General features: G+C 60.6%; 54 protein-coding genes (1 of these 54 only partly in view). 36 read left to right on the top strand and 18 right to left on the bottom strand.

All coding sequences use genetic code 11. The features are described 5' to 3' along the window. The 10 genes from AC30D9_RS10870 to AC30D9_RS10825 all read left to right on the top strand — a co-directional run. Positions 1-84, top strand: partial view of a glucokinase gene (locus tag AC30D9_RS10870; RefSeq protein ID WP_490144022.1) — the 3' portion only. It extends 876 nt beyond the left edge of the window; 84 of the gene's 960 nt are visible here — the last part of the coding sequence; its start codon lies beyond the left edge, outside the window; its stop codon occupies positions 82-84. A 182-nt stretch (positions 85-266) separates the two neighbouring features. Beyond that, entirely contained in the window at positions 267-998 is a 732-nt protein-coding gene (locus AC30D9_RS10865) for a response regulator (RefSeq protein ID WP_109755742.1), read from the top strand. Next, entirely contained in the window at positions 988-2457 is a 1470-nt protein-coding gene (locus tag AC30D9_RS10860; RefSeq protein WP_134923092.1) for an ATP-binding protein, read from the top strand. The genes AC30D9_RS10865 and AC30D9_RS10860 overlap by 11 nt, the downstream gene beginning before the upstream one ends. Positions 2458-2692: 235 nt before the next feature. Further along, entirely contained in the window at positions 2693-3952 is a 1260-nt protein-coding gene (locus AC30D9_RS10855) for a D-mannose isomerase (protein ID WP_134923093.1), read from the top strand. 116 nt (positions 3953-4068) lie between these two features. Further along, a complete protein-coding gene (locus AC30D9_RS10850; protein ID WP_490144021.1) occupies positions 4069-5370 on the top strand; it encodes an ABC transporter substrate-binding protein in 1302 nt (433 codons plus the stop codon). Positions 5371-5460: 90 nt separating this feature from the next. After that, positions 5461-6369 (top strand): carbohydrate ABC transporter permease, encoded by a 909-nt coding sequence (locus AC30D9_RS10845; RefSeq protein WP_060738869.1) that lies wholly within the window; start codon positions 5461-5463, stop codon positions 6367-6369. Then, complete coding sequence (locus AC30D9_RS10840; protein WP_003198539.1) at positions 6362-7207, top strand: carbohydrate ABC transporter permease; 846 nt, start codon at positions 6362-6364, stop codon at positions 7205-7207. The genes AC30D9_RS10845 and AC30D9_RS10840 overlap by 8 nt, the downstream gene beginning before the upstream one ends. Positions 7208-7209: 2 nt before the next feature. Continuing rightward, complete coding sequence (locus tag AC30D9_RS10835; RefSeq protein WP_109755746.1) at positions 7210-8370, top strand: ABC transporter ATP-binding protein; 1161 nt, start codon at positions 7210-7212, stop codon at positions 8368-8370. Between the two features lie 129 nt (positions 8371-8499). Continuing rightward, on the top strand, positions 8500-9846 hold the full coding sequence (locus tag AC30D9_RS10830) for a carbohydrate porin (RefSeq protein ID WP_134923095.1): 1347 nt from the start codon (positions 8500-8502) through the stop codon (positions 9844-9846). 145 nt (positions 9847-9991) lie between these two features. Next, positions 9992-10846, top strand: coding sequence for a D-hexose-6-phosphate mutarotase (locus AC30D9_RS10825; RefSeq protein ID WP_134923096.1), 855 nt, complete (start codon positions 9992-9994; stop codon positions 10844-10846). Between the two features lie 146 nt (positions 10847-10992). Here AC30D9_RS10825 and AC30D9_RS10820 read toward each other — a convergent pair whose 3' ends face one another. Further along, on the bottom strand, positions 10993-11853 hold the full coding sequence (locus AC30D9_RS10820) for a MurR/RpiR family transcriptional regulator (RefSeq protein WP_170842276.1): 861 nt from the start codon (positions 11851-11853) through the stop codon (positions 10993-10995). Positions 11854-12049: 196 nt separating this feature from the next. Here AC30D9_RS10820 and zwf point away from each other — a divergent pair, with 196 nt between their 5' ends. The 3 genes from zwf to AC30D9_RS10805 are packed head-to-tail and all read left to right on the top strand — an operon-like array spanning position 12050 to position 14902. After that, entirely contained in the window at positions 12050-13519 is a 1470-nt protein-coding gene (gene zwf, locus AC30D9_RS10815) for a glucose-6-phosphate dehydrogenase (protein WP_109755749.1), read from the top strand. Next, entirely contained in the window at positions 13506-14219 is a 714-nt protein-coding gene (pgl, locus tag AC30D9_RS10810; protein WP_134923097.1) for a 6-phosphogluconolactonase, read from the top strand. Before zwf ends, pgl begins: the two co-directional genes overlap by 14 nt. Positions 14220-14236: 17 nt before the next feature. Next, positions 14237-14902, top strand: a complete 666-nt coding sequence (locus AC30D9_RS10805; protein ID WP_109755751.1) for a bifunctional 4-hydroxy-2-oxoglutarate aldolase/2-dehydro-3-deoxy-phosphogluconate aldolase — start codon at positions 14237-14239, stop codon at positions 14900-14902. A 192-nt stretch (positions 14903-15094) separates the two neighbouring features. Here the strand turns inward: AC30D9_RS10805 and AC30D9_RS10800 are convergent, their stop codons facing one another. Next, positions 15095-16282: an aminotransferase class V-fold PLP-dependent enzyme gene (locus tag AC30D9_RS10800; protein ID WP_307574830.1), complete on the bottom strand. Its 1188-nt coding sequence runs from the start codon at positions 16280-16282 to the stop codon at positions 15095-15097. A gap of 16 nt (positions 16283-16298) precedes the next feature. Beyond that, entirely contained in the window at positions 16299-16535 is a 237-nt protein-coding gene (locus AC30D9_RS10795) for a DUF3820 family protein (RefSeq protein ID WP_027912035.1), read from the bottom strand. A 205-nt stretch (positions 16536-16740) separates the two neighbouring features. Between AC30D9_RS10795 and AC30D9_RS10790 the strand changes: the two genes are divergently transcribed. The 4 genes from AC30D9_RS10790 (at position 16741) to AC30D9_RS10775 (ending at position 20666) form a co-directional block, all read left to right on the top strand. Then, positions 16741-17211 (top strand): ferritin-like domain-containing protein, encoded by a 471-nt coding sequence (locus AC30D9_RS10790; RefSeq protein ID WP_307574826.1) that lies wholly within the window; start codon positions 16741-16743, stop codon positions 17209-17211. A gap of 388 nt (positions 17212-17599) precedes the next feature. Next, entirely contained in the window at positions 17600-19600 is a 2001-nt protein-coding gene (locus AC30D9_RS10785) for an FUSC family protein (protein WP_307574824.1), read from the top strand. After that, a complete protein-coding gene (locus AC30D9_RS10780; protein WP_192262244.1) occupies positions 19587-19793 on the top strand; it encodes a DUF1656 domain-containing protein in 207 nt (68 codons plus the stop codon). The genes AC30D9_RS10785 and AC30D9_RS10780 overlap by 14 nt, the downstream gene beginning before the upstream one ends. Positions 19794-19802: 9 nt before the next feature. Further along, positions 19803-20666, top strand: coding sequence for an efflux RND transporter periplasmic adaptor subunit (locus AC30D9_RS10775; protein WP_109755755.1), 864 nt, complete (start codon positions 19803-19805; stop codon positions 20664-20666). A gap of 154 nt (positions 20667-20820) precedes the next feature. Here AC30D9_RS10775 and AC30D9_RS10770 read toward each other — a convergent pair whose 3' ends face one another. Together AC30D9_RS10770 and AC30D9_RS10765 are read right to left on the bottom strand one after the other, a co-directional pair. After that, positions 20821-21291, bottom strand: coding sequence for a MaoC family dehydratase (locus AC30D9_RS10770; protein WP_092166033.1), 471 nt, complete (start codon positions 21289-21291; stop codon positions 20821-20823). Positions 21292-21335: 44 nt separating this feature from the next. Then, positions 21336-22280 carry an alpha/beta hydrolase gene (locus AC30D9_RS10765; RefSeq protein ID WP_490144020.1) on the bottom strand — a complete coding sequence of 315 codons (945 nt, stop codon included), beginning with the start codon at positions 22278-22280 and terminating at the stop codon, positions 21336-21338. Positions 22281-22495: 215 nt separating this feature from the next. Between AC30D9_RS10765 and fadD2 the strand changes: the two genes are divergently transcribed. Both fadD2 and fadD1 read left to right on the top strand, forming a co-directional pair. After that, entirely contained in the window at positions 22496-24184 is a 1689-nt protein-coding gene (gene fadD2 / locus AC30D9_RS10760; protein WP_109755757.1) for a long-chain-fatty-acid--CoA ligase FadD2, read from the top strand. Positions 24185-24553: 369 nt separating this feature from the next. After that, positions 24554-26245 (top strand): long-chain-fatty-acid--CoA ligase FadD1, encoded by a 1692-nt coding sequence (gene fadD1 / locus AC30D9_RS10755; RefSeq protein ID WP_109755758.1) that lies wholly within the window; start codon positions 24554-24556, stop codon positions 26243-26245. Between the two features lie 359 nt (positions 26246-26604). On the opposite strand, the gene AC30D9_RS10750 is transcribed toward fadD1, so the two are convergent. The 3 genes from AC30D9_RS10750 to AC30D9_RS10740 form a co-directional block, all read right to left on the bottom strand. Next, the gene (locus AC30D9_RS10750; protein ID WP_109755759.1) at positions 26605-26805 is read right to left on the bottom strand and encodes a hypothetical protein; all 201 of its coding nucleotides are present in this window, start codon (positions 26803-26805) and stop codon (positions 26605-26607) included. Positions 26806-26841: 36 nt separating this feature from the next. Further along, a complete protein-coding gene (locus AC30D9_RS10745; RefSeq protein WP_134923103.1) occupies positions 26842-28740 on the bottom strand; it encodes an MAC/perforin domain-containing protein in 1899 nt (632 codons plus the stop codon). Between the two features lie 338 nt (positions 28741-29078). Then, positions 29079-29456, bottom strand: coding sequence for a hypothetical protein (locus AC30D9_RS10740; RefSeq protein WP_030139341.1), 378 nt, complete (start codon positions 29454-29456; stop codon positions 29079-29081). 194 nt (positions 29457-29650) lie between these two features. On the opposite strand from AC30D9_RS10740, the gene AC30D9_RS10735 reads away from it, so the two are divergent. The 3 genes from AC30D9_RS10735 (at position 29651) to def (ending at position 31504) form a co-directional block, all read left to right on the top strand. After that, positions 29651-29842, top strand: a complete 192-nt coding sequence (locus AC30D9_RS10735) for a CsbD family protein (RefSeq protein WP_058545733.1) — start codon at positions 29651-29653, stop codon at positions 29840-29842. Between the two features lie 175 nt (positions 29843-30017). Further along, entirely contained in the window at positions 30018-30968 is a 951-nt protein-coding gene (locus tag AC30D9_RS10730) for a YihY/virulence factor BrkB family protein (protein ID WP_134923104.1), read from the top strand. Next, entirely contained in the window at positions 30965-31504 is a 540-nt protein-coding gene (gene def / locus AC30D9_RS10725; protein WP_134923105.1) for a peptide deformylase, read from the top strand. The genes AC30D9_RS10730 and def overlap by 4 nt, the downstream gene beginning before the upstream one ends. Positions 31505-31633: 129 nt before the next feature. Here the strand turns inward: def and AC30D9_RS10720 are convergent, their stop codons facing one another. The 3 genes from AC30D9_RS10720 to gntR form a co-directional block, all read right to left on the bottom strand. Further along, positions 31634-32056 (bottom strand): GNAT family N-acetyltransferase, encoded by a 423-nt coding sequence (locus tag AC30D9_RS10720; protein ID WP_490144019.1) that lies wholly within the window; start codon positions 32054-32056, stop codon positions 31634-31636. Positions 32057-32346: 290 nt separating this feature from the next. After that, complete coding sequence (locus AC30D9_RS10715) at positions 32347-32901, bottom strand: hypothetical protein (RefSeq protein WP_307574808.1); 555 nt, start codon at positions 32899-32901, stop codon at positions 32347-32349. Between the two features lie 156 nt (positions 32902-33057). Next, positions 33058-34089, bottom strand: coding sequence for an HTH-type transcriptional regulator GntR (gntR, locus tag AC30D9_RS10710; protein WP_307574807.1), 1032 nt, complete (start codon positions 34087-34089; stop codon positions 33058-33060). A gap of 215 nt (positions 34090-34304) precedes the next feature. Between gntR and AC30D9_RS10705 the strand changes: the two genes are divergently transcribed. After that, positions 34305-34838 (top strand): gluconokinase, encoded by a 534-nt coding sequence (locus AC30D9_RS10705; protein ID WP_109755766.1) that lies wholly within the window; start codon positions 34305-34307, stop codon positions 34836-34838. A gap of 91 nt (positions 34839-34929) precedes the next feature. Next, positions 34930-36282, top strand: a complete 1353-nt coding sequence (locus tag AC30D9_RS10700; protein WP_490144018.1) for a GntP family permease — start codon at positions 34930-34932, stop codon at positions 36280-36282. A 119-nt stretch (positions 36283-36401) separates the two neighbouring features. On the opposite strand, the gene alaC is transcribed toward AC30D9_RS10700, so the two are convergent. Beyond that, a complete protein-coding gene (alaC, locus tag AC30D9_RS10695; RefSeq protein WP_134923109.1) occupies positions 36402-37619 on the bottom strand; it encodes an alanine transaminase in 1218 nt (405 codons plus the stop codon). 206 nt (positions 37620-37825) lie between these two features. Between alaC and AC30D9_RS10690 the strand changes: the two genes are divergently transcribed. Together AC30D9_RS10690 and AC30D9_RS10685 are read left to right on the top strand one after the other, a co-directional pair. After that, entirely contained in the window at positions 37826-38488 is a 663-nt protein-coding gene (locus AC30D9_RS10690; RefSeq protein ID WP_490144017.1) for a LysE family translocator, read from the top strand. An 80-nt stretch (positions 38489-38568) separates the two neighbouring features. Continuing rightward, the gene (locus AC30D9_RS10685) at positions 38569-39057 is read left to right on the top strand and encodes a GyrI-like domain-containing protein (RefSeq protein ID WP_307574805.1); all 489 of its coding nucleotides are present in this window, start codon (positions 38569-38571) and stop codon (positions 39055-39057) included. A gap of 135 nt (positions 39058-39192) precedes the next feature. On the opposite strand, the gene AC30D9_RS10680 is transcribed toward AC30D9_RS10685, so the two are convergent. Further along, complete coding sequence (locus AC30D9_RS10680) at positions 39193-39678, bottom strand: GNAT family N-acetyltransferase (RefSeq protein WP_307574804.1); 486 nt, start codon at positions 39676-39678, stop codon at positions 39193-39195. 141 nt (positions 39679-39819) lie between these two features. Here AC30D9_RS10680 and AC30D9_RS10675 point away from each other — a divergent pair, with 141 nt between their 5' ends. The 4 genes from AC30D9_RS10675 (at position 39820) to AC30D9_RS10660 (ending at position 42408) form a co-directional block, all read left to right on the top strand. After that, a complete protein-coding gene (locus tag AC30D9_RS10675) occupies positions 39820-40254 on the top strand; it encodes a YybH family protein (protein WP_307574802.1) in 435 nt (144 codons plus the stop codon). Positions 40255-40321: 67 nt separating this feature from the next. Next, a complete protein-coding gene (locus AC30D9_RS10670) occupies positions 40322-40666 on the top strand; it encodes a YciI family protein (protein WP_003198606.1) in 345 nt (114 codons plus the stop codon). A 27-nt stretch (positions 40667-40693) separates the two neighbouring features. Further along, a complete protein-coding gene (locus tag AC30D9_RS10665; protein ID WP_307574799.1) occupies positions 40694-41170 on the top strand; it encodes an SRPBCC family protein in 477 nt (158 codons plus the stop codon). Further along, positions 41170-42408 (top strand): RNA polymerase sigma factor, encoded by a 1239-nt coding sequence (locus AC30D9_RS10660; protein WP_307574797.1) that lies wholly within the window; start codon positions 41170-41172, stop codon positions 42406-42408. The genes AC30D9_RS10665 and AC30D9_RS10660 overlap by 1 nt, the downstream gene beginning before the upstream one ends. Before the next feature lie 266 nt (positions 42409-42674). Here AC30D9_RS10660 and AC30D9_RS10655 read toward each other — a convergent pair whose 3' ends face one another. From AC30D9_RS10655 to AC30D9_RS10640, 4 genes are all read right to left on the bottom strand, one after another. Continuing rightward, positions 42675-44018 carry an imelysin family protein gene (locus AC30D9_RS10655; RefSeq protein WP_134923116.1) on the bottom strand — a complete coding sequence of 448 codons (1344 nt, stop codon included), beginning with the start codon at positions 44016-44018 and terminating at the stop codon, positions 42675-42677. A gap of 174 nt (positions 44019-44192) precedes the next feature. Then, positions 44193-46244, bottom strand: a complete 2052-nt coding sequence (locus AC30D9_RS10650) for a putative bifunctional diguanylate cyclase/phosphodiesterase (RefSeq protein ID WP_134923117.1) — start codon at positions 46242-46244, stop codon at positions 44193-44195. Positions 46245-46540: 296 nt separating this feature from the next. Further along, complete coding sequence (locus tag AC30D9_RS10645; protein ID WP_109755777.1) at positions 46541-47140, bottom strand: superoxide dismutase; 600 nt, start codon at positions 47138-47140, stop codon at positions 46541-46543. 175 nt (positions 47141-47315) lie between these two features. Further along, the gene (locus AC30D9_RS10640) at positions 47316-47918 is read right to left on the bottom strand and encodes a LysE/ArgO family amino acid transporter (protein WP_134923118.1); all 603 of its coding nucleotides are present in this window, start codon (positions 47916-47918) and stop codon (positions 47316-47318) included. Between the two features lie 98 nt (positions 47919-48016). On the opposite strand from AC30D9_RS10640, the gene AC30D9_RS10635 reads away from it, so the two are divergent. The 4 genes from AC30D9_RS10635 to AC30D9_RS10620 all read left to right on the top strand — a co-directional run bounded on the left by AC30D9_RS10635 (position 48017) and on the right by AC30D9_RS10620 (position 52105). Continuing rightward, positions 48017-48916 (top strand): LysR family transcriptional regulator ArgP, encoded by a 900-nt coding sequence (locus AC30D9_RS10635; protein WP_134923119.1) that lies wholly within the window; start codon positions 48017-48019, stop codon positions 48914-48916. A gap of 87 nt (positions 48917-49003) precedes the next feature. Further along, positions 49004-49996: an NAD-dependent epimerase/dehydratase family protein gene (locus AC30D9_RS10630; RefSeq protein ID WP_134923120.1), complete on the top strand. Its 993-nt coding sequence runs from the start codon at positions 49004-49006 to the stop codon at positions 49994-49996. A 107-nt stretch (positions 49997-50103) separates the two neighbouring features. Then, positions 50104-50979 carry an ATPase gene (locus tag AC30D9_RS10625; protein WP_134923121.1) on the top strand — a complete coding sequence of 292 codons (876 nt, stop codon included), beginning with the start codon at positions 50104-50106 and terminating at the stop codon, positions 50977-50979. A 283-nt stretch (positions 50980-51262) separates the two neighbouring features. Further along, positions 51263-52105 carry a cache domain-containing protein gene (locus tag AC30D9_RS10620; RefSeq protein ID WP_490144016.1) on the top strand — a complete coding sequence of 281 codons (843 nt, stop codon included), beginning with the start codon at positions 51263-51265 and terminating at the stop codon, positions 52103-52105. Positions 52106-52350: 245 nt separating this feature from the next. On the opposite strand, the gene rapA is transcribed toward AC30D9_RS10620, so the two are convergent. Next, positions 52351-55197 carry an RNA polymerase-associated protein RapA gene (gene rapA, locus AC30D9_RS10615; protein WP_490144015.1) on the bottom strand — a complete coding sequence of 949 codons (2847 nt, stop codon included), beginning with the start codon at positions 55195-55197 and terminating at the stop codon, positions 52351-52353. 229 nt (positions 55198-55426) lie between these two features. Here rapA and AC30D9_RS10610 point away from each other — a divergent pair, with 229 nt between their 5' ends. Next, on the top strand, positions 55427-55768 hold the full coding sequence (locus tag AC30D9_RS10610; RefSeq protein ID WP_134923124.1) for an aspartate-semialdehyde dehydrogenase: 342 nt from the start codon (positions 55427-55429) through the stop codon (positions 55766-55768). Between the two features lie 94 nt (positions 55769-55862). Next, positions 55863-56024, top strand: a complete 162-nt coding sequence (locus AC30D9_RS10605; RefSeq protein ID WP_003184513.1) for a hypothetical protein — start codon at positions 55863-55865, stop codon at positions 56022-56024. The last annotated feature ends 122 nt before the right edge of the window (positions 56025-56146 follow it).

Below are 56146 nucleotides of genomic sequence, written 5' to 3'. Positions count from 1 at the left end.
GGCATTCCGGTCTGGCTGGTGACCGCCCCATACTCCGGCCTGATGGGCGCGGGCGTGGCGTTGGAGCAATCGACCCCCGTTTAAAGTTGAAATGTGGTCTCCTGTGGGAGCGGGCTTGCTCGCGAAGGCGGTGTGTCAGACAACGAAAATGTTGAATGACACACCGCCTTCGCGAGCAAGCCCGCTCCCACAGTGGTTTAGCGGTGTTTGTAGTCCTCCTCCATCAGGCATAATCCGCCCCAATCCAAACAACAAGGACGAGGCCCGTGAGTTCAGTGAACAAATCGATTTTGTTGGTCGACGATGACCAGGAGATTCGCGAACTGCTGGACACCTACCTCAGCCGTGCGGGTTTCCACGTGCGCACCACGCCCGACGGCGCCGGGTTTCGCCAGGCGCTGAACGAGGCGCCGAGCGACCTGGTAATCCTCGATGTGATGCTGCCCGATGAAGACGGTTTCAGCCTTTGTCGCTGGGTTCGCCAGCACCCACGCCAGGCCCATGTACCGATCATCATGCTCACCGCCAGTTCCGACGAGGCCGATCGGGTCATCGGCCTTGAATTGGGCGCCGATGATTACCTGGGCAAGCCTTTCAGCCCGCGTGAATTACAGGCGCGCATCAAGGCGCTACTGCGCCGGGCGCAATTCGGCCAGGAGCGCTCCGGCAGCGAAGTGCTGGCCTTCGATGAATGGCGGCTGGACATGGTCAGCCATCGGCTGTTCCACACCGACGGTGAAGAGGTGATTCTCTCCGGTGCCGATTTCGCCCTGCTCAAGCTGTTTCTCGACCATCCCCAGGAAATCCTCGACCGCGACACCATCGGCAATGCGACCCGTGGGCGTGACCTGATGCCCCTGGACCGGATCGTCGACATGGCGGTCAGTCGCCTGCGCCAGCGCCTGCGTGACACCGAAAAACCGCCGCGGCTGATTCGCACGGTGCGTGGCAGCGGCTATCAACTGGCGGCCAGTGTGGTTGCCAGCAATGGTCATTGATTGGGTCAAGAAAGTCGCTCGGCGGGTGCCGTTACCGCGCTCGTTGCTGGGGCGGATGCTACTGCTGACCTTGCTGGTGGTGCTGTTCGCCCAGACCCTGTCCAGCCTGATCTGGGTCTCGCAACTGCGCGCCACCCAGCTCGAAGGCCTGATCACCAGTGCCCGCAGCCTCGCCCACTCGATGAACGCCAGTGTCAGTTATTTGCGGTCGCTGCCGGTGGCTTACCGGCCTCTGGTGCTCGATCAGTTGCGCAGCATGGGCGGCACGCGGTTTGTCGTCACCCTCAATGACAAACCCCTGGGCATGGATGTGCTGCCGGTCACGCCGCGCAAGCTGGCGGTGCTCAAGGCGGTGGACGAGGTGCTGCGCCAATCCCTGGGCAGTAGCGCCGACATTTCCGTGCAGTTCGTCAGCCCCGATGACCTGCGGATTTTCAACGCCGGACTCAAGCTCGACGAACTGCCGCGTTCGTGGGCCCACTACGCCTTGACCCTCGAACCGGTGAACCCGCCGGTGCTGGTCACGCAGATCCAGATGGCACCAGGCGAATGGCTGTACATCGCTTCGTTGCTCCCCGAGCCCTACACCAGCCTCGAAGAACAAGACCTGCCCAAGCAACAGGTCGGTTTCATCGTGCTCACCAGTAGCTTGTTGCTGTTGTTCATCGGTTTGCTGGTGCATTGGCAGAGCCGGCCCCTCAAGCGACTGGCGCGGGCGGCGCGGGACATGTCCCTGGGCGCCGAAGTGGAACCGGTGGCCGAGGGCGGCGGCAGCGAAGTGGTGGAGGTGGGGCGGGCGTTCAACGCCATGCGCGAACGCATCAGCCGTTACCTGACTGAACGCAGCCAGTTGTTCAGCGCGATTTCCCATGACTTGCGCACGCCGATCACCCGTCTGCGGTTGCGGGTCGAATTGCTGGAGGACGAAAACCTGCAAGCCAAGTTCGGCCGCGACCTGGACGAACTGGAGTTGTTGGTCAAAGGCGCGCTGCAATGCGTCAAGGACACCGACATTCACGAGAACATCGAGCCGGTGGATCTCAACCATGTGCTCGATTGCCTGGTCGAACCTTACCTGGCGCCCAACGGCAATGGCCGGGTAACCCAGGATGGCCGGGCGCTGGCGCCGTATCCTGGCAAACCGCTGGCCCTCAAGCGCTGCATCGGCAACCTGATCGACAACGCCTTGAAATACGGGCAGAACGCCCACCTGCATATCGATGACGATGAAACCGCGTTCATCCTGCACGTCGACGACGAAGGCCCGGGCGTGCCCGAACAGCGTCTGGAGCAAGTCTTCGAACCGCACTTTCGCCTCGCCGGGCAACAGCAGGGCTATGGCCTGGGGCTGGGCATCGCCCGCAACATCGCCCACAGCCATGGTGGTGAAGTGAGCTTGCAGAACCTGCGCGAGGGTGGGTTGCGGGTGACGTTGCAGTTGCCGCGCAGTGTGGATTGATTAGACCGCGTTATCGTTCATCGCGAGCAAGCCCGCTCCCACATTGGATCTGTGGTGTTTACACAGGTTGTGTCCATGTGGGAGCGGGCTTGCTCGCGATGGCGCCAGTAGCTTCAACCTATCTCTCAAAATGAATGTCACAGGCTGGTGACATAACTCGTCCCTTTCGTTACCTGCCGCCCGCCAACCCTTGTTTAGACTCCCTGCGTCAAAACAACAAAAAAGGTACCTCCCGATGGACACCTTCCAACCGGCCTTCAGCAGTTGGCTGAACGCGCCTGCCCATCAGCGCTGGCTCGCCGACGAAGGCTTGCGGCTGCTGGCGTTCGCCAAGGCCTCGAAGCTGCCGGACGGCTTTGGCAATCTGGACGAGCACGGCCATCTGCCGGCCGACGCCCGGGCCGAGACCATGAATACCGCGCGCATGACCCACAGCTTCGCCATGGCCCATATCCAGGGCTTGCCGGGTTTCGCCGAACTGGTGGACCACGGTATCCAGGCCCTCAGTGGCCCGTTGCGCGACGCCGAGCACGGTGGCTGGTTTGCCACGACGCGACCCGATGAAGACGGCGCCGACAAGGCTGCCTACCTGCATGCGTTCGTTGCCCTGGCCGCGAGTTCCGCGGTGGTGGCCCAGCGTCCCGGCGCCCCGGCGTTGCTGGACGAGGCGGTGCGGATCATCGACACGCATTTCTGGAGCGAAGAAGAGGGCGCCCTGCGCGAGTCCTTCAACCGCGACTGGAGCGTCGAAGAGGCCTACCGCGGCGCCAACAGCAACATGCACGCCACCGAAGCCTTCCTGGCCCTGGCCGATGCCACCGACGATCCTCGTTGGCTGGCCCGCGCCCTGCACATCGTCGAACGGGTCATCCACGGCCATGCCGCCGCCAACGACTACCTGGTGGTGGAGCATTTCGATCGCCATTGGCAGCCTTTGCGCGAGTACAACCAGGACAATCCCGCCGACGGTTTCCGCCCCTACGGCACCACCCCCGGCCACGGTTTCGAATGGGCACGGCTGCTGTTGCACCTTGAAGCTGCCCGGGTGCAGATCGGCATGCTGACCCCGGGTTGGCTGGCCCAGGACGCGCAGAAACTCTTCGACCAGAACTGCCGCCACGGTTGGGACGTCGATGGCGCGCCCGGTATTGTCTACACCCTGGACTGGGATAACCGCGCCGTGGTTCGCCATCGCTTGCATTGGGTCCACGCCGAAGCCGCGGCCGCTGCCAGCGCCTTGCTCAAGCGCACCGACGAGGCGAAGTACGAAGCCTGGTACCGGCGATTCTGGGAGTTCTGTGACAAACACTTCATCGACCGCTGCAATGGCAGTTGGCATCACGAACTCGACCCGCAAAACCGCCCCAGCGCCGACATCTGGCCAGGCAAGCCGGACCTGTATCACGCCTGGCAGGCGGTGCTGATTCCGCGCTTGCCCCTGGCACCGAGCATGGCCACGGCCCTGGCGAAACTTTCCAGTCCCGCGCCTGTGTAACCATGTCGTGACATTTACGCGTCCCTTCGTTACCTGCGAAGGGATTTCCCCTGTTTAGAATCCATGCAGCGCAAGCACCAGACTTGCATGCATAACAACAAGAAAGGTACTTCTAGATGAATGCGATTTCTCGCCTCGCTACTGTCATTTCTCTTGCTTCCCTGCTTCCCGTCGCAGCATTCCCTGTCAGCACCCTTGCCGCCGAATCCAAAGGTTCCGTGGAAGTCGTCCACTGGTGGACGTCGGGTGGCGAAAAAGCTGCGGTCGATGTGCTCAAGGCCCAGGTAGAAAAAGACGGCTTTACCTGGAAGGACGGCGCTGTCGCCGGCGGTGGCGGTTCCACGGCCATGACCGTGCTCAAGAGCCGCGCCGTGGCTGGCAACCCACCGGGTGTCGCCCAGATCAAGGGCCCGGACATCCAGGAGTGGGCGTCCACCGGGCTGCTCGACACCGATATCCTGAAAGACGTCGCCAAAGAAGAGAAATGGGACAGCCTGCTCGACAAGAAAGTCTCCGATACCGTGAAGTACGACGGTGACTACGTTGCCGTGCCGGTGAACATCCACCGCGTTAACTGGCTGTGGATCAACCCGGAAGTCTTCAAGAAAGCCGGCATCACCAAGAACCCGACCACCCTCGAAGAATTCTACGCCGCTGGCGACAAGCTCAAGGCCGCGGGCTTCATCCCGCTCGCCCACGGTGGCCAGCCATGGCAGGACAGCACCGTATTCGAAGCCGTGGTGCTCTCGGTCATGGGCGCCGAGGGCTACAAGAAGGCCCTGGTCGACCTGGACAGCAAAGCCCTGACCGGCCCGGAAATGGTCAAGGCCTTGACCGAACTGAAGAAAGTCGCGACCTACATGGACGCCGACGGCAAGGGCCAGGACTGGAACCTGGAAGCGGCCAAGGTCATCAACGGCAAGGCCGGCATGCAGATCATGGGTGACTGGGCCAAGAGCGAGTGGACCGCCGCGAAGAAAGTCGCCGGCAAGGACTACGAGTGCGTAGCGTTCCCGGGTACCGACAAGGCCTTCACCTACAACATCGACTCCCTGGCGGTGTTCAAGCAGAAAGACAAAGGCACTGCGGCTGGCCAGCAGGATATCGCCAAGGTCGTACTGGGTGAGAACTTCCAGAAAGTCTTCAGCATCAACAAGGGCTCGATCCCGGTGCGCAACGACATGCTCGGCGACATGGCCAAGTATGGATTCGATTCCTGCGCCCAGACCGCTGCCAAGGACTTCCTGGCGGACGCCAAGTCCGGCGGCCTGCAGCCGAGCATGGCGCACAACATGGCGACCACGCTGGCGGTACAAGGTGCGTTCTTTGACGTGGTGACCAACTACATCAACGACCCGAAAGCCGACCCTACCGATGCCGCCAAGAAACTGGGCGCAGCGGTGCAGGCTGCCAAGTAATTAGCGCCGCGGTCCTTTTGTGGGAGTGAGCAGGCTCGCTCCCACAAAGGGAATGTTTTGTAGTCTTTTTCTCTTGTACTGGATCTTCCCATGAGTTCTGTTGCTGTGTTCAGCAAGGCCTCGCCGTTCGATGCATTGCAGCGCTGGCTCCCAAAACTGGTGCTGGCGCCGAGCATGTTCATCGTTCTGGTGGGCTTCTATGGCTATATCTTGTGGACGTTCGTCCTGTCGTTCACCACCTCGACCTTCTTGCCGAACTACAAGTGGGCAGGCCTGGCGCAGTATGCGCGGCTGATGGACAACGATCGCTGGTGGGTGGCGAGCAAGAACCTGGTGCTCTTTGGCGGCATGTTCATCGGTATCACCCTGGTGATCGGCGTGCTGCTGGCAGTGTTTCTTGACCAGCGCATTCGTCGCGAAGGTTTCATCCGCACCATTTACCTGTACCCGATGGCGCTTTCGATGATCGTCACCGGTACGGCCTGGAAATGGTTGCTCAACCCGGGCATGGGCCTGGACAAATTGTTGCGCGACTGGGGTTGGGAAGGCTTCCGCCTGGATTGGCTGATCGACCCGGATCGTGTGGTGTACTGCCTGGTGATCGCGGCGGTGTGGCAGGCCTCGGGCTTTATCATGGCGATGTTCCTGGCCGGCCTGCGGGGTGTCGATCAATCGATCATCCGTGCCGCGCAGATCGATGGCGCGAGCATGCCGCGCATCTACTGGAAAGTGGTGCTGCCAAGCCTGCGTCCGGTGTTCTTCAGTGCGGTGATGATCCTGGCGCACATCGCGATCAAGAGCTTCGACCTGGTGGCGGCGATGACGGCCGGCGGCCCGGGTTACTCCTCCGACCTGCCAGCCATGTTCATGTATTCCTTCACCTTCAGTCGCGGCCAGATGGGCATGGGCTCGGCCAGTGCAATCCTGATGCTCGGTGCGATTCTCGCAATCATCGTGCCTTACCTGTACTCCGAGCTGAGGACCAAGCGTCATGACTAGTCTCGCTGCCAAACCTTCCATCAGCCTGAGTCGCATCGCGATCTACGCGGTGTTGATCCTCGCCGTATTGCTTTACCTGGTACCGTTGGTGGTCATGCTGTTGACCAGCTTCAAGACGCCGGAAGACATCAGTACCGGCAACCTGCTGAGCTGGCCGACCGTGGTCAGCGGCATCGGCTGGGTCAAGGCCTGGGCCACGGTGGACGGCTACTTCTGGAACTCGATCAAGATCACCGTCCCGGCGGTGCTGATCTCTACCGCCATCGGCGCCTTGAACGGCTACGTGTTGTCGATGTGGCGCTTTCGCGGTTCGCAGTTGTTCTTCGGCCTGTTGCTGTTCGGTTGCTTCCTGCCGTTCCAGACCGTCCTGCTGCCGGCCTCGTTCACCCTCGGCAAGATGGGCCTGGCCAGTACCACCACGGGCCTGGTGTTCGTGCATGTGGTCTACGGCCTGGCGTTCACCACGCTGTTCTTCCGCAACTACTACGTCAGCATTCCCGATGCACTGGTGAAGGCGGCGCGACTGGACGGTGCGGGGTTCTTCACCATTTTCCGGCGGATCATCCTGCCGATGTCCACCCCGATCATCATGGTCTGCCTGATCTGGCAGTTCACCCAGATCTGGAACGACTTCCTGTTCGGCGTGGTGTTCTCCAGTGGTGATTCGCAACCCATCACGGTGGCGCTGAACAACTTGGTCAACACCAGTACCGGGGCCAAGGAATACAACGTGGACATGGCGGCGGCGATGATCGCCGGGCTGCCGACCCTGCTGGTCTATGTGGTCGCAGGCAAGTATTTCGTGCGCGGTCTGACGGCCGGCGCAGTCAAGGGGTAATCATGGCAACGCTTGAACTTCGCAACGTAAACAAGACCTATGGTGCCGGCCTGCCGGACACCCTGAAGAACATCGAGTTGTCGATCAAGGACGGTGAGTTCCTGATCCTCGTCGGACCTTCGGGCTGCGGCAAGTCCACACTGATGAACTGCATCGCCGGCCTTGAGACCATCACCGGCGGCGCGATCATGATCGGTGACCAGGATGTCAGCGGCATGAGCCCGAAGGATCGTGACATCGCCATGGTGTTCCAGTCCTACGCGCTGTACCCGACCATGAGCGTGCGCGAGAACATCGAGTTCGGCCTGAAAATCCGCAAGATGAACCAGGCTGCCATCGACGAAGAAGTCGCGCGCGTGGCCAAGCTGCTGCAGATCGAACACCTGCTCAACCGCAAGCCTGGCCAGCTTTCCGGCGGCCAGCAACAGCGTGTGGCCATGGGCCGGGCGCTGGCGCGGCGACCGAAGATCTACCTGTTCGACGAACCGCTGTCCAACCTCGACGCCAAGCTGCGGGTCGAGATGCGTACCGAAATGAAGCTGATGCACCAACGCCTGAAGACCACCACGGTCTACGTGACCCACGACCAGATCGAAGCCATGACCCTGGGCGACAAAGTGGCGGTGATGAAGGACGGGATCATCCAGCAGTTCGGCACGCCGAAAGAGATCTATACCAACCCGGCCAACCTGTTCGTGGCGAGTTTCATCGGTTCGCCTCCGATGAACTTCATCCCGTTGCGCCTGCAACGCAAGGACGGTCGCCTGCTGGCGCTGCTCGACAGCGGCCAGGCCCGTTGCGAGCTGCCGATGGGCATGCAGGACGCCGGCCTGGAAGACCGCGAAGTGATCCTGGGCATGCGCCCGGAGCAGATCATGCTGGCGGGCAGCGAGCCCAATGGCTTGCCGACCATCCGCGCCGAAGTCCAGGTCACCGAGCCTACCGGGCCGGACACCCTGGTATTCGTCAACCTCAACGACACCAAGGTCTGCTGCCGCCTGGCGCCGGACGTGGCGCCGCAGGTTGGAGAAACCCTGACGCTGCAATTCGATCCGTCGAAAGTGCTGCTGTTCGATGCCCAGTCCGGCGAACGCCTGGGCGTGGCAGGCCAGGCGCAAACCGATGCCCGGAGCGCAAATGTCGCGCAGTTCAAAGGCCGTTGAAGAACAAATGTGGGAGCCTGCGTGCGCCCACAAAGAAGGAGTATGCGGTGAGTGGGGACCACCCATCGCAATCGTTGTAAACCGCGTTAGATAAAAACAGTTAATAACAATAAAGACGAGGATGTAGGGATGAAGAAGAAAAATAACGCCCAGCTTATCTGCCAGTTGTCAGCCGTTGCGGCGATGATGCTGGTCGGTAGCGCACAGGCTGCCGACGCGTTCAGCGCCGATTCGCCGTATATGACGGGTGACTGGGGTGGTGAACGGACCAAGCTGATCGAGCAGGGTATCGACATCAAGGCCGACTACGTCGGCGAAATGGGCGCCAACCTGCATGGTGGCTACAACAACGACAAGACCGCGCGTTACTCCGACCAGTTTGGCCTGGGCGTAGCGCTGGACCTGGAAAAGCTGTGGGGTTGGGATAACACCCAGGCCAAGATCCAGCTCACCAACCGTAATGGTGAAAACATCTCCAACGACCGTGTCGGCGACCCGCGTGCCGGCACCTTGAGTTCTTCCCAGGAAGTCTACGGTCGTGGCCACATGGTTCGTCTGACCCAACTGTGGATCAAGCACCAGTTCCTCGACGGTAAACTGGACGTCAAGGCCGGTTACTTCGGCGAAGGCGAGGACTTCAACACCTTCCCTTGCGAATTCCAGAACCTGGCCTTCTGCGGCTCCCAGGTGGGTAACTGGGCGACCGGTATCTGGTACAACTGGCCGGTTAGCCAGGCCGCGATCCGCGTGAAGTACAACATCACGCCTGAGTTCTATGCGCAGATCGGTGCGTACAACCAGAACCCCTCGCAACTGGAACACGGCAACGGCTTCAAGCTCAGCGGCAGTGGTACCAAGGGCACCGTCATTCCGGTCGAGCTGGTCTGGTCGCCGAAGGTCAACAACCTGCCGGGCGAATACCGTGTCGGTTACTACAAGAGCACGGCCGATGCCAATGACGTCCGTGAGGATGACAATGGCGATGACGCCGCGACCACCCTTAACGCCTATCGCAGCCATAACAGCAAGCACGGTTACTGGTTCGTCGCGCAGCAGCAACTCACGACCCACAACGGCGATGCTTCACGCGGTCTGAACATCGCAGCCAACGCGACCTTCCACGACAAGGACACCAACGTCGTCGACAACTACCAGTCGCTGATGTTCGTGTACAAGGGCCCGTTCGATGCACGCCCTAAAGATGACATCGGGATCGGTTTCGCCCGTATCCATGTCAACGATGACGTGAAGAAAAATGCTGAGCTGACCAACGCTGCCAATGGTGTCACCGACTACAACGACCCGCTGTTCGCGCCGCTGCGTAGCACTGAGTACAACTACGAGCTCAACTACGGTGTCCACGTCACCAACTGGCTGACCGTACGTCCTAACCTGCAATACATCACTCATCCAGGTGGTGTGGATGAAGTGGACAACGCGCTGGTGGCCGGCCTGAAAATTCAGTCGGTGTTCTAACGCTGTTGCGATAAGCTCCTCTCTATGTGCGCATATTTGCGGACGGCCAAGGCTGTCCGCTTTTTTTTGGGGGAATGTGTTTGGCTGGCGCACCACAAAACTGACGCATCAATCGAGAGTTCAATGATTTCCAGGACCGCGGCCCATGCATGAGCATCCGCTACAACGCTTTTTCAGATCCTTGCGCGAGCGCCCGGTGTTCGCCTGGGAGCGCTATCAACAGCGCGACGTGTTGGTGATCGATCACCCGTTGTGCCAGGCAGTGTTCAGTCGCCAGGGCGCGCAGTTGTTGCACTTCCAGCCGCGAGGCCAGAAGCCGTGGTTGTGGTGCGCGGCCAAATGGCCACACGTCGGGGCGATACGTGGCGGAGTGCCGGTGTGTTGGCCGTGGTATGGCCGCCATCCGAGCGAAAACGCCTGGCCGTCCCATGGTTGGGCGCGGTTGATCGATTGGAAGCTGCTCGACAGCCGTAGTGACGAAGAGGGTGTGCACCTGCATTGGCAGTTGCAGTTGTGCGACTGGCAAGTGGACCTGCATGCGCACTTGGGTGAGCGCATGGAACTGCGCTTGAGCACCGAGCACCAGGACAGCCTGCCGTGCCGATTGAGTCAGGCCTTGCACGCCTATTGGCGTATTGGTGACGTTGGCGAGGTAGCGCTGTCTGGGCTCGAAGGTGCACAGGGCTACGACCAGTTGAAACGTACGGTTTGCCAGCAGGAGGGTGAGTTGCGCGTCGAGGGTGGCTGTCAGCGGGTGTTCCAGCATGACGGAGAATTACAGCTCAAGGACCATGCCTGGCATCGCGAGTTGTGCATCGACACCGGTGACAGCGCCGACACCGTGGTCTGGCATCCCGGCGCACGGCCGTTGCTGGGGGTGAGTTGGGATGAGGTCAGCGAATTCGTCTGCGTCGAAGCCGCCAGTGGCGGCACCGACAGTCTGTGCCTGGCGCCGGGGGAGCGGGCGCACCTGAGTTTGCAGGCGTGGGTGGGGGCTTAGCTCAGGATCTCTGGTGTGGCGGCAGGCCCCTTCGCGAGCAAGCCCGCTCCCACATGGGGTTCGGGTTACTCACAGAACTTGTGATTAACATAGACCTTGTGGGAGCGGGCTTGCTCGCGAAGACGGACTATAGATTCTGGATCGAGTCAGTTGAACTCATCCCCCACCGGATACCGGCTGGCATTCAGGCTTTCCTTGATCTTGCGCAAATGCGGTTGGAAGTCCACGCCCCGGCGCAAGGTCATGCCGGTGGCGAGCACGTCCAGCACGGTGAGCTGGATGATCCGCGAGGTCATCGGCATATAGATGTCGGTGTCTTCGGGCAACGGAATATTCAGGCTCAGGGTACTGGCCTTGGCCAGGGGCGAGCCTTCGGCGGTCAGGCCCAACACCGAAGCGCCGTTTTCCCGAGCGATACGCGCCACTTCCACCAGCTCACGGGTACGGCCGGTGTAGGAAATGATCACGAACAATTCGCCTGTATGGGCCACCGAGGCGATCATGCGTTGCATCAGCACATCGGCATGGGCGGTCACCGCCAGATTGAAGCGGAAAAACTTGTGCTGGGCATCCAGCGCCACTGGAGCGGAGGCGCCGAGGCCGAAGAAGTGGATCTGCCGGGCCTGGATCAGCAGGTCCACGGCACGACTGATCAAATTGGGATCAAGGGCCTGGCAGGCGCTGTCCAATGAGGCAATCGCGCTGCCAAAGATTTTCCGGGTGTAGGCTTCCGGGTTGTCGTCGGCTTCCACCGCACGGCTGACATAAGCGGCGCCGCTGGCCAGGCTTTGGGCCAGTTGCAGCTTGAGTTCCGGGTAGCCGCTGACGCCGAACGAGCGGCAGAAACGGTTGACGGTCGGTTCGCTGACCGAAGCGGCCTGGGCGAGGGCAGCGATACTGAAGCGGGTCGCCTGCTGCGGGTTGAGCAGGATGATCTCGGCCACCTTGCGTTCAGCCTTGTTCAGGTCTTCAAGGCGACTCTGGATCTGTTCCAGTAAATTTCGCACGCGGTCCATACAAGATTCCTAGAAAGACGGGTCTTTGATACGACCCTTTGCGGTGGCCTATCCTACTGATGGCTCCGGCGGACCACCACTCGGAATCGGTATTTTCGAAAAATGTTGTGGTTATTACTACATTTTTCCTTGAGTGATACCTTGAAAAAAGGTATTTGTAGTTTAACTTGATAAAAGAACAAACATCATGCCTTCGATTACGGTTGAACCGTGCACCTTTGCCTTGTTCGGCGCGTTGGGCGATCTGGCCTTGCGCAAGCTCTTTCCTGCCCTGTATCAACTCGATGGCGCCCAATTGTTGCACGAGGACACGCGGATCATTGCGCTGGCCCGTGAACCCGGCAGCGAGCAGCAGCACCTGACATTCATCGCCGCCGAGCTGCGTCGCTACGTGGGTGAAAAAGACCTGGACGAAGCCGTACTCGAGCGCTTCCTGGCACGATTGACCTACCTGCACGTGGATTTCCTCAAGGCCGACGATTACGTCGCCCTGGCCGAAGCGGTCGGTTCGACCCAGCAGGTCATTGCTTATTTCGCCACCCCCGCGGCGGTGTATGGGGCGATCTGCGAGAACCTGGCGAAGGTCGGCTTGAGCGAAAACACTCGGGTCGTGCTGGAAAAACCCATCGGCTCGGACCTGGAGTCCTCGCGCAAGGTCAACGATGCCGTAGCGCAGTTCTTCCCGGAAAACCGCACCTATCGCATTGACCATTACCTGGGCAAAGAGACGGTCCAGAACCTGATCGCGCTGCGGTTCGCCAACAGCCTGTTCGAAACCCAGTGGAACCAGAATTACATTTCCCATGTGGAAATCACCGTGGCCGAGAAGGTTGGCATCGAAGGCCGCTGGGGCTATTTCGACAAGGCTGGCCAACTGCGGGACATGATCCAGAACCACTTGCTGCAGCTGCTTTGCCTGATCGCCATGGACCCACCGGCCGACTTGTCCGCCGACAGCATCCGTGACGAGAAGGTCAAGGTGCTCAAGGCCTTGGCGCCGATCAGCCCGGAAGGCCTGACCACCCAAGTGGTGCGCGGCCAGTACATCGCGGGTCACAGCGAGGGCAAGGCAGTGCCGGGCTACCTCGAAGAACCCAACTCCAACACCCAGAGCGACACCGAGACGTTCGTCGCGCTGCGTGCCGACATCCGCAACTGGCGTTGGGCCGGAGTGCCGTTTTACCTGCGTACCGGCAAGCGCATGCCGCAGAAGCTGTCGCAGATCGTCATTCACTTCAAGGAACCGTCCCACTACATCTTCGCCCCCGAGCAGCGCTTGCAGATCAGCAACAAGCTGATCATCCGCCTGCAACCGGACGAAGGGATTTCCTTGCGGGTGATGACCAAGGAGCAGGGCCTGGACAAGGGCATGCAATTGCGCAGCGGTCCGCTGCAACTCAACTTCTCCGACACTTATCGCAGCGCACGGATTCCCGATGCCTACGAGCGGTTGTTGCTGGAAGTCATGAACGGCAATCAGAACCTGTTTGTCCGTAAAGACGAAATTGAAGCCGCGTGGACGTGGTGTGACCAGTTGATCGCCGGGTGGAAAAAATCCGGCGATGCGCCCAAGCCGTATGCGGCCGGGTCCTGGGGGCCGATGAGCTCCATTGCACTGATCACGCGGGATGGGAGGTCGTGGTATGGCGATATCTGAAGTGAAACTGCCCCAGGGCGTCAGCGCCCATGAATTCAAGAACCCGGTGCTGCTGGCCGAAGGCCTGGCGCTGAACGTGGCCGAGCAGTTGCGCAACGCGATCGACGCGCGTGGTACGGCGACCCTGGTGGTGTCCGGTGGCCGCAGCCCGGTGGCGTTCTTCCAGCACCTGGCCAAGCAGGCATTGGACTGGTCCAAAGTGGTGGTCAGCCTGGCCGACGAGCGCTGGGTACCGGTTGAACACGCTGACAGCAACGCCGGCCTGCTCAAGCGCTACCTGCTGCAAGGCGCCGCGGCCAAGGCCCAGTTCCTCAGCCTCTACAGCGCCAGCGCCAACCTGGAAGCGGCTGCCGAGCAGGCCGATCGTTTGCTGGCCGAGCTGCCGCCGATCGATGTGCTGGTACTGGGCATGGGCGATGACGGGCACACCGCCTCGCTGTTCCCCGACAGCCCGAACCTGGCCCAGGCCCTGGATGCCAACGGCACACGCCGTTGCTGGCCGATGCTGGCGCCGACCGTGCCACACCAGCGCTTGACCATGAGCCGCGCCTTGCTGGCTTCGGCGCAACACAAAGTGCTGTCGATTTCCGGTCAGTCGAAATTGACCACTCTGAACGCCGCGGTGGCGGGTGACGATGTTGCCCAAATGCCGATCCGCGCGTTTTTGCAACCTACGTTAGAGATTTACTGGTGCCCATGAACCAAGGATCAGCCGCTATGACAAACCCATCCCCGACCGTTTCCATGGCGGACAAAGTTGCCCTGATCGACAGCCTCTGCGCCAAGGCGCGGATCCTGCCGGTGATCACCATCGCCCGTGAGCAGGACATCCTGCCGCTGGCCGATGCTCTGGCCGCCGGTGGCCTGACGGCGCTGGAAGTGACGCTGCGCTCCCAATACGGCCTCAAGGCCATCCAGGTGCTGCGCGAGCAGCGTCCGGAACTGGTGACCGGCGCGGGCACGGTGCTTGACCGTCACATGTTGGAGGCCGCCGAGGTCGCGGGCTCGCAGTTCATCGTCACCCCAGGCATCACCCGTGATTTGCTTGAGGCCAGCGTCCATAGCTCGATCCCGTTGCTGCCAGGCATCAGCAACGCCTCGGGCATCATGGAAGGCTACGGCCTGGGTTATCGCCGCTTCAAACTGTTCCCGGCTGAGGTCAGCGGCGGTGTCGCGGCGATCAAGGCCTTGGGCGGCCCGTTCGGCGAAGTGAAATTCTGCCCGACCGGCGGCGTGAGCCCGGCCAACATCAAGAGCTACATGGCGTTGAAAAATGTGATGTGCGTGGGCGGAAGCTGGATGCTTGATCCGGAGTGGATCAAGAACGGCGACTGGGCCCGCATCCAGGAATGCACCGCCGAGGCCCTGGCGCTGCTGGACTGATTGCTTTACCGAAACCTCGTTGGGTGTTCTACGGCTTTACGGTGCGCTTGGTCGGCGCGCCGTTTTTTTTTGCCCGTGTTTTGTGGCGAGGGGATTCATCCCCGTTGGGTCGCGTAGCGGCCCCATTGTTTTTGGGCCTGTTTCGCAGCCCAACGGGGCGGTGCGACGTTTCGCTAAATCCCCTCGCCACAACTATGTTCGGCTCAGGGCAATCAGTGCTTCAGTCAACCGCTCGATATCACTGGCCAAGGTAATCAACCCAGGGGTAATGCGGATGCATGGCCCGACGCTGGTATTGCGCACCACGGTGAAGATCCCATGCTCATTGAGCAATCGATCAGCCATCAATTGTTGATCGGCCTGGGCGGTGAAGCGCATCGCGGTGATGCCGCAATAGAGACGCCGGTCATCCGGGGTCATGACTTCGATACCCGGTACATCGCGCACAGCGCTCACCCACAGGTCGCGCAGATAACAGAGGCGCGTGCCCTTGGCCGAAGCGCCGCCCAGGGCCCGGTGTTCTTCGAATACCAGGGGCAGGGTGAGCAGGGCAGGGATGTTGGGCGTGCTGTGGGGCGTGCGCGAGCGGACGTCGGTGGAGGGGTAGCTGTCTTCGTCCATGTCCGGGTCGATGTCGGCCAACCGCTGCGGGGCGATGTACAGGAAGCCCTGGGAGAGAGGGCCACCGATCCACTTCTGCAGGTTGAACCCGGCAAATTCGATTCCCAGCTTCTTCAGGTCGAAATCGATCTGGCCCAGGGCGTGGGCACCATCGAGGATGATATCGACGGCAAACTCCCGGGCATTCTCGGCAATGGCCTGGACCGGCATCACCAGCCCGGTGAGGTGGTTGACGAAGGTTAGCGCCATGAGCTTGAGACGCGGGTGGCGAATGAACGCTTCGCGATAAGTACCCACCAGGCTTTCGAAACTGGCAGGGTGCTGGTGGACGATTTCGATCACCTCCACGCCTCGCTGGCGGGCCAGCCAGCGCATTGCGCTTTTGACCGAGGCATATTCCAGATCGCAGATCAGCACTTGATCGCCCGGCTTCAGACCGTTGTAGTTGCGAATCAGCGTCTGCAAGGCATCCACCGCGCTGCCAGCCAACGCCACGCTCTGGGGTGAAGCGTGGATCAGCCGGGCGATCTGCTGACGAATGGCTTCACCGTGTTCACGGTCGAAATGCTGGCGCACATACACCGAATTGCTCCGATTGATGAATTCGATATGGCGCTGGTACTCCTCCACCACAGTCCGGGACATGCGCCCGAAGTAGCCGTTTTCCAGATTGAGTGGCCCGGCGGGATCGACATCGTATCGACCGACAAATGTCTGCCAGAAAGCTTCATCGTAGGCGCGTAGGGTGTTTTCGGGCATGACAGGGCTCAATTGGTCAGGGGCGAGGCTTGGGTTTGCCGTGTTTGGCGCGCAAGGGATCGAGCAGGTCCGAAAGCCCGTTGTGGTCGATTTCCTGCATCAGCGCCAGCAAACCGCCCAGTTCTCCGTGGGGGAAGCCTTCGCGGGCGAACCAGTTCAGGTATTGACCGGGCAGGTCGGCCAGGATTCGGCCCTTGTACTTACCGAAGGGCATCTGGCGCGTAACGAGCAATTCGAGCTTTTCCGGGTTCATGGCAATCGTCTTGATTCAAACAGCTTGGAAAATACAGGCATTCTGCATGCAGGCCAAATGACAGATCATGCAAATAACGCGGATACAGATTTCAGGGTGTTTATTAACTTATTGATTTTTAATTATTTTTTTTGGAGTTGATGGCTGGCATGGCTGATGCAATATCCCTTGCAGGTTTTCTATTCACCAGCAAAGGAACTGAAAAATGACTGACATCAACAAAGAATCCATCTCCGTCTTGAACGACCTGATCGAGACCTGCAAGGATGGCCAGGAAGGCTTCAAGACTTGCGCTGAAGACATCAAGCATCCGGAACTCAAGTCCCTGTTCGTTCAACGTGCCGCTGATTGCGCAACCGCCGCGGCCGAGCTGCAAGCTGCCGTTCGCTCGCTGGGTGGCGATCCGGAAACCTCCACCAGCGTCGCCGGTGACCTGCACCGTCGTTGGGTGGACGTGAAATCCATGTTTACTGGCAAGGATGAAGAAGCAGTGCTCAACGAAGCCGAGCGCGGCGAAGACCATGCGCTGAAGGCCTACAAGGAAGCGCTGGAGAAAATCACCAAGCACAACCTGGTCGGTATTCGTGACCTGGTTGAGCGCCAGTACCACGGTGTGCAACGCAACCATGACCAGGTCAAGGCCCTGCGTAACCAGGCCCGTGCGCGTGCTAGCTAACAACGCGTCCTGATCCAAAAAACGCCAGCCTGCCTGGCGTTTTTTTGTGGGGACGACTCAAATTTCAAGTGAACACTATTGTTATTGTGGCGAGAGAATTTATCCCCGCTGGGGTGCGAAGCAGCCCCAATTCCTCAATGCCGCAGTGGTGTGTCAACCCGTGCGCAGGGGACTGCTTCGCAGTCAGCTGGGAGAACCCCCCCTCGCCCAAGATCAGGGAGAGACAGGTTGATGGCATTCCAATTCACTTAGCATCAAACAGAAAAAGTGTTTGTTGAATCCAACAATAATCACCTCTGGACTCTAATAGGTAGCTAGCTAATAATTGCATCGCCTATCCCCCCGCATTGCATCTATTGTTACTGGCGTCCCCCAAAGAGTTTTTCGCGTGCCCATTACCTTCCAGGCCTTGTTCGCCCCCGACCGCCTCGCTCTGCAGTTCGCCATCAAGACCGTGCTTGGCGCCGGGCTGGCGTTGTGGCTGGCGTTGCGCTGGGGTCTGGAGCAGCCGTCATGGGCGCTGATGACCGCGATCATCGTCGCTCAGCCACTGTCCGGGATGGTGATGCAGAAGGGCTTGGCGCGATTGGTCGGCACGCTGGTGGGCACCGTCATGTCGGTGCTGTTCATGGGCCTGTTTGCCCAGGCGCCCTGGTTGTTCCTGCTGGCCCTGGCGCTCTGGCTGGGGTTGTGCACTGCCTGTTCGACGCTGCTGCGCAGTGCCTGGTCGTATTCATTCGTGCTGGCCGGCTACACGGTGGCGATCATTGCCCTGCCGGCCCTTTCCCATCCGCTGGGTGTGTTCGACCAGGCGGTAGCGCGCTGCACTGAGATCAGCCTGGGCATCGTCTGCGCCACGGCGGCCAGTGCCTTGCTCTGGCCGTTGCGGGTCGAGCGGCAATTGGCCGGCCAGGCTTTTGCTGCCTGGCAGAGTGGCATGCAGGCAGCCCGCGCCACCCTGGCTGGCGATGCCCAGGCCCGTAAAGGATTGCTGGAAATTCTTGGCAGGATTGTCGCGGTGGATGCCCAGCGCGAGCATGCCTGGTTCGAAGGCAGCCGTGGCCGACAGCGCGCCCGGGCCATCAGCGGCTTGAGCCAGAAATTGCTGATGTTGCTACGCCTTTCGCGTTCGGTGCGCCGGCAGTGGAAACAGCTCGAGCCCGAGGAGGCCGAGGCCCTCCAGCCATGGATGAACGAGGTGCGGCAAGCCCTCGACGCCGACAGTGCGACCCTGCAAGCCTTGCGCCCCCGGGTATGGGATGCGTCCCACGACCCGCAGTTCAGCGCGGCGCAAAGTTACTGCCTGGCGCGGTTCGCCTTGTTGCTCGATACCGCCCTGGCCGCCTGCGCAGCCTTGACGGCGGTACAGGAGGGCAGGGAAGCGGCGGACCCACCGCGAACCCTGGCGCCCCATCGGGATCTGTCCCTGGCGATAGTCTTCGGCGCACGCAGTGCCCTGGCGTTCCTGGTAGTTGCCTGTTTCTGGCTGGCGACCGCCTGGCCCGCCGCATCGGGCGCGATGCTACTGACGTGCGTGGTGTGCAGCTTGTTTGCCAGTCGTGAAAACGGCGCGCAAATCGGCATGAGTTTCCTGCGGGGGATCTTTTTGGCCGTGCCGACGGCGTTCGTGATCGGCGAGCTCGTGCTACCGCAATGGAGCAGTTTCGCGATGCTGTGCCTGGCCATGGGAGTGCCGTTGTTTTTTGGGGCATTGGGCATGGCCAAGCCGCAGATCTTCGCCACGGCGACGTCGTTCTGCCTGCATTTCGTGGTGCTGATATCGCCACTCAACACCATGAAGTACGACGTCGCGGCGTTCTTCAACAACGCCCAGGCCATGATGATTGGCGTGGGCGCGGCGGTGCTGGCCTTCAATCTGCTGATTTTGCGCAATCCGGCCTGGCACAGCCGCCGCCTGCTGGCCGCGACCCTTCACGACCTGGTGCGCCTGACCCATCGCCGCTTGCAGGGTGCCGAGAGTTGGTTCGGCGGGCGCATGGCCGACCGGCTGTTGCAGCTGGCCAGGCATTACCCTGAACTGCCGGTGCAGGCGCGTAGCCGTTGGGATGATGGCTTGCTGGGCCTGGACATTGGCGATGAGCTGTTGCATTTGCGCCTGAGCCTGGCCGTCGCCCAAGTGCCCGATACCCGGGCGCAGCGACGTTATTTCGAAGCGCTGGAGCAGGTGCTCGAACGTGGCCCGGTCGGTGACCAGGCCGATGCGTTGGCTGCGGCGAGCACGGAGTTCCTGAACGTGTTATCGACCCAACCACCCGGTGACGCCTTGAAGCTGGCCCAGGGCGCGGTGGTGCAATTGCAAAACAGCTGGCGCGCCTGGTGCCGCCAGCACGAACCTGAACGACGGGAGCACAGCCATGGGCTTGCGTGAGTGGTCGATTGGCGGGGTGTTGCTCAGCCCGTTCCTGATTTATGTGGTGCTGGCATTGCTGGTGACCGGCGCGTTGCGCCTGTTGCTCAGCCTGTTGCCGGCCGGGCGCTGGATCTGGCATGAAGCCTTGTTCGACTGCGCCCTGTATGTCTGTGTACTGACCGTTATTACCGTGGTCCTCGGGCCGCTATAGGAGTTGAACATGCGTACATCCGTACGTGTCGCCGTCACGCTGTGCATGGTGGCCGTGGCGATCTTCGCCGGGTTTCACCTGTGGCAGTACTACATGCTCACGCCCTGGACCCGCGATGCGCGGATCCGCGCCGACGTGGTGGTGATTGCACCCGATGTGTCGGGTTGGGTGCGCGAGCTCAAGGCTGTGGATAACCAGCAGGTCAAGGCCGGCGATGTGTTGCTGAGTATCGATCGTGAGCGTTTCGAGGCGGCGTTGGAGAAAGCCCGGGCGGTGGTCCAGACGCGCCAGCAGCAACTGAGCCTGCGCGAACACGAAGCCAGCCGCCGCGCGGCCTTGGGGCCCCAGGCCATCAGTGCCGAACTGCGGGAAAACGCCCAGATCAACGCTGGCATCGCCCGAGGCGAACTGCGTGAAGCCCAGGCCGAGGCCAAGGTGGCCGAGCTCAACCTGGCCCGCAGCCAGGTCCTGGCCCCACGCAACGGCCACATCACCAACCTGCGCCTGGCCGAAGGCAACTACGTGAATGCCGGGCAGCCGGTGATGGCGCTGATCGATGACTCGACGTTCTATGTGCAGGCCTATTTCGAAGAAACCAAATTGCCGAGGATTCGCGTGGGCGATCCGGTCAAGATCTGGCTGATGAGCGCCGGCCATGCCTTGGAAGGCCATGTCGAAAGCATCAGCCGTGGCATTACCGACCGCAACACCAACCCCGATGCGCAACTGCTGGCAGAGGTCGAGCCGACTTTCAATTGGGTGCGCCTGGCCCAGCGGATACCCGTGCGGATCAAGCTGGACAAGGTGCCGGAAGGGGTGAACCTGAGTGCCGGGATGACGGCGAGCGTGCAGGTGCGTGAAGACCAACCGTAACTTTGTGGCGAGGGGATTTATCCCCGTTGGGGCGCGAAGCGGCCCCAATATCTCAAGGCCTCTGAGGTGTGTCAGCCCGAGCGCAGGGGGCTGCTGCGCAGCCCTGCGGGGATAAATCCCCTCGCCACATGTCATTCACTTTAGAGGGTGGTAATCAGCCGACAGTAATCGCCGGCAACGTCGGCAAGGTCACTGTCTGCTGTTTGCGCGGGGCGAGGATTTCGGCTTCGCCGTCCACCACCAATTCATCGCGCTGGTTGAATACCCGCGTGGCGATGCGCACACGAAACTTCGGCATTTTCTCCAGGATTTCCAGGCGCACGGTCAGGGTGTCGCCGATCTTTACCGGTTTCTGGAAGCTCATCTGCTGGCCGATATAGATGGTGCCCGGCCCAGGCAACTCGCAGGCCACCGCCGCGCTGATCAGCGCACCGCTGAACATGCCATGAGCGATGCGCTCCTTGAACATGCTCGCTGCGGCGAACTCGGCGTCCAGGTGCACCGGGTTGTGATCGCCCGACATCGCTGCGAACAGCTGGATGTCACGCTCTTCGACGGTCTTGCTGTAGCTGGCGGTCTGGCCGATTTCGAGGGCTTCGTAAGGGGTGTTGGTAACCTGGGTCATCTGTTTCAGATCCTGTGACAGAGTAAAGGAGAAATGCTGCAAGCCTACTCGCTGCGTGGCGGCCGTTTGTGGCTCAGGGCCTGGGCTATCCAGGCCAGCACGTCGGCGGTCACTTCATCGCGGTTGGTTTCATTGAACAATTCGTGCCGGGCCTGCGGGTAAATCGTCAATTGCAGGTGCTGGCTGCCGGCGTCACGCAGAGCGTCAGCCAGATCCTTCAGACGCTTGCCTTCGCTCACCGGATCACATTCGCCACCGATCACCAGCAGGGGCAGGCCCGGATCGATCTGGGCGAGATTGGACGCTTTGCTGATTTGCTGCAACCCGCCGAGCAGATCGACCCACAGTTGGTTGGTGCAGCGAAAGCCGCACAGCGGATCGTGGACGTACTTGTCGACTTCGGCCGGATCGCGACTGAGCCAGTCGAAGGGAGTACGCGTGGGTTTGAATTTCTTGTTGAAACTGCCGAACGACAGCCACTCGATCAGGGCACTGCGCCCCGTGGCACCCTGGCGCCAGCGTTCGAAGCGGGCGATCAGGCGAGCGCTGCGGTAAAGCGCCACCGGCTGAAAGTTCGAGCCGCTGAGGATCGCCCCGTGCAGGCTGGCGCTGTGATGCAACAGGTAACCCTGGGCGATGTAGCTGCCCATGCTGTGGCCCAGCAGCAGGATGGGGGTATCGGGGTATTGCTGGACGATATGGTGGTTGAGGCTGGCCAGGTCGCCCACGACCTTGGCCCAGCCGTCCTCGTCGGCAAAATGGCCGAGAATCCCTTCCTCGCCGGTCTTGCCGTGGCCGCGCAGATCCATGGCGCAGACGCCGTAGCCGGCGTCGCACAGCGCTTGGGCCAGGCGTGTGTAGCGACCGCTGTGTTCGGCCATGCCGTGGGCCAGCATGATCACCGCCAATGGGGCGGAGTCGGGCAACCACTGGTTGACGAACAGGCGGCTATGGTCGGTTGCTGTCAGCCAGAACGTTTGGTGGATCATGGCGATTCCTTTGCACAAGGTCAGACGCAGCGTCGCAGCATTGTATAGCGCATCCGTTGCGTCTCGTCTGAACCGAGGCAGGAAGATTCACACAATCTATGACGCAGGTCGCCATATTTGCCTGATTGGCTATAGCTGCTAGTGTCCCAAGAGCTCCGCCTCTGCAAGCGACACAGAAGCGGCCCGGATACGCTCAGGTAAAGAGGACAAAAACAATGCAGCCTGATTTCTGGAATGACAAACGCCCGGCCGGCGTGCCCCTGGATGTTGACCTTGGGGGCTACAAGTCGGTGGTCGAGGTGTTCGAGCGTTCCTGCAAGAAATTCGCCGACCGTCCGGCCTTCAGCAACATGGGGGTGACCCTCACGTATGCCGAGCTCGAACGCTACAGCGCGGCCTTCGCCGGTTACCTGCAAGCCCATACCGACCTGGCACCGGGCGATCGTATCGCGGTACAGATGCCCAACATCCTGCAATACCCGATCGCCGTGTTCGGTGCCTTGCGCGCCGGGCTGATCGTGGTCAATACCAACCCGCTGTACACCGCGCGGGAAATGCGTCATCAGTTCAAGGACTCCGGTGCTCGCGCGCTGGTGTACCTGAACATGTTCGGGCAGAAGGTCCAGGAGGTGCTGCCCGATACGGATCTGCAGTACCTGATCGAAGCGAAGATGGGCGACCTGATGCCCGGCGCCAAGGGCTGGCTGGTCAACACGATGGTGAGCAAGGTCAAGAAAATGGTCCCGGCCTATTCGCTGCCCCAGGCCATTTCCTTCAAGAGCGCCTTGCGCCTGGGACGTGGCCAGGGCATCAAGCCGCTGAAAGTCGGTCTCGATGACATTGCGGTGTTGCAATACACCGGCGGCACCACCGGGCTGGCCAAGGGCGCGATGCTGACCCACGGCAATCTGGTGGCCAACATGCAACAGGCCCGGGCTTGCCTGGGGCAGCTCGGCGATGACGGTCATCCACTGCTGCGCGAAGGCCAGGAAGTCATGATCGCGCCGCTGCCGCTCTACCATATCTATGCGTTCACGGCGAACTGCATGTGCATGATGGTGACCGGCAACCACAACGTGCTGATCACCAATCCACGGGACATCGGTGGTTTCATCAAGGAACTGAAGAACTGGCGTTTCTCGTTGCTGCTGGGGCTCAACACGCTGTTCGTGGCGCTGATGGATCATCCGGATTTCAAGACCCTGGATTTTTCCCACCTCAAGGTCACCAACTCAGGCGGCACTGCGCTGATCAAGGCCACCGCCGAGCGCTGGGAGCAGATCACCGGTTGCGGCATTACCGAGGGTTATGGCCTGACCGAAACCTCGCCGGTGGCCTGTGCCAATCCCTATGGCGGCAAATCCCGGCTGGGTACCGTGGGGATGCCGGTGCCAGGCACGCTGATGAAAGTGATCGACGACGCAGGTGTCGAGCAGCCCCTGGGTGAGCGCGGCGAATTGTGCATCAAGGGTCCGCAGATCATGAAAGGCTACTGGAACAAGCCCGAGGCCACGGCCGAAGTGCTGGACAGTGAGGGCTGGTTCAAGTCTGGCGATATCGCGGTGATCGACCCGGACGGTTTCGTGCGCATCGTCGACCGCAAGAAGGACATGATCATCGTCTCGGGTTTCAATGTGTACCCCAACGAGATCGAAGACGTGGTGATGGCCCACCCCAAGGTGGCCAACTGTGCGGTGATCGGTGTGCCGGACGAGCGTTCGGGGGAGGCAGTGAAACTGTTCGTGGTGGCGCGCGAAAGCGGGGTCAGCCTTGAAGAGCTCAAGGCCTACTGCAAGGAGAATTTCACCGGCTACAAGATTCCCAAGCACATCGTGTTGCGAGAGTCGCTGCCGATGACGCCGGTGGGCAAGATTCTGCGGCGGGAGTTGCGGGATATCGCCTGACGCCAGAGAGGTCCCGTAGAAGACCCTGTGGGAGCGAGCCTGCTCGCGATTGCGGTATATCAGTGACAGAGATGTTGGCTGGTACACCGCAATCGCGAGCAGGCTCGCTCCCACAGCTGTTTGTGTATTCAGAGCGATTTAGTGGGTTTTGGAATTTTTACTCTAAAAGTGACCATTGCACATTCTTGAGTCATGTTTATGACCGTGAGGCCCACTTTTGGCTCTAGGCGACCCTTGGCAAAGCTGCTACTCTCGGCGCGCTTTTGTGACTTCTCGGCCTTGATTCAAGCCAGATTCACCAATAAACACACACCAATAATAATCGCATCAAATGCGGTGAGAATTCGCGTTGCTGAGGAGTGGGCTTCCATGATCGAAGACTTTTGGAAGGATAAGTACCCAGCTGGGATTGCTGCCGACATCAATCCAGATGAGTATCCGAATATTCAGGCGGTGTTGAAGCAGTCCTGCCAACGCTTTGCCGACAAGCCGGCATTCAGCAACCTCGGCAAGACGATCACCTACGGTGAACTCTACGAGTTGTCCGGGGCCTTTGCCGCATACCTGCAACAGCATACCGATTTACAGCCGGGCGATCGAATCGCCGTGCAACTGCCCAACGTTCTCCAGTATCCGGTGGCCGTGTTCGGTGCTATTCGCGCCGGGCTGATCGTGGTCAATACCAACCCGTTGTACACCGCGCGGGAAATGGAACACCAGTTCAACGACTCCGGGGCCAAGGCGCTGGTGTGCCTGGCGAACATGGCGCACCTGGCCGAGACCGTGGTGCCCAAGACTGGGGTCAAGCACGTCATCGTCACCGAAGTCGCCGACCTGCTGCCGCCGCTCAAGCGCCTGTTGATCAACAGCGTGATCAAGTACGTCAAGAAGATGGTCCCGGCCTACCACTTGCCCAAGGCCGTCAAGTTCAACGACGTGCTGAGCAAAGGTCATGGCCAACCCGTGAACGAAGCCAACCCCACCAGCGACGATGTGGCTGTGCTGCAATACACCGGCGGCACCACTGGCGTGGCCAAGGGCGCGATGCTCAGCCACCGCAACCTGGTGGCGAACATGTTGCAGTGCAAGGCGCTGATGGGCTCCAACCTCAATGAAGGTTGCGAAGTGCTGATCACGCCGCTGCCGCTGTACCACATCTATGCCTTCACCTTTCATTGCATGGCGATGATGCTGATCGGCAACCACAACATCCTGATCAGCAACCCGCGCGACCTTTCGGCGATGGTCAAGGAGTTGTCGAAGTGGAAGTTCAGCGGTTTCGTCGGCCTCAATACGCTGTTCGTCGCCCTGTGCAACAACGAAGCCTTCCGCAAGCTGGACTTCTCGGCACTGAAAGTCACCCTGTCCGGCGGCATGGCCCTGCAACTGGCAGCGGCTGAACGTTGGAAAGCGGTGACCGGCTGCCCGATCTGCGAGGGCTATGGCATGACCGAAACCAGCCCGGTGGCTACCGTCAACCCGATCCAGAACATCCAGGTCGGTACCATCGGCATTCCGGTGCCGTCGACGCTGTGCAAGGTGATCAATGACGCGGGCGTCGAACAGCCGTTGGGCGAAATCGGCGAGTTGTGTGTGAAAGGTCCGCAGGTCATGAAGGGCTACTGGCAGCGCCAGGAAGCCACCGACGAGATCCTCGACAGCGAAGGCTGGCTCAAGACCGGCGATATCGCGGTGATCCAGCCAGACGGCTACATGCGCATTGTCGATCGCAAGAAAGACATGATCCTGATCTCCGGCTTCAACGTGTACCCCAACGAACTGGAAGATGTGTTGGCAACCCTGCCGGGCGTGCTGCAATGCGCGGCCATCGGCATCCCGGACGAGAAGTCCGGCGAGGCGATCAAGATCTTTATCGTTGCACGGCCGGGTGTCACGTTGACCAAGGAACAGGTGATGGAACATATGCGCGCCAACGTCACCGGCTACAAGGTGCCCAAGGCCGTGGAGTTCCGCGACGCGTTGCCGACTACCAACGTGGGCAAGATTCTGCGGCGCGAATTGCGTGACGAAGAGCTCAGGAAGCTGGGGCTGAAGAAGTAAGACCGTTGCCAATGAAAAGCCCGGTTCTCGGCGCAATGCTGTTCACTTAAGGCGTGCCTGATTCATTGTGGCGAGGGGATTTATCCCCGTTGGGCTGCGTAGCGGCCCCAAAAGCTTGAATGCGATTCACCTGGCCCTGCGGCGACCGGGGTCAGGGCTGCTGCGCAGCCCAACGGGGATAAATCCCCTCGCCATAGGTTCATCTACCTTCTTCAGTGAACAGCATTACGGTTCTTGGCGGCAATGCCAGTCAGTCAAGCTGACTGGCATTGCCGCCAAGAACCGGGCTTTTTACATTCCCGCCGGTGAACGAAGTGGCGGGTCAGCTCCTTACTTCACGGCACCTGGAACACTTGCGCTCAGGCCGGCCAGATCTTGGCTCGGGCCGGCTGGCTGTCGAGAGGGAATTTATAGTCCTTGGTGTCCGAGGCCTCGATTTTAAAGTGCTTCAATGCAGCGGCGACCCATACTGCAGAGAGGTCGTGATTGGCGTATTTCTCTTTGCTGCAATAGGTAGTGCGGGTCGATTTCTGCAGAAACGACTGATATCCCTTAGGCATTTCAATACTCCTTTCAGATAGAGTTTCAGATAGGGGTCAGAGGACACGACTGACGTCACTTGGCGACCAGCGCATTTCCGTGTCCTGGCCACGGTACGACGCCACTTTCACGCGCCGATCTCCAAAGGCGCGCAGGTCCCAATTCGGCTGGTAAGACAGGCACAAAATGTAGGGGTAGCGCAGGTCCCACAGGTTGATATCGAGATTGGGCACGAAGGGGCGCAACACGGCTTCCTTCTCTTGGGCTGCGCCGTCACTGTCCCATTGCAGAACCCCGCAGGTCTGGGCGTTGATCAGATAGAAGGGGTGCATGCCGTATTTTGGCCCCGCCGGCTGCGCGTACCACAGCGCCTTGGCGCCATCGCCCGCGCTATCGTCTTCCAATGTGATGCGCTCCGGGACATGGGGGTCGACGGCGATCTGCCAGGTGTTCCAATGGTGGCTGCGGAACTTCAGGAAGGGGATGGCTTGCCCCTTGAAGATGTCGTTGCAAGTGAACTTCGCCGTACCGTCTTCAGTGGTATAGAGGTCGGCGTCAATCTCCAGCTCCGTGCGCAGTGTTCGTTCCGGATCGCCGAAGCCGATCACGTAGACATCCCCACCTTTGTCATGGGAGGTACCGTTGCCGTAGCCGATCAGCCCATAGCTGGCTCCAGCATAGGGGCATGGCACGCAGCGAAGGGAATCGTCGCGCCAGCGATGCAGTGTCGCCTCCGAGCCGCCGCATTTATTCTTCAGGAACGCGATGATGTGATCCGGCGGGCTATAGCGGCTTTCCCGCGGCCAGAATTGCGTCGCCAGCAGTACGATGGCGTGCTCAAGTCCCATGGACTCGACACCGGACTTGAACGTATTCCAGAACTGGTTGATGTCAGACACGGCGCTACCGATGGCGGGGGCTGCGAAATGCTCTTCCCGGCCCTGCAATGTCTTGCGATCAACCACCCGCACCTTGATCCCGGGCGTACCGACGGCTCCGCTCGCAAGCGCTTGCCGTGTCACGTTGCCGACGTCAAGGCTGCTGTAGCGCCAGGTCGAATGGACGCTCAGCGAGCGGCCCCTATAGTGGTCCAAGGCCGTCTGTGCCGCGATGCGCCGCTGCTTGTCGGCAATGAAGGCGTAGACAGGCTTGAATTCCCGCCCGACGACCACCGGTTTTTTCCCCACCGAAGCGATCCATTGGTTCGTCTTGCCGTCATACTTTTTCGGCTTGGTGAAGATGACGTCGGAGAAGATGTCGTTGTCGCCGCCCTCAGTGGTGACCGAGGCGTCGCGGCTCTCCATGTATTGCTTGCGCTCGACCGTATCGTCGATCGAACCATCGGCCGTGAAGAAGATGCCGTACTCGGCCTCCAGTTCGACCTTGATCTTTTCGAGTTCCGTCACTTTGGATTTCTGCACCAGGGCCTGGAAGTACAGATTGCCGCCCAGGGTGATCGAGGTCACCACGTCGGTCCCGAACAGGTCGAAGAACCGATAGAACGCATGCGCGTCCCCGGGGTTGAACGCCGTCGGCAGGCGGGCGACTTCTTCGCTGAACCTGGGCGAGAGCGCCGCGTCCGAGACCGCATCGAGCTTAGCGCCGCCGAAGATGAGGCGCAGGGTCCGCACGGCGGCCGTGTTGTCTTGGTGAGAGGTATATTTCTTTTCAAAGTTGAGGTGGAATTCGGCGGAAAATTCACCGTAGCTGGCACTTGAATTGAATTCGGCCTTTGTTGTGTGGCGATAGTCCAGAATCGATTGGAAGAACGATGAGTAATCTTCGCGTCGGGTATCCGTGTGCCGTTTGATGCCGGCGCCGGAGGTCGGGTCAAATACGCGTTCATCCGGTGCCCGGGCTGCGCTGAGGCGGTTTCGGCCATAGCCGAGATCGCCGTTGAGCGTGTTGTAATCCGCGACTTGGAGGACGCCTGGTATGTCCATTTTGTTATTCATGGTTTGCTCCTGCCCAATAATGGGTTGATAGATGTATGCCTTGTCTTGGTCTTATCGGGTGGAGCCAATATGAGGCGACGGCGCTCATGGCGACAGGCCACGGCGGTATCAGCTCGGTATCAGTTTGGTATCAGGCGCAACGATGAGAAATGAACGAGCCGCAGCGCGGGAACCGCGTTGCTGGTTCAAGGCTGTTCAAGGGCTTGCTCGAGGGTGTTGGGCAGTTCCAATGCCCAAGCGAGACGCATAAAAAAATCCGATACCTGTTCGGGTATCGGATTTTTCTTGCAAAGCACAAAACCTGTGACGAGGGGATTAAGCCCCTGCGCAGTTACCCGTTACAACCGGAACTGCGCAAAATCCAGGTTGGTGCCACCGGGGCGCATGTCCTGCAGGTAGGAATCCTTGTCGGCGCTCAGTTCCAGGCTCAGGGCCGCCTTGCGCTTGCCCTGGTTGCGCACTTCCAGGCCTTCCATTTTCTCGCGCAGGAACACGGTCGGCACCTTCAGATGCAGCAGCTCATCGGTGGCTGGCGTGTGCAGCAACAGATGAATCCATTCGTACTGACCGATGGCCAGGCGCGCCACCGGGATATCGAACCAGAAGATGTTGCGATTGCGGTTCAATTCGCTGAAGTGGCAGTTGTTGACGCCCAGTACAGCGCCGCCCAATTCCTGGTTTCTGCGGGCAATGGCCTGCTTTTTATCGAGTTTCATAACGTTCCTACGAGATTGGCGCTTCAGGTCGCAGCCTGAATACGTGGGGCATTCTCGGGGGTGGATCGGCAAACATAAAGCGCAACCTGCATCTGACGATGAAAATGCGCTGCTGAAAAATGAAACTCCCCGCAAACGGCCTCGGTCAACCCTATGTAATGACTTTTCGTACAGTTGTTCACAGGAGAGACATCATGGGTAGCACGAGCGATAAAGTGAAGGGCGTTGCCAACGAAGCCGTCGGCAACATCAAGCAAGGCGTCGGCAAGGCCACCGACAATGACCGCATGCGCGCCGAGGGCGTGGTCCAGGAGAAAAAAGGTGAAGCCCAGCAGACCGTGGGCAAGGCCAAGGATGCAGTCAAGAAAGGCGTTGACGAGGCATAACCGGCCTGTTGAAAAAGCGATTGGAACGGCCATCCGCGGGTGGCCGTTTTCATGTCGGCTCGAACTTGCACCGGGGAAATTGTTCCAAAGTCGCCAAACAGGTTACTTTTGTCTTGGATAGCAACCCCGTGAGTCGCCAGGCGACCTTCCTTTTTTGCGGCGAAAGGAGACGCACATGATGTTCCCGGCCTTGAAAGGCTTGCCCTTGCATCGTGTGATGATGCGTACCGTGACTGAGTTTCTCGACGACGAGATGTCGACCTACGCCTCGGCGTTGGCTTACCAGATGCTGTTTTCGCTGTTCCCCTTCATCCTCTTTCTGATCGCGTTGATCGGCTTCCTGCACCTGCCGGATTTCTTTTCCTGGTTGCGCCTGCAATCGGAACTGGTGCTGCCACCCCAGGCCCTGGAACAGGTCAACCCGGTGATCGACCAGCTCCAGCAATCCAAGGGCGGGTTGTTGTCGGTGGGTATCGTCATTGCCCTGTGGACCGCCTCGGCGGGTGTACGGCTGATGATGAGCGCGATGAACGCCGCCTACGATGTGGTGGAAGGCCGTCCGGCCTGGAAGCGTTTTCCGCTGTCGATCTTCTACACCGTTGGCATCGCCGGCATGCTGCTGGCCGCTGCGGCGCTGATGGTGCTCGGGCCGCAGGTGATGGGCTGGATCGCGGCCCAGGTCGGCCTGGAGGAGTTCATCGTCACGCTCTGGACCATCGTGCGCTGGCCGGTGATCGTGATCTTGCTGATGATCGCCGTGGCCCTGATCTATTACGTGATGCCCGACGTCAAGCAGGAGTTTCGCTTCATCACGCCGGGGTCGGTGCTGGCGGTGGTGGTGTGGATCATCGCTTCCCTGGGCTTCGCGTTTTACGTCAAGACCTTTGCCAACTACAACGCCATGTACGGCAGCATCGGCGCGATCATTGTGTTGTTGCTGTATTTCTATATCTCTGCGGCGGTGCTGTTGCTCGGCGCGGAGATGAATGCGGTGATCGAGCACATGTCTAGCGAGGGCAAGAACCCGGGCGAAAAGAGCGCAGGCGAGCACGAAAAACAGCATGTGTCGGGCCTGGGCCGCGACCATTCCATTCCTCATCCCCATCCTGACGAAGCCCGACCATGATCCGTGAAATCCTGAAAATGGGCGACGAACGCCTACTGCGCATCGCTCCACCGGTACCGCCGGAAATGTTCGACAGCCCCGAGTTGTGGCAATTGATCGACGACATGTTCCAGACCATGGAAAGCGTCGGCGGCGTTGGTCTGGCAGCACCGCAGATCGGCGTGGATCTGCAACTGGTGATCTTCGGTTTCGAGCACAGCGAGCGTTATCCCGACGCCGAGGCGGTGCCCCAGACCATCCTGATCAACCCGTTGATTACCCCGCTGAGTCCACTGATGGAGGAGGGTTTCGAAGGCTGCCTGTCGGTGCCCGGCCTGCGAGGGGCGGTGGAGCGCTACCAGCATATTCGCTATGAAGGTTTTGACCCCAAGGGCGAGCCGATCGTGCGCACCGCTTCAGGTTTCCATGCGCGCGTGGTGCAGCATGAGTGCGATCATCTGATCGGGCGGTTGTACCCGTCGCGGATAACGGATTTCAGCAAGTTCGGGTTTACCGAGGTGATGTTTCCCGATCTGGACCCGACTGCGGACGACTAACGAAATCACCAAACACATCCCCTGTGGGAGCGAGCCTGCTCGCGATAGCGGTGTACCTGTCAGCTCATCTGCTGGATGTTAAACCGGAATCGCGAGCAGGCTCGCTCCCACAATGGATTGTATTGAATTTCAAAAGAGTACTTTTGACTCAAGCCCCATCGCAATCATCGGCTTGCTGCGCGCATACCGGCTCAGACGCTCAGCCATCGCATACGGCAGTTCGGGATCGAAGCTGAAACCACGTCGCTCATAAAAGCCGCGCAAGTCCGGGTGACAGAACAGCCACACCGGTCCTTCGACACCCTTCACCGCTTCGGCGATCAACCGCGCGGCGATGCCCTGTGCGCGGCATGCCGGGTCGACGAACAACCCCGTCAGCCAATGCCCACCCGACACCGGTCGCAAACACAGCGCCGCGACGATTTCATCCCGCCGCGCCACCCATAGCTGCGCTTGCCGAACCGCTTTCATCGAGGATTGGTGGGTGCGGTAAAACTTGTTCATCAGCGGCCACAGCGGCTCTTCGAGCTGTGTGTAGTGGATTTCGGACATGGCAGGGTCGTGGGCGATAAGGGGAGGGCGATTATAAAAGAACGCAGGTGCTGCGATAGGTGTATACCTGACTTCACATCCCGTATGACTGGAGTACGTATCATGGCCAAAGGCATGGATTCAAAAAAAGCGGCAAAGAAAAAACCGGCGAAGACCGCCGATGAAAAGCGCGCCGATAAAAAAACCAAGAAGGTGAACCTGTTCGGTCATTGAACCGCTACGGTCCTGGTTGGGCTGAGGATGAGCTGGGGCGCTAACCCCGGCTCACACACCATGCAATGCGCCGAGCCTCAAAGCGAAGCCAGGAACATGTCCGTGGCCGAGGCTTTGTCGCCCTTACGGCTCTCCTGGGCTTTTTCCACTTGTGCCATCGCCGACTTGTCCTGCATGCGCTGGGCAATTTCCTGGCTGACCGCCATCTGCTTCTCGGGCGGCATTGCCTCGAATTCTTCCTCGGTAATGCCCATTTCTTCCAGGATGCTGTCGCGCAGGCGCTCTTCGGGCGTCTTGCTCATGTAGTCCTTGAATTCTGCCGTCGCGGAGCCGCCAAGCGTTTTGGTTTCTTCGGGCGTTGACGAAGCCACGGTCTGCAATTGTACGCGGGTCTTGGCGAAGGCCTCGTCCACCTTGTCGCTGATAGCGGTGGCGGCGTTGACCTGTTGCGTGGCTTGTCGGGTGAAGGAATCCTGGACCTGGGCACTGCCCTGGCTCGCCTGGGCCTGGACGTTATCGCGCAACGCCTGCAACGCGGCGCTTTGCAGGCCGCTGGCGGCTTCGGCGGTGGGGTCTTCGCCCGGGCGTTTGAGCGGCAAGACCATCGCTTGCTGTTTTGCACTGACCAACATGATGAACACCTGTGGGTAATGGCTGAGCGATGGGCAGGAGCAATTCCCATGCCGTCGCCGCAAGGCCACTGTTTCATGGGGTGTGGGCAGGCGCTCGGCGGGCGGGGCGGCCAACCCTTGCCGGCGGACGGCATGGATCGACCGCATTTGCGGGCATCAGGTGCTTTCGCGGACCTTGAGCTCAAAGCCCATGTCCACCACCGGCTGTGTGATGCGGTTGCCAGCCATCAATGTCAGCATTTGTTCGGCGGCGCGGCGCCCGATGGCTTCCCGTGGGGTGCTGATACTGCTCAGGCGCGGCACCATGTGGGCCGAGGCGGGCAGGTCGTTGAAACCCAGGACCGAGACCTGCTCGGGAATCTTGATGCCGCAGCGAAGTGCCTCGAACAAGGCACCGTGGGCCAGGTCGTCGTTGCCGAAGAATATCGCATCGACGTCCGGGTGACTGTCCAGCAACTGCAGGAACAATTCACCGCCCAGGCCTACCGAGGACGGGCGAGGAGTCAGCACTTCCAGGTCGGGGTCGTACAAACCAGCGTTCTGCAGGGCGCGGCGAAAACCTTCGCCACGCAGCAGGGTGCGTTGGTCCAGTTGCGCACCGATGTAGGCCAGGCGCTTGCGCCCCCTGGAGATCAGGTGTTCGGCCGCCGTCTCGCCGGCCTTGAGCTGGGAAAAACCGACGCAGTTGAGCCCCGCGCCAGGGTCCAGCTCCATCATGTACACGCACGGAATATTGCTGGCCTCGATCATGCGTCGGGCGCTTTCGGTGCGGTCGAAACCGGTCAACAGCAAACCACGTGGCTGGTAGGCCATGTAGTTGCGCAGCAGGTCTTCTTCTTCGTCCCGGGAGTAGTGGTAGTTGCCGATCACCACTTCGAAGCCCTTGGGTCGCAGCACCCGATGAATGGCTTCCAGGGTGTCGATGAACAACAGGTTGGACAACGACGGCACCAGCACCACCACCGAATGGCTCTGGGCCGAAGCCAGGGCACGGGCGGCGGGGTTGACGACGTAGTTGAGCTCCACGGCGGCCTGGCGGACTTTTTCCACCAGCTCAGTGGCCACGGTGCTGACGCCGCGCAGGGCACGGGAGGCAGTGATGGGGCTGACACCGGCCAGGCGTGCGACTTCGTTGAGCGTAGGGCGACCAGTGGTGCGAGTATTCTTATCGTTTTTAGGGGCGGTCATCAGGGCGGCTTGCCAAACAAAAATCAAGGCACTAAGGTAGCGCTGTCTCGACGCGTCTGCAAATGCGTGAGTGGGGTTTGCCTGAGCCCCGTCCGTTGACGTCGTGAACGAACATGCTGCAACCACAAAAATGACAAGAAGGCGTCGGCAACTTCTGCTTTTGCTGCGGTGTCATAACTGGCAAAGGTAGCGCTGTCTGCGCGCTGAGGTGTTACATGAATAATCCCATCTCCGCCCTGGTCATCATGGGCGTTGCCGGTTGCGGCAAAACTTGCGTCAGCCAGGCCCTGTGCCAGTTGAGCGGCGCCACCGCCATCGAAGGCGACACGTTCCACCCCGCGGCCAACATCCAGAAGATGAGCGCCGGTATCCCCTTGAACGACGACGACCGTGCCGGCTGGCTCGACAGCCTGTGCGACGAGTTGCGCCGTGTCGATGCCTTGGGCGAGCGCCCGGTGCTGACCTGCTCGGCCCTCAAGCACAGTTATCGCGAGCGTCTGCGCAGCGCCTTGCCAGGCCTGGGCTTCGTATTCCTTGAATTGACCCCCGAAGTAGCCGCCGACCGCGTTTCCCATCGTCCCGGCCATTTCATGCCGTCGACCCTGATCGACAGCCAGTTTGCCACCCTTCAATCCCCTGTCGGCGAGCCCCTGACCCTGGCTCTGGATGCGTCCAGCCACAGTGTGGATGAACTGGCGCATCAGGCTTACGTCTGGTGGTTGGACCATGGTTTGAAGCTTGCCAGCTGAGTTTCAAAAGTTTGCGTCAGAAAGATAGCGCTACCCCGACGGCTAACCAATAACTGCTTCAATAACAACAACAAATCAGGAGACACCTCCCATGTTTGGCATGTCCCACGAGACGTTCCTGCTGCTCGATGCAGTGGTCACGGTGATCGGACTCATCATCCTCATCACCAAGTTCAAATTCCACCCGTTCATCGCCCTGACCATCGCCGCCGCATTCCTCGGCCTGACGTCGGGCATGCCGACCGGCACCATCATCAAGGCGTTCCAGGACGGTTTTGGTGGCGTGCTGGGCTTTGTCGGCATCATCCTGGCGCTGGGCACGATGCTCGGCAAAATGATGGCCGAGTCGGGCGGGGCCGATCAGATCGCCCAGACCCTGATCCGCGCCTTCGGCAAGGACAAGGTGCAGTGGGCCATGATGTTCGCCGCCTTCCTGGTAGGCATCCCGCTGTTCTTCGAAATCGGCTTCGTGTTGCTGATCCCGCTGGTGTTCATCGTCGCGCGCCGCACCGGCGTGTCGATCATCAAGATCGGTATCCCGCTGCTGGCCGGTCTTTCCGCGGTCCACGGCCTGGTGCCACCGCACCCGGGGCCGCTGCTGGCGATTGGCGTGTTTGGCGCCGACATCGGCAAGACCATTCTCTACGGCCTGATCGTCGCGCTGCCGACCGCCATCATTGCCGGGCCGATCTTCGGTACGTTCATTGCCAAGCACATCCCTGGTCATCCGAATCAGGAGCTGGTGGACCAACTGGCGCGTGAGACGAATGCGGCCGAGCTGCCAAGCTTCAGCATCACCCTGATCACCGTGCTGTCGCCGGTATTCCTGATGCTGCTCAAGACCTTCGCCGACGTGGCGCTGCCGGACGGCAACCTCTTCCGCGCCTGGATGGACATGATCGGCCACCCGATCTCGGCGCTGTTGCTGGCGTTGCTGCTGTCGCTGTACACCTTTGGCTACAAGCAGGGCATTGGCTCGAGCCAGATGCTCAAATGGCTGGACGCCAGCCTTGCGCCGACCGCCGCGATCATCCTGATCATCGGTGCCGGTGGTGGCTTCAAGCAGATGTTGGTCACCAGCGGTGTGGGTGACGTGATTGGTCACATGGCCGTTAGTGCACAGATTTCCCCGATCCTGCTGGCCTGGCTGGTGGCAGCGGTGATTCGTATTGCGACGGGTTCGGCGACGGTGGCGACCATTACCGGTGCCGGGATCGTGGTGCCGGTGGTGGGGATGATTCCGGGCGTGAACCGTGAGCTGCTGGTCCTGGCGACCGGTGCCGGTTCGTTGATCCTGTCTCACGTCAACGACGCAGGCTTCTGGCTGGTCAAGCAGTACTTCAACATGACCGTGGCCGAAACCTTCAAGACCTGGACCGCGATGGAAACCATCCTGTCCGTGGTGGGCTTGATCTTTATCCTGCTGCTGTCGCTGGTGGTCTAAAAAACAGCCCATAACAACTGTGGGAGCGGGCTTGCTCGCGAAAGCGCAGTATCAGTCAACAGAGATGTTGAATGTTACATCGCCTTCGCGAGCAAGCCCGCTCCCACATTGGTTTTGTGTCAGGTGCCAGGTTTGTTTATCAACCCATCGGCCCGGAACATCCCGCGAATACCGCGCACCGCCTGGCGAATCCGGTCCTGGTTTTCGATCAGTGCAAAGCGCACGTGATCATCTCCATATTCCCCGAACCCCACCCCCGGCGAGACGCAGACCTTGGCTTCGGCCAACAGCTTCTTGGCGAACTCCAGTGACCCCAGGTGGGCATAGGCCTCGGGAATCTTGGCCCAGACGTACATCGAGGCCTTGGGGTTTTCCACCATCCAGCCCAGTTCATGCAGGCCCTTGACCAGCACATTGCGGCGCTGGCGGTACTGTTCGGCGATGTCGCGCACACATTGCTGGTCGCCTTCAAGGGCGGCGATGGCGGCCACTTGCAGCGGCGTGAAGGTGCCGTAGTCGTGGTAGCTCTTGATCCGCGCCAGGGCGCTGACCAGTTCCGGATTGCCCACCATGAAACCGATGCGCCAACCGGCCATGTTGTAGCTCTTGGACAGGGTGAAGAACTCCACCGCGATGTCTTTCGCGCCGGGCACCTGCATGATCGACGGGGCTTTCCAGCCGTCGTAGACAATGTCGGCGTAGGCCAGGTCGTGGATTACCAGTACGTCGTATTGCTTGGCCAGGGCGATGACCCGTTCGAAAAAGTCCAGTTCCACGCACTGCGCGGTCGGGTTGGACGGAAAACCCAGGATCATCATTTTCGGCTTGGGAATCGAGCCGCGAATGGCCCGTTCCAGTTCGTCGAAGAAATCCACGCCCGGCACCAGCGGCACTGAACGCACCTGGGCGCCGGCGATCACCGCACCGTAGATGTGGATCGGATAGCTGGGGTTGGGTACCAGTACCGTGTCGCCCTGGTCCAGGGTCGCCAGCATCAGGTGGGCCAGGCCCTCCTTGGAGCCGATGGTGACAATGGCTTCGGTTTCCGGGTCGATGTCCACCTCATAGCGGTCCTTGTACCAGCGCGAAATGGCGCGGCGCAGGCGCGGGATGCCTTTGGAGGTGGAATAACCGTGGGTATCTTCACGCTGGGCGACGGTGACCAGTTTTTCCACGATGTGCGGGGGCGTGGCGCCGTCGGGGTTACCCATGCTCAAGTCGATGATGTCTTCGCCGCGCCGACGCGCAGCCATCTTCAGCTCGGCAGTGATATTGAATACATAGGGGGGGAGTCGATCGATGCGCGCAAAGCGGCGCGGCGAACCTTGTTCGGCCATTGTTGCCTCGAGATACGTGAGCGCCCGGAACCGTCCGAGCGACGTTGGCCACTGCGGTGGCCTGTGGCGGAAGATAATGGCGCTGATGGCCAATTGTCCAGTAGCGGCGCAGAACTATTTTCGACGACACTGTCGACCTCGCGCGCGGCCATCAACGACGGCTGCGGGCAGTTGAATGCGCCGCCCTCGATCGAACGGAATGAATGATGGAATTTTCCAGCGGTTTCTTGCTGAGTCTCTCCCTGTGCCTGGACATTGGCGTGGCCAATATCGCGATGATCACCCTGGCGATGCAGCGCGGCTATTTCCAGGGTTTCGCCCTGGGCCTGGGCACCTGCGTGGGCGACCTGGTCTATGCGGTCCTGGCCCTGGCCGGCATGACCGTGCTGCTGCAATACGAAGCGGTGCGCTGGGTGTTGTGGCTCGGTGGCTCGGTGCTGTTGCTGTATTTCGCGGCGAAGATGATCCATTCGGCGATCTATCACAGCGCAGTGCTGGCCGAGGCTGGCGAGGTGCAGGGCAACTCCTCGCGCCAGGAGTTTTTTCGCGGGATTTTCCTGGCCATGTCATCGCCCAGTGCCATCCTCTGGTTCGCGGCGGTGGGCGGTACGTTGATCGCTCGTTCGGGTGGTGGGACCTTGCTCAGTTCGGCGCTGTTCCTCAGTGGTTTTCTCTGCGCCGGGCTGCTGTGGTGTGCGGCCCTGTGCCTGGCAGCGACCCAGGGTGGCAAACTGTTGGGAGATAAACTGTTGCGTTACTCCTATTGGGCATCCGCTGCGATCTTCTGTTATTTCGCGGTGTACGTGATTGTTTCTGGCTATAACGAGTTTGTAGGAAAAACCGTCACCGGTGCCTTGCCTGGCATCTGATAAGCGAAACGGCCCTGGCAATCACCGTTTGGCTTCTATACTGCCAAGCCCGACTTCACGTTTTGCTGGAGTGTTGCCGCATGGAAAAGCACAAACGCGATTACACAGCCGAACCACGCTTTGAACAGGGACGTTTTCAGCTCATCGCCGGCTTTGGCGCTAGTTTTACCAAGGACACTGCCCAGGACATCCCTTTGCTTTGGGAAAAGTTCCTGCCCTGGCTCGGCAAAGTGCCAGGGCAGAAAGATGAAGTGACCTATGGCGTGTGTTACAACCCCGACGGGAAGGGTGGGTTCGAATACATTGCCGGCGTGGAAATCAGCCGGCTCGACGATCTGCCGCCACAATACCGTTGGATCGAGATCCCGCCCGGGCGCTACGCCGTGTTCGAGCATCGGGGCCCGTTGAAGACACTGCCGCAAACTTTCCAATACATCTGGGGCGAGTGGTTACCGCAGTCCGGTCACGAAGGGGCCTGCACGCCGGAATTCGAACGCTACAGCGAAGACTTCAACCCCAGGACCGGCCAAGGCACCCTGGAGATCTGGATCCCGCTCAAGCCGAGCTGATCATCACCCTTTTGCGCAATGGGAAACCTGTGAGAGCGAGCCTGCTCGCAATTGGCGTGGGCCAGCTTGCATTGAGGTTGGTTGTGCCAGCGCTATCGCGAGCAGGCTCGTTCCCACATAAGTTTCATGCCTTGGTCAAAACACCAACCCCATCCGCCGCTCATAACCGATGCGGCCCCTGTAGGCCTCGCCACTGTCGACCCAGCCCAGCCGGGTGTACAGGCCGATGGCCGAGTCGTTGTCGGCGTCGACCGAGAGTTCCAGCCCGCGGATTTCCGGCCAGGCGGCTCGCGCCACGGCGGGCAGCGCCTGCAGGCAGGCCTTGCCATAACCTTTGCCCTGGGCCCGATGGTCGACTTGCAGGGCATGCAGGGTGGCGCTGTGTTCATTGGCCCAGGCGGGCAGTACCGGCGGGCGCTTGAGCAGCAGGAAGGCCACCGGAATCTCCTCGACCAATAGCGCAAATCCCCTGACCCCGGGGCCGGGCTTGGAGAGCAGCGTATGCAGGGCACCGTGGATATCACCGGCGAACTTGATCTGGTCGGCGTGGATTTCGATGGCGGTGACCTGTTCGCATTGAAGCGGGGTCAGGTCTTCGTAGGGTACGAGCTGAACGGTCACAAAAACGTCCGTTGTCTGCCGGCAGAATTGGATTTGGATTCTAGCGAATTTTTCTCCTTGAATTATTTTTGTTGGGTTGTCGATTCGCTGTTTCTCCAAACGACAAAGGGTGTCTTCAACAAAAACCTGCGGAGAATCACCATGAATACCCAAGCCACTGAAACCCATATCCAGGCCCTGATCGACACCTATCGCCAAGCCGTCATGGCCAAGGACGTTGACAAGGTCATGGCGCTCTATGACGAGAACATTGTCTCGTTCGACGCCATCCAGGCCTTGCAATTCAAGGGCAAGGCCGCCTATCGGACCCATTGGCAAGCCTGCATGGAAATGTGCCCCGGCCCGCACAAGTTCGACTTCCACCAGGTCAAGATTACCCCGGCTGAGAACATCGCCTTCGCCCACTGGCTGGCCTATTGCGGCGGCACCAACGACAAAGGCGAGGAACAAGCCTGCTGGATGCGTGTGACGGCCTGCTACCAGCGTGTAGCCGGACAATGGCGGATCGTCCATGAACATTGGTCCGCGCCGTTCGATCCGATGGCCGGTACGGCGCTGTTCGACCTGCAACCCTGATCGTCGGTTTTTTCGCCGAGTATCTTCCAGCCGTCCATAGTTGATCAGTTCGATCACGGAGCCTTCCATGAAGTACTTATGCCTGGTGTATAGCAACGAACACACGCTGCATAACTCGCCCGACAGCCCGGAGGACGCCGAGTGCATGGCCTATGCCGAATCGATCCAGGGCAGTGGGCGCATGCTCGCCGCCGAGGCCCTGGAGTCGGTGCAGACCGCTACCACGGTGCGCATGCGCGGCGGCAAGCTGTCGATCACCGACGGTCCGTTCGCCGAAACCAAGGAGCAACTGGCGGGCTTCTACCTGATCGATGCCAAGGACCTCAACGAAGCCATCCAGGTCGCCGGCAATATCCCGGCGGCCCGGGTCGGCTGCGTCGAAGTACGACCGGTTCGCCAACTGAACCCCTGAATAACAAGCACAAACAGGATTTCATTCATGAACCTTACAGCTGCCCCTTACGCGTTATCCATCAGTCGGGTGATCGACGCCCCGCGCCAGAAGATCTTCCGCGCCTGGACCGAGCCAACCTTGCTGGTCCAATGGTGGGGACCCCATGGCATGACCACGCCAGAGTGCGAAATGGACCTATGGGTCGGCGGCCAGTTTCGCACCCTGATGCGTGCGCCTGACGGCAATGAATACCCGACCATGGGCGTGTTCCTGGAAATCCTCGCCCCGCGGCGCCTGGTGTTCACCGATGCGTTCGTGCCCGGTTGGATTCCCTCCGGCAAGGCCTTCATGACCGCTGAAGTGCTGCTCGAGGAGGTGGACGGCAAAACCCATTACACCGCCCGTGCGCTGCACTGGAGCGAGGAGGACCGTCAGGCGCACGAAGCCATGGGCTTCCATGAGGGCTGGGGCCAGAGCCTGGACCGGCTTGAGACATTGGTCACCCAAGGCATGCCCGACTGATGTCGGCCGAAACGGTCAAGGCACGGGTCGAACAGGTTTACCGGCAAGACTCGCGGCGGATCCTGGCGACGCTGATTCGCCTGTTGGGAGATTTCGACCTCGCCGAAGAAGCCTTGCACGAGGCCTTCTTCATTGCGGTCGAGCGCTGGCAGCGCGACGGTGTGCCGGACAACCCGCGGGCCTGGCTGGTGTCGGCCGGGCGTTTCAAGGCCATTGACAGTTTGCGCAGGCGCGCGCGTTTCGCCGCGTCCCGGCCGATGTTGATCGCTCAGCTCGAAGAGCTGGAGCAGGGCCAGTGGAGTGAGGAAGACGTGGAAGATGATCGCCTGCGGCTGATTTTCACCTGTTGCCACCCGGCCCTGGCGGCTGATACCCAGGTGCCCCTGACGCTGCGGGAAGTCTGCGACCTGACCACCGAGCAAATCGCCCGGGCTTTCCTCGCCGCCCCGGCGGCCATAGCCCAACGCATCGTGCGGGCCAAGGCGAAAATCCGCGATGCCAGGATCCCTTACCAGGTGCCGTCTCGCGCGGAACTGCCGGAACGGCTGGACAGCGTGCTGCGGGTGATCTACCTGGTGTTCAACGAAGGTTATTCGGCATCGATGGGCGCTGAGTTGACTCGCGAAGACCTGACCCGCGAAGCCATCCGCCTTGGGCGTTTGCTGATGGAGTTGCTGCCCGAGGCCGAGGTCATGGGGTTGCTGGCGTTGATGTTGCTGCACGAGTCCCGGCGACCGGCGCGAACGTCGTCGACTGGCGAGCTGATCCTGTTGGATGAGCAGGAGCGCTCGTTGTGGGACGCCGAGCTGATCGCCGAGGGCTGTGGGTTGGTGGAAGCCGCGCTGAAGACCCGGCGGTTCGGGCCGTACTGCCTGCAAGCGGCGATTGCGGCGGTGCATGCCGAAGCGCCGACGGCGGAGCAGACCGACTGGCCGCAGATCGTCGGGCTTTATGATGTTTTGTTGCGGGCTGTGCCGTCGCCGGTAATCGAGCTCAATCGCGCCGCCGCCCTGGCCAAGCGCGACGGACCGGAGGCAGGGCTGCGCCTCGTTGACGGGATACTCGCCAGAGGGGATTTGACTGACTATCACCTGGCCTATTCGGCACGGGCGGAGTTCTGTCGGCAGTTGGGGCAAGTGGACGAGGCCAGGGCCGCGTACCGACGTGCGCTCGAACTGACGCAGCAACTGCCCGAGCGGCGATTTATCGAAGGGCGGCTTGCTGGATTGCAGCGATGAACCACAAACAACGAAGTTCCTGTGGGAGCAGGGTTGCTCGCGAAGGCTGAGTGTCAGGCTACATCAATGTCGACTGTGCCGACGTCTTCGCGAGCAAGCCCGCTCCCACAAGGGAGTTGATGACTGATCGCGCATTTTTGAAACCCCAGAAACTACTGTGGGAGCGAGCCTGCTCGCGATAGCGGCGGATCAGCCAACCTTGATGTCGACTGATATGCCCTCATCGCGAGCAGGCTCGCTCCCACAGGTTTTGTGGCTTGCGTTGATCAGAACTCGTGATCAGCGTTGTCCGGGTTCAGGTCGCTGATGCCCAGCTTGCCCGCAGCCTGTTCGATCGAACCGGTCTGCTTGACCAGTGCGGCGATGGCGTCGCGCACGATCTGGTTGCCGGCAGTGTTGCCTGCGGCGATCAGTTGGTCGTAGTGCTCACCCTTGTTGGCGTGATCGACCATGACCTGGATCTTGGCCTCGGTATCGGCCAGGTCGGCCTTGAGCGCGGTGTCGGCGGCCGGGTCGACCTTGGCCACCAGGGACGACAGGCTGGCGCCGGTCATCTTGGTGCCGTCGACGCGGGTGTATTCGCCCAGGTACACGTTACGTACGCCTTTGGCATCGTAGAAGTGCGAGTTGTGGGTGTTGTCGCTGAAGCAGTCCTGTTCGTCTTCTGGCGAGTTGGCTTCCAGGGACACCTTCATGCGCTCGCCCGCCAGTTCACCCAGGGACAGGCTGCCCATGCCGAACAGCATTTTGCGCAGGCCGCTTTCGGCCGGTTCGGCTTCCAGGGTGGCGCGGTAGTTGTCAGCCACGTTCGGCTTCCAGTTGCCGACCATTTCTTCCAGGTCGCTGACCAGCAACTGGGTCACGGACTTGAGGTAGGCACGGCGACGGTCGTTGTGGCCGCCAGTGGCGCCAGCGCCTTGCAGGTAGTCCGAAGCCGGACGGTTGCCCGCGCCAGGGCCGGTGCCGTTGAGGTCCTGGCCCCACAGCAGGAATTCGATGGCGTGGTAGCCGGTGGCGACGTTCGCCTCGGAACCGCCCAGCTCGTTGAGGCTGGCGAGTTTTTCCGGGGTGAGGTCTTTCACGTCGACCTTGTCTTCGCCCACCTGGACTTCAGTGTTGGCGATGATGTTGGCGGTGGCGCCCGGGTTGCCCAGGGCGTGCTCGTAGGACTTGTCGACGTAGTCGATCAGGCCTTCGTCCAGGGGCCAGGCGTTCACCTGGCCTTCCCAATCGTCGATGATGGTGTTGCCAAAGCGGAACACTTCGCTTTGCAGGTAAGGCACGCGTGCGGCGACCCAGGCAGCCCTGGCGGCTGTCAGGGTCTCGGCGTTCGGCTTGGCCAGGAACGCGTCGATGGCGGTTTGCAGGGTTTTCGCAGTGGATTCGGCATCGCTGTAGACGGCATAGACGATATCGGCGTAGTGCGCGACAACGGCCTTGGCGGCAGCTTCGTCGATCTTGCCGGCGGCAGCAGGGGCGACCGGTGCCGCAGTGCTGGCGGCAGGCGTTGGCGCTTGCGGCGCGGCGGCCTTGTCTTTGCCTTCGCCGCAACCGGCGAGGGAAATAGCGATGGCCAGCAGACTGGCGGTAGCCAGGGGCATACGAATCATGGCGAACATCCTGCTTCGGTAATGGATGGGACAGGCGCGAGGGTGCGCAAAAACTGCGACATAATGCGAAAGATTTGCATTATGTGTAAAGGGTTATGGTTGTAAATATTTCTTATTTAATGAAGCGGATCGCTGCCTTTCGGCAGCGTCTGTAGGCGCCTGGGCGGGGGGGAATCAGATGATGGAAACCTTGCTGCGCTCGGCCTGCTTCAGGTAAGCGCCCAATTCCCGTGCCGGCAGTGGTTTGCTGTAGTAATACCCCTGACCTTCGTGGCAGCCCTCGGCGATGATGTAGGCTTCCTGCTCGACAGTCTCGACGCCCTCGGCAATGACCTGCATCCCCAGGCTCTTGCCCAATTGGATGATGGCCCGGACGATGGTGGCGTCGTCCTCGTCGTCGAGCAGGTCCTGGACGAAGCTCTTGTCGATCTTGATCTTGTCCAGCGGCAGGCTCTTGAGGTAACTCAGGGATGAATAGCCGGTCCCGAAGTCATCGATGGCAATCAGCGCCCCGGAACGGCGCAGGCTCAGCAAATGCTGGGCCGCGGTGGTGATGTCTTCCATCAGGCCGGTTTCGGTGACTTCCAGCTCCAGGCTGCGCGGCGGCAGCCGGTACATTTGCAGGAGATTATTCACCACCCGGGGCAATTCGGCGTGGTGCAGTTGCACCGTCGACAGGTTCACCGCCATGCGCAGGTCGACGAAGCCCTGGTCGTGCCATTCGCGCAATTGACTGCAAGCCTGGTCCAGCACCCATTCGCCAATGGCGATGATGGTGCCGTTCTGCTCGGCCAGGGGAATGAACAGGTCCGGCGGCACCAGGCCGTGCTCGGGATGGTGCCAGCGGATCAGTGCCTCGGTGCCCACCACACGCAGGTCGCGGTAACTGATCTGTGGCTGGTACACCAGGGAGAACTGCTCGCGGACCAGGGCTTCGCGCAAGTCTTTTTCCAGTTCACGCCGGCGACGCATTTCGCTATCGACGCTGGCGATGTAGAACTGATAGCGATTGCGTGAGCGACTCTTGGCCAGGGTCATGGTCTGCTCGGCTTTCTGCAGTAGCTTCTCGGTGCTGTCGCCATCTTCGGGGAAGAGGGTGATGCCGATGGTGGCCCGCAGGCGGATTTGCTGGTCGTCGATGACGAACGGCGCTTCCAGGTCATCGAGGATGCTCTGGGCCAGCTCGGCGGCCTCGTAAGGCTGTTCGATGTCGGCCTGGACCAGGGCGAACTGGTCACCCCCCAGTCGCGCCAGGGCACCGAGCCGGCCACTGTGGGCCCGCAGCCGATCGGCCAGGGCCAGCAGTAACTGGTCGCCGGTCTGGTAGCTGAACTGTTCGTTGATACCCTTGAAATCATCCAACCCCACACACAGCACCGCTACCCGGCGTTGCAGGCGCCCGGCATCCACCAGGATCTTGTCCAGTTGCTGTTGAAGCTGCTGACGGTTGGGCAGGCCGGTGAGAAAGTCGTACTGGGCCATTCGCAGCAGGCTGTTTTCCGCTTCGTGGCGCAGGTGCGTGTTGCGCTCGATGGATTCGAGCAATTGGTTGGCCGTATTGATCCACAGGCCCAGCTCGTTTTGCTCGTGGCCTCGCAACTGCGGGATCTTGTGCTCGCTGGGGCGATCCGGGTTGATTTCAGTCAGGTGCTCGATGATCCGCGACAGCGGTTTGGTCAGCAGCCAGTGATAGACCAGGTACAACACCAGGCCCATGGCCAGGGCCCGCAGCATTCCGGAAATGAAGATGATCACCGAATTGACGATGAAGCCCTCGCCGTAGGTGGCGGTGTCGAGGGTAATGCTCAGGTCGCCGTAATATTCACTGTAGGGCCCGCGTCCCACCAGTTGCGTGGTGAAGGTGCGCTCCTTGCCCAGGATCAGGTCGGTCAGCCAGCGGCTTTCGGAGTGCTGCAAGGGCCGGGTTTTTTCGGCGAGCATGGTTTCGCGCGGATGGCCAATGGAAGCCATGCGCACGGCTTTGTCCTGGAACAGGCCCTCGATCACTTGCATGCCCATTTCCCGGTCCAGGCTGTAGACGGCCTGGGTCGAAGGATCGCGGAACATGTCGAGGATACGCTGGGCGTCACTGGCGACGGCCTGGTTGGTTTTATAGGCATCGAACACGATCTGGGCGCAGCTCAAGATCATGCCAACGATCAATGCCGAGAGGAGCACGACCCGGAGCAACTTCACAGACAAGCTGTTCTTGAGTTCCAGCTTCAAAGAGTGGTTCCTTGTTCCGTGCGGGTAGCGTCAAGTTGCCATGAGTATTGGCAATCCTGTGATGGCAGTCAAAGGGACAATCAAACACAAGGGTTTTCGCTTGAAACCTGACCGATGTACGTGTTTTTTCAGAGTGATTGCTCTATGACCATTGTGTCGGTTGGAAGGGGCCGCAACTTGAGGCTTCCAGGGATTTTTTCTTGGGTTCCAGACGCGAGGTGTGTTTGCCTGCGGTCATTTTTGCCCGGCGAAAAAAACCCGGCACGGCGCCGGGTTCTTTTGTCTGGCATCGCGACTTACGCGGCGAAGGCCTTGCTGCCTTTGAACTGCTCGGCCACGAACTCCCAGTTGACCAGGTTCCAGAACGCTTCGACGTATTTCGGACGAAGGTTACGGTAGTCGATGTAGTAGGCGTGTTCCCAGACGTCGCAGGTCAGCAGCGGGGTGTCGCCGCTGGTCAGCGGGTTGCCGGCGCCGATGGTGCTGGCCAGGGCCAGGGAACCGTCAGCCTTTTTCACCAGCCAGCCCCAGCCGGAACCGAAGGTGCCGATGGAAGTCTTGCTGAACTCTTCCTTGAACTTGTCGAACGAACCGAAGGCCTTGTTGATGGCTTCGGCCAGTTCGCCGGTTGGTTGACCGCCGGCGTTTGGCGCCAGGCAGTTCCAGTAGAAGGTGTGGTTCCAGACCTGAGCGGCGTTGTTGAAGATACCGCCCGAGGAAGTCTTGACGATTTCTTCCAGGGACTTGCCTTCGAACTCGGTGCCTGGCACCAGGTTGTTCAGGTTCACGACATAGGTGTTGTGGTGCTTGTCGTGGTGGAATTCCAGAGTTTCTTTGGAGATGTGCGGCGCCAGTGCGTCGTGTGGATAGGGCAGCGGCGGCAATTCGAAAGCCATGGTGATTCTCCTAATCAGGTCAGTTGCGGTGAGCGCAAGGCCGATCACGGGCGGCCAGACTAGCGCCGGGGAGTTTGTACTCTTTGCGGCGCAGGAGTCGGATCATAGCACCGGGGGGGCGGCATAACCACGCAACAACTGTGTGGGATAGAGGTTCCAGAGCGGTTTGGAATAATCAGCCGTTGACGATCAATTGCACCGCCACGGTAAACATCATCGCCGCCACCAGCAGGTCGAGAATCCGCCAGGTGCTTGGACGAGCCAGCCAGGGTGCCAGCCACGCGGCACCGAAGGCCAGGGTGAAGAACCACAGCAGCGAGGCACTGGCCGCCCCCACCACATAGGCACCGGGGACACTTTGCTGGGCACCGAGGGAGCCGATCAGCAACACGGTATCGAGGTACACGTGGGGATTGAGCAGCGTCACCGCCAGCGCGCTGAGCAGTACCGCCCGTAGCGAGCGCACGGCCTGTTTTTCCCCTTGTTGCAGGCTCTGTTTCGAGCAGGCCCGACGCAACGCCTGGCTGCCGTACCAGAGCAGGAATATCGCGCCGCCCCAGCGGGCAATCGCCAGCAGTATCGGGCTCTGGGCCAGCAGCGTCGCCAGCCCGAACACGCCGGCGGCCACCAGCAGCGCATCGCAGGTGATACACAACGCCGCTACCGGCAAGTGATGCTCGCGACGCAGGCTCTGGGCCAGCACAAACGCGTTCTGCGCGCCAATGGCCATGATCAGCCCAAGTGCCACCAGCAGTCCGTTAACGTAGCTTTGCCACATGATTTTTACTCCCCCGTCGATGCTTGAATGCTGGTCATTCTCCGGTGACAAGCTGTATAAGAAAAACCAATCTTGCTGATTGCTCATTAGGAAAACTGATGTTCGATTACAAATTGCTTTCCGCCCTGGCGGCGGTCGTCGAGCAAGCCGGTTTCGAGCGGGCCGCCCAGGTGCTGGGGTTGTCGCAATCGGCGATTTCCCAGCGGATCAAGCTGCTTGAGGCGCGGGTCGGTCAGCCCGTATTGGTGCGCGCCACGCCGCCTGCGCCGACCGAAATCGGTCGCCGCTTGCTCAACCATGTGCAACAGGTGCGTCTGCTGGAGCGTGACCTGCAAAGCCTGGTGCCGGCGCTGGATGAAGAAGGCCTGCCCGAACGCCTGCGCATCGCCTTGAATGCCGACAGCCTGGCGACCTGGTGGGCAGCGGCTGTGGGCGATTTCTGCGCCCGGCATCATCTGTTGCTCGATTTGGTGGTGGAGGACCAGAACGTCGGCCTCAAGCGCATGCGCGCCGGCGAAGTGGCGGCGTGTGTCTGCGCCAGTGAGCGGCCTGTGGCCGGCGCCCGCAGCGTATTGCTGGGGGCCATGCGTTATCGGGCCCTGGCCAGCCCGGCGTTCATCGCCAGGCACTTCCCCGATGGGGTGCGCGCCGATCAGTTGGCAAGCACGCCGGCACTGGTATTCGGCCCGGATGATTTCCTGCAGCATCGCTACCTCGCGTCCCTGGGGGTGGAGGGCGGTTTCGAACACCATTTATGCCCGTCATCGGAAGGATTCATTCGTCTTGCCGAGGTCGGCCTCGGTTGGGGGCTGGCGCCGGAGTTGCAAGTGCGTGGGCAACTGGAACGAGGCGAGCTGGTGGAGCTGCTGGCAGATAAACCGATCGATGTGCCGCTGTACTGGCATTATTGGCGCAATGGCGGGCAGTTGCTCGGTTTATTGACCGAACAGTTGATTCAATCCTCCCGGCAATGGCTGGTGCCTTGGGAGCCGCAATAGACGTCAAGCTGCAACTGGATAAGCAGCGCACAGATTAATTTGCAGGTTGTAGCTCGAGGCTCGTAACCGCATTTCTTAGGAGCATTCATGAAAATTCTGGTCACCGGCGCGAGCGGCTTCATCGGCGGACGCTTTGCGCGTTTCGCCCTGGAGCAAGGCCTGGATGTACGGGTCAACGGTCGCCGGGCCGAGAGCGTGGAGCACCTGGTACGGCGCGGTGCACAGTTTGTCCAAGGAGATCTGAGCGACCCGTTGTTGGCTCGCGATTTGTGCCTGGATGTCGAGGCCGTCGTGCATTGCGCCGGCTCCGTGGGGCTTTGGGGCCGCTATCAGGATTTTCACCAGGGCAATGTCCAGGTGACGGAAAATGTCGTCGAGGCCTGCCTCAAGCAGAAGGTTCGCCGTCTGGTTCATCTGTCCTCGCCGTCCATCTACTTCGACGGCCGTGATCACCTCGGGTTGACTGAAGAACAAGTGCCCAAGCGCTTCAAGCACCCTTACGCCGCCACCAAGTACCTGGCCGAGCAGAAGGTCTTCGGCGCCCAGGAGTTCGGCCTCGAAGTGCTGGCCCTGCGCCCGCGTTTCGTGACCGGCGCCGGAGATATGAGCATTTTCCCGCGCCTGTTGAAAATGCAGCGCAAGGGGCGCCTGGCCATTGTTGGCAACGGGTTGAACAAGGTGGATTTCACCAGCGTGCAAAACCTCAATGAAGCGCTGCTCAGCAGCCTGCTGGCGACCGATTCTGCCTTGGGCAAGGCCTACAACATCAGCAACGGGGCACCGGTTCCGCTGTGGGACGTGGTCAATTATGTGATGCGCCAGATGGAAGTCCCACAGGTCCGGCGTTATCGTTCCTACGGCTTGGCCTACAGTGTCGCGGCCTTGAATGAAGGTTTCTGCAAACTGTGGCCGGGCCGCCCCGAACCGACGCTGTCGCGCCTGGGCATGCAGGTCATGAACAAAAATTTCACCCTGGACATCAGCCGGGCGCGGCATTATCTCGATTACGATCCGCAGGTCAGCCTGTGGACCGCCCTCGATGAATTTTGCGCCTGGTGGAGGGTCCAAAATGCCCGCTGATCGGCCCGTCATGAACCGAGTGTCATGTTCGGGGTCAATCGGTGCGGCGGGCGAGGGGGTTATACTCGCCGCATCACGCCATCACCGGTTTCTCAAAGGTTGAATCCATGCCCATGCGTAACGATGCCAACGACGACTTCGATGATGTACCGAGCCTGCGGATGCGGGCCGACATTCCCGATGACGATGATTTCCTGCCTAACCGCCAGCCCCACGTGCAAGCGCGCCCGGCGCCCGTGGCTGCGGCCAAGGTCAAGGGGCCCAGCACCGGGCCGCTGTGGGCATTGGTCGGCGCGCTGCTGTGTGCGTTCGGTTTCCTGGCCTGGTGGAGCTTCCAGCAGATTTCCATGATGGAACAGCAACTGGTGGCTACCCAGGAAAGCTTTGCCCGGATCAGTGAAGATGCGGCGGGGCGCCTGCAGGAGTTTTCCGGCAAGGTCGTCGCCGGTCAGTCCAATGTGATGAGCGACAGTGAGGCCTTGAAACTGCAGATCAAGCAGTTGGAAAGCAAGCTGCAGGATCAGGGCAAGCAATTCGACAACAAACTGCTGGAGCAGTACAAGCAACAGCAAGCCACCTTCGGTCCGTCCGCCGACCTGGACAAGGAACTGGCCCAGCTTATTGCCCAGGCCTCTGAACAGCAGAACGCCAACACTCAGTTGCAAGCTGCCAACAAGGAGCTCCAAGCCCAGGTCAAGACGCTGGCGGCTGAAGTTTCCGCCCTGAAAAGCCAGGGCGAGGGTGGTGCCCTGGATGCCCAGCTCAAGAGCATCGGTGCCGACATCACCGCCCTGAAAAGAGCCACCTCCAATTCTGCCATCGACCGCCTGGAGCAGGACATGATCGTGCTCAAGAGCCAGCAGGATAAGGGCGGCAACACCGCCGAGTTCGATGCCTTTCGCGGTCAGGTCACCCGCAACATCAACACCTTGCAAGCGCAGATCCAGTATTTGCAGCAGCAGCTCAACGCTCGGGCTCAGTGACAAAGCTGGGGGACTAATAGTTACTGAAGGGGGTGACAGTCAGGCCGCTTTCGCGAGCAAGCCCGCTCCCACACTGGATCCTCAGCGAACATGAATGTTGTAGCTGTCAAAGATCCAATGTGGGAGCGGGCTTGCTCGCGAAGGCTGAGTCTCAGTCAATCCGCTATTGACTGACCCACTGCGATCTTCAGCATAAGTGCTCCCCAGAACCCCCCTGAATACTTCAACATCACCCCACGCCGTCTACGCTCTTGAAACACCAACAAGAACGAGGGGCGCGCATATGGTTTTTTTTCACCGGATGGCCTGGCTGGCCGTAATACTTGTGTTGGGCTTGGCACAGGCTCATGCAGCGACACCTGATGACGGCCAGGCGGCCCGGGCGCTGCTGGAGAAAGCCTTGGCCTACTACCACGACAACGGCGACAAAGCCTTTGCCGCCTTCAGTCGCCAAGGGGAGTTCGTCGACAAGGATCGCTACGTCTTCGTGGTGGACACCCAGGGTGTGATGCTCGCCAGCGGTGGGCCTTCCTCGGCGCTGATCGGGCGAGACGTTTCCGAAGTGTTGGGACCGGATCTGCGCAAAGCCTTCAAGGACGCCTTGAAAACCCCCGAGTCCAGTGGCATCCAGCAAGCCGAGTACCGTTGGCAGAACTGGGCGGATGGCAAGGTCGAGCGCAAGCATGTGTATTTCCAGCGCGTCGGCGAGCGAATCCTGGCCGTCGGCTACTACCTGCCGCGGGCCTCTGCCGAGCAAGCCAGGGCCTTGCTGGACAAGGCTTCGAGCGACTTGCTGAAAAATGAAAAAGCCACGCTGACGGCGGTTAACTCCCTCAAGGGCGGTTATCTGCAGGATGACTTGTATGTCTTTGTCGTTGACCTCAATACCCGGCGCTATGTCGGCCACGGCACCAACCTGCGCCTGATCAACACCGATTTCACCAAGGTCAAGGATCCTGATGGCAAGCCGGTGGGGGAGCCGATCCTGGCCATGATCGGCAAGCAGGACGTAGGGGAGTATGAATACCGCTGGAAGAACCCGGTGACTGGCAAGGTCGAGGACAAGCACGCGTACCTGAAGAAGGTCGGGCATTTCCTGGTGGCGGTGGGGTATTACAGCCCTTGAAACTGGCACCGAGGCGCGTGTATTTGTGGCGAGGGGATTTATCCCCGTCGGGTTGCGCAGCAACCCCATAATCCATCAACCAACACGATCATCAGTTAGAACGCAGAGGGTTGCTGCGCAGCCCAGCGGGGATAAATCCCCTCGCCACAGTGATCATGTCTCAGGTCCAAACAGTTCTGTATTTGGCAGCTTCCACAAAAAAAGGCCCGCATCGCTGCGGGCCTTTTGTCGGGTTACTGCGGCAATCAGCCCGCTACCAACACCCGAATCGCCTCCAGGCGCAACGCAGCCTTCTCAAGCATCGCCAGGCCCTGCTCGCGCTGTTGGCGCAAGGCCACCAGTTCGCTGTCGCGCACGGTCGGGTTGACCGCTTGCAGGGCGGTCAGGCGTGCCAGTTCCTCGTCGGTATCGGCGGCCAGGCGGCGCTGGGCCTCGGCCACGCGTTCGGCGTGACGCGGGGCGATTTTCTCTTCGCCTGCGTTGATCCGTGGCGTCAGTTGGTCACGCTGGGCCTGGATGAACTTGTTGGCGCTGGCGCGGGGCACGCTTTCGAGCTGGTCGTTCAGGGTTTCGAACGAGACCCGGGCGGCCAGGTCGTTGCCGTTGGCGTCCAGCAGGCAGCGCAGGGCGGCCGGTGGCAGGTAGCGGCCCAGTTGCAGTGAGCGTGGGGCTACCACTTCACTGACGTAGAGCAGTTCCAGCAACACGGTGCCCGGCTTGAGGGCCTTGTTCTTGATCAGCGCCACGGCAGTGTTGCCCATGGAGCCGGACAGCACCAGGTCCATGCCGCCTTGCACCATCGGGTGCTCCCAGGTGATGAACTGCATGTCTTCGCGCGACAGCGCCTGGTTGCGGTCGTAGGTGATGGTCACGCCTTCGTCGTCGCCCAGCGGGAAGCTGGCGTCGAGCATCTTTTCGCTCGGCTTGAGGATCAGGGCGTTTTCCGAATGGTCCTCGCTGTCGATGCCGAACGCGTCGAACAGGGTTTCCATGTAGATCGGCAGGGCGAACTGGTCGTCCTGCTCGAGAATCGCTTCCACCAGCGCATCACCTTCACCCGCGCCGCCGGAGTTGAGTTCGAGCAGACGGTCGCGACCGGTGTGCAGTTCAGCTTCCAGGCGTTCGCGTTCGGCGCGGGCTTCGTCGATCAGCGCTTGCCACTGGCCATCGTCGGCTTCCTCCAGCAAGGGCAGCAGGCGCGGGCCGAACTGATGCTGCAAGGCGTTACCGGTCGGGCAAGTGTTGAGGAAGGCATTCAAGGCTTCGTGATACCACTGGAACAAGCGCGCTTGCGGGCTGGTTTCCAGGTACGGCACATGCAGCTCGATGGTGTGCTTCTGGCCGATCCGGTCCAGACGACCGATGCGCTGCTCCAGCAAGTCCGGGTGGGACGGCAGGTCGAACAGCACCAAGTGATGGGCGAACTGGAAGTTGCGACCTTCACTGCCGATTTCCGAGCAGATCAGCACCTGGGCGCCGAATTCTTCGTCGGCGAAATAGGCGGCCGCGCGGTCGCGTTCCATGATGTTCATGCCCTCGTGGAACACCGTGGCCGGGATGCCGGAACGCACGCGCAGGGCATCTTCCAGGTCCATGGCGGTTTCGGCGTGGGCGCAGATCACCAGCACTTTGGTGCGCTTGAGCATCTTCAGGGTGTCGATCAGCCACTCGACCCGCGGGTCGAAACGCCACCAGCGCTCTTCTTCGCTGGCGTCCGGCTGGGCCTGGAAGCTGACTTCCGGGTACAGCTCGGCATGATCGCCCAATGGCAGCTCGAGGTATTCGTCCGGGCATGGCAGCGGGTAGGCGTGCAGCTTGCGCTCCGGGAAGCCTTGCACCGCAGCGCGGGTGTTGCGGAACAGCACGCGGCCGGTGCCGTGGCGGTCCAGCAATTCGCGGACCAGGCGGGCGCTGGCTTCGACATCGCCATCATTGACGGCGGTCAGCAAGGCTTCGCCTTCGTTGCCCAGGAAGCCGTGGATGGTCTTGTGGGCTTCGGGCGAGAGACGGCCCTTGTCCAGCAACTCCTGCACGGCCTCGGCCACCGGGCGATAGTTTTCGCTCTCGGCGCGGAAGGCCTGCAGGTCATGGAAGCGGTTCGGGTCCAGCAGGCGCAGACGGGCGAAGTGGCTGTCCTGGCCCAGTTGTTCCGGGGTCGCGGTCAGCAGCAGCACGCCCGGGATCGTCTCGGCGAGCTGTTCGACCAATGCGTATTGCGGGCTGACCTGGTCTTCATGCCAAACCAGGTGATGGGCTTCGTCGACCACCATCAGGTCCCAGCCGGCGGCGAACAGCGCGTCCTGGGCCTTCTCGTCGTCCACCAGCCACTCCAGTGCCACCAGGGCCAACTGGGTGTCTTCGAACGGGTTGCTGGCATCGCTTTCGATGAAGCGTTCCTCATCGAACAGCGCGACCTGCAGGTTGAAACGCCGACGCATTTCCACCAGCCACTGGTGCTGGAGGTTTTCCGGCACCAGGATCAGTACGCGACTGGCGCGTCCGGACAGCAGTTGACGGTGGATCACCAGGCCGGCTTCGATGGTCTTGCCCAGGCCGACTTCGTCCGCCAGCAACACCCGCGGTGCAATGCGGTCGGCCACTTCACGGGCAATGTGCAACTGGTGGGCGATTGGCTGGGCACGGACACCACCCAGGCCCCAGAGCGAAGACTGCAACTGGCGGCTGGTGTGTTCCAGGGTGTGGTAGCGCAGGGAAAACCAGGCCAGGGGGTCGATCTGGCCGGCGAACAGACGGTCGCTGGCCAGGCGGAACTGGATGAAATTCGAGAGCTGGGTTTCCGGCAGGGTGACGACTTCGTTCTGCCCGTTGAGGCCGTGGTAGACCAGCAGCCCATCGATGTCATCGACTTCACGCACGGTCATTTTCCAGCCTTCGAAGTGAGTGATCACATCGCCCGGCGAAAACCGTACACGGGTAAGTGGCGCATTCCGTAGCGCGTACTGGCGAGTGTCGCCAGTGGCCGGATAGAGCACGGTCAACAAGCGGCCGTCCTGTGCCAGAACGGTGCCTAAACCCAGCTCGGCTTCGCTGTCACTGATCCAGCGTTGCCCCGGTTGATACTGCTGCGCCATGCTGCCTGACTCCCGCCTTGAAAAAGCCGGTTATCTTAACGGAAGGAACCTTCAGACCAAAGGATTTACGTACGCTGATTCGTTACCAATGACACGGAACTTAAGCTCGCCCAGGGATCAAACAAGCTCGGCCCTGGGGATTGTTGCAATGCCAACTGGGTCACAAGTTTCAGACCGGCGGTTCAAGCTGCCACTTTCCTAGCCGACAACCTGAAGACAGGAGACCTTTATGTTGCCACCCATGCTCCCTTTGAGCGCCGTACCCATCACCGCTCAACAGGATCCGGTTCGCCAGCGACCGGACATACCGCCCGTGGTCCCGGTGCAGCAAAGCTCCAACGAAAGCACCATCGACCTGCAAAATCGCGACCCGGAAGAGGCTGCGCTGCTGTTGCGCGAGGAACAGCAGCGCCAGCAGGAGCGCGAAAGGCGCCGCCGCGAGGCCGATGAAGATCCTGAACAACACCTGGCCGTACCAGGTACCGAACTCAATGCCGACAACACCGTGCCGGTGGTGCCGCTGATAGACGAAGAGTCCCGCCAGGGCCTGTGGGTCGATATCCAGATCTGATCCAGGCGTTTGTCCATCCGCACGGGCTGGTCAACGCCGCCAACAGCACGCATCATGGGCACATCCGCAATTCACTGCACGATGCCCACACGCCATGAGCCAAGACGACAAGCTGATCGACCTCAGTGCCGAGCGCGCCAAGCGCGTTCACGACCTCAACGAAAAACGCCTCAACGAAGTCCGCCAGGCTTTCGAGCAGGCCATGCCTTTGGGCAAACCCAAGAAAAAGCCGAAAAACAAACCGAAAAAGCGCTGACCCCCCCCTCGATTTATTGATGCAGATCAGTTGTTTTCCCACCTTCGCGCCCCGTTGCGGGCGTTATTGACCCCGGTCAATTTTCATCCAGGCCTGATTGGTTAACTTGAACCCATCGCAAC

The sequence above is a fragment of the Pseudomonas sp. DF11 genome (assembly GCF_058148565.1).
The sequence above is the reverse complement of the archived record's forward strand: the minus strand, read 5'-3'. Positions and strand labels throughout refer to the sequence as shown.

Excerpts from the sequence above, each read along its gene's own strand:
- AC30D9_RS10675 (WP_307574802.1), top strand. The coding sequence starts at position 39,820 with ATGAATACCCAAGCCACTGAAACCCATATCCAGGCCCTGATCGACACC.
- AC30D9_RS10635 (WP_134923119.1), top strand. The coding sequence starts at position 48,017 with ATGTTCGATTACAAATTGCTTTCCGCCCTGGCGGCGGTCGTCGAGCAA.
- AC30D9_RS10715 (WP_307574808.1), bottom strand. The coding sequence starts at position 32,901 with ATGTTGGTCAGTGCAAAACAGCAAGCGATGGTCTTGCCGCTCAAACGC.
- fadD2 (WP_109755757.1), top strand. The coding sequence starts at position 22,496 with ATGCAGCCTGATTTCTGGAATGACAAACGCCCGGCCGGCGTGCCCCTG.
- AC30D9_RS10795 (WP_027912035.1), bottom strand. The coding sequence starts at position 16,535 with ATGAACCCGGAAAAGCTCGAATTGCTCGTTACGCGCCAGATGCCCTTC.
- AC30D9_RS10735 (WP_058545733.1), top strand. The coding sequence starts at position 29,651 with ATGGGTAGCACGAGCGATAAAGTGAAGGGCGTTGCCAACGAAGCCGTC.
- AC30D9_RS10655 (WP_134923116.1), bottom strand. The coding sequence starts at position 44,018 with ATGATTCGTATGCCCCTGGCTACCGCCAGTCTGCTGGCCATCGCTATT.
- AC30D9_RS10860 (WP_134923092.1), top strand. The coding sequence starts at position 988 with ATGGTCATTGATTGGGTCAAGAAAGTCGCTCGGCGGGTGCCGTTACCG.
- AC30D9_RS10765 (WP_490144020.1), bottom strand. The coding sequence starts at position 22,280 with ATGATCCACCAAACGTTCTGGCTGACAGCAACCGACCATAGCCGCCTG.
- AC30D9_RS10620 (WP_490144016.1), top strand. The coding sequence starts at position 51,263 with ATGGTTTTTTTTCACCGGATGGCCTGGCTGGCCGTAATACTTGTGTTG.
- AC30D9_RS10745 (WP_134923103.1), bottom strand. The coding sequence starts at position 28,740 with ATGAATAACAAAATGGACATACCAGGCGTCCTCCAAGTCGCGGATTAC.
- AC30D9_RS10770 (WP_092166033.1), bottom strand. The coding sequence starts at position 21,291 with ATGACCCAGGTTACCAACACCCCTTACGAAGCCCTCGAAATCGGCCAG.
- AC30D9_RS10805 (WP_109755751.1), top strand. The coding sequence starts at position 14,237 with ATGACAAACCCATCCCCGACCGTTTCCATGGCGGACAAAGTTGCCCTG.
- pgl (WP_134923097.1), top strand. The coding sequence starts at position 13,506 with ATGGCGATATCTGAAGTGAAACTGCCCCAGGGCGTCAGCGCCCATGAA.
- AC30D9_RS10840 (WP_003198539.1), top strand. The coding sequence starts at position 6,362 with ATGACTAGTCTCGCTGCCAAACCTTCCATCAGCCTGAGTCGCATCGCG.
- zwf (WP_109755749.1), top strand. The coding sequence starts at position 12,050 with ATGCCTTCGATTACGGTTGAACCGTGCACCTTTGCCTTGTTCGGCGCG.
- AC30D9_RS10800 (WP_307574830.1), bottom strand. The coding sequence starts at position 16,282 with ATGCCCGAAAACACCCTACGCGCCTACGATGAAGCTTTCTGGCAGACA.
- AC30D9_RS10835 (WP_109755746.1), top strand. The coding sequence starts at position 7,210 with ATGGCAACGCTTGAACTTCGCAACGTAAACAAGACCTATGGTGCCGGC.
- gntR (WP_307574807.1), bottom strand. The coding sequence starts at position 34,089 with ATGACCGCCCCTAAAAACGATAAGAATACTCGCACCACTGGTCGCCCT.
- AC30D9_RS10780 (WP_192262244.1), top strand. The coding sequence starts at position 19,587 with ATGGGCTTGCGTGAGTGGTCGATTGGCGGGGTGTTGCTCAGCCCGTTC.
- AC30D9_RS10775 (WP_109755755.1), top strand. The coding sequence starts at position 19,803 with ATGCGTACATCCGTACGTGTCGCCGTCACGCTGTGCATGGTGGCCGTG.
- AC30D9_RS10740 (WP_030139341.1), bottom strand. The coding sequence starts at position 29,456 with ATGAAACTCGATAAAAAGCAGGCCATTGCCCGCAGAAACCAGGAATTG.
- AC30D9_RS10670 (WP_003198606.1), top strand. The coding sequence starts at position 40,322 with ATGAAGTACTTATGCCTGGTGTATAGCAACGAACACACGCTGCATAAC.
- AC30D9_RS10705 (WP_109755766.1), top strand. The coding sequence starts at position 34,305 with ATGAATAATCCCATCTCCGCCCTGGTCATCATGGGCGTTGCCGGTTGC.
- AC30D9_RS10685 (WP_307574805.1), top strand. The coding sequence starts at position 38,569 with ATGGAAAAGCACAAACGCGATTACACAGCCGAACCACGCTTTGAACAG.
- rapA (WP_490144015.1), bottom strand. The coding sequence starts at position 55,197 with ATGGCGCAGCAGTATCAACCGGGGCAACGCTGGATCAGTGACAGCGAA.
- alaC (WP_134923109.1), bottom strand. The coding sequence starts at position 37,619 with ATGGCCGAACAAGGTTCGCCGCGCCGCTTTGCGCGCATCGATCGACTC.
- AC30D9_RS10750 (WP_109755759.1), bottom strand. The coding sequence starts at position 26,805 with ATGCCTAAGGGATATCAGTCGTTTCTGCAGAAATCGACCCGCACTACC.
- AC30D9_RS10855 (WP_134923093.1), top strand. The coding sequence starts at position 2,693 with ATGGACACCTTCCAACCGGCCTTCAGCAGTTGGCTGAACGCGCCTGCC.
- AC30D9_RS10625 (WP_134923121.1), top strand. The coding sequence starts at position 50,104 with ATGCCCATGCGTAACGATGCCAACGACGACTTCGATGATGTACCGAGC.
- AC30D9_RS10790 (WP_307574826.1), top strand. The coding sequence starts at position 16,741 with ATGACTGACATCAACAAAGAATCCATCTCCGTCTTGAACGACCTGATC.
- AC30D9_RS10690 (WP_490144017.1), top strand. The coding sequence starts at position 37,826 with ATGGAATTTTCCAGCGGTTTCTTGCTGAGTCTCTCCCTGTGCCTGGAC.
- AC30D9_RS10825 (WP_134923096.1), top strand. The coding sequence starts at position 9,992 with ATGCATGAGCATCCGCTACAACGCTTTTTCAGATCCTTGCGCGAGCGC.
- AC30D9_RS10610 (WP_134923124.1), top strand. The coding sequence starts at position 55,427 with ATGTTGCCACCCATGCTCCCTTTGAGCGCCGTACCCATCACCGCTCAA.
- AC30D9_RS10605 (WP_003184513.1), top strand. The coding sequence starts at position 55,863 with ATGAGCCAAGACGACAAGCTGATCGACCTCAGTGCCGAGCGCGCCAAG.
- AC30D9_RS10630 (WP_134923120.1), top strand. The coding sequence starts at position 49,004 with ATGAAAATTCTGGTCACCGGCGCGAGCGGCTTCATCGGCGGACGCTTT.
- AC30D9_RS10720 (WP_490144019.1), bottom strand. The coding sequence starts at position 32,056 with ATGTCCGAAATCCACTACACACAGCTCGAAGAGCCGCTGTGGCCGCTG.
- AC30D9_RS10850 (WP_490144021.1), top strand. The coding sequence starts at position 4,069 with ATGAATGCGATTTCTCGCCTCGCTACTGTCATTTCTCTTGCTTCCCTG.
- fadD1 (WP_109755758.1), top strand. The coding sequence starts at position 24,554 with ATGATCGAAGACTTTTGGAAGGATAAGTACCCAGCTGGGATTGCTGCC.
- AC30D9_RS10730 (WP_134923104.1), top strand. The coding sequence starts at position 30,018 with ATGATGTTCCCGGCCTTGAAAGGCTTGCCCTTGCATCGTGTGATGATG.
- AC30D9_RS10660 (WP_307574797.1), top strand. The coding sequence starts at position 41,170 with ATGTCGGCCGAAACGGTCAAGGCACGGGTCGAACAGGTTTACCGGCAA.
- AC30D9_RS10845 (WP_060738869.1), top strand. The coding sequence starts at position 5,461 with ATGAGTTCTGTTGCTGTGTTCAGCAAGGCCTCGCCGTTCGATGCATTG.
- AC30D9_RS10700 (WP_490144018.1), top strand. The coding sequence starts at position 34,930 with ATGTTTGGCATGTCCCACGAGACGTTCCTGCTGCTCGATGCAGTGGTC.
- AC30D9_RS10645 (WP_109755777.1), bottom strand. The coding sequence starts at position 47,140 with ATGGCTTTCGAATTGCCGCCGCTGCCCTATCCACACGACGCACTGGCG.
- AC30D9_RS10830 (WP_134923095.1), top strand. The coding sequence starts at position 8,500 with ATGAAGAAGAAAAATAACGCCCAGCTTATCTGCCAGTTGTCAGCCGTT.
- AC30D9_RS10665 (WP_307574799.1), top strand. The coding sequence starts at position 40,694 with ATGAACCTTACAGCTGCCCCTTACGCGTTATCCATCAGTCGGGTGATC.
- AC30D9_RS10640 (WP_134923118.1), bottom strand. The coding sequence starts at position 47,918 with ATGTGGCAAAGCTACGTTAACGGACTGCTGGTGGCACTTGGGCTGATC.
- def (WP_134923105.1), top strand. The coding sequence starts at position 30,965 with ATGATCCGTGAAATCCTGAAAATGGGCGACGAACGCCTACTGCGCATC.